Source organism: Streptomyces sp. BK340 (genome assembly GCF_007827595.1).
GTDB lineage: Bacteria > Actinomycetota > Actinomycetes > Streptomycetales > Streptomycetaceae > Streptomyces.
On the sequence record NZ_VISR01000002.1, the window covers coordinates 109488 to 164075 of the forward strand.

Sequence of the window (54588 nt, forward strand, 5' to 3'; positions counted from 1 at the left end):
CGCGAAGCCCATGTTGTCGGCGACCGTCATGTGCGGGTAGAGCGCGTAGTTCTGGAACACCATGGCGATGTCCCGGTCCTTGGGCGGCAGGTGTGTGACGTCGCGGTCACCGATGCGGATGGCGCCGCCGTTGACGTCCTCCAGGCCCGCGAGCATCCGCAGGGAGGTGGACTTTCCACAACCGGACGGGCCGACCAGGACGAGGAACTCGCCGTCCTCGATCGCGATCTCGAGCTGGTCGACGGCGGGCTTCGTGGAACCCGGGTAGATCCGGGTCGCCTTGTCGAACGTGACAGTGGCCATGGTGAATGGGCCCCCTTCTACCGGCAGGAACGTGCCGGACGATCCGTTGTAGGAAGGTGGTTGGTGTAGTCCACGCGAGTGAACTGGCTCAGGACGGTACCTGGCGTTCACTCGGTCTGTCAGTACCCGGACCGCTGTGAACTTCGCGGTAATTTTCGAGAGGGGGTCAGAGCACCGCACTTTTGGCCTTGCTTATGGCTTCCAGCCAGTACAGCCGCATACCCTCATCGCGCAGATTCACGGCCGCCCCGAACGTCCGCTCCAACCGCTCCGCCTGCTCCTCGGTCGGATAGAAGCGGAAGCGGTAGACGCGGTGGTGCGTGTCAGGCTCCTTGGCGTGGGCCTTCAGCGGGGTCGTCGTACGCGTGTGGTGCTTCCGGCGGTCGCCGATGCCGAGGACCTCGCGCTTGACGCGCTGGGCCTCCGACTCCTCCATGAATCCCCCCGACGGTCCGATCTTCGGAACAGCACGTCAGATCGATCAACGAACGGGTGCGCGGATGGTTACGCACGGTTTTGAGGCCGAACGGAGTGCGGAACTTCGTGGCTTGGGGAAAGGGGCTCTGTGTACAGTGGAGCCGCCTTCGCGTACGGCGTTGTAGGGCGCGATGCCTCCTTAGCTCAGTCCGGCCCAGAGCGGTTGTCTTGTAAACAACAGGTCGTCGGTTCGAATCCGACAGGGGGCTCCACACACAGAGGCCACCCGCGCCCAGCGCGGGTGGCCTCTGTCGTTTGTGCAGGTCAGGCCGTGTGGAGCAGGGTTCGCAGGGCTTTTCGCAGCTCTGCTTCCGGGTCGGGGGCGGCGCCGGTCGCCCGCCAGGCCACGAATCCGTCCGGGCGGACCAGGACAGCGCCGTCGGCGCTGGTGCCGTGGGCCTGGGCCCAGTCGGTGCCCTCGGTGTCGTACGTCAGGTCCGCGTCGGCGCCGGGGCCGATCCGGTACGCGTCCAGCCGTACTCCGTCCGTGTCGGCGATCCGGCGGGCCGCCGCGTGCCAGCCCGCGTCGTCCGGGGCGTCGGTGAGCAGGACCAGGGAGCGTTCGTAGAGGTCGAGGGTGGACAGGCGGGTGCCGGCGCGGCGCAGCCAGAGGTGGGGGGCGCGGGTGCCGGGCCGGCCGGTCAGGTCCAGGTCGTCGGCCACGACCGGCTGCTCGGGGTCGGTGCCGAGGACGGCGCCGTGCGGGTAGTGGTAGCCGAGGACGACGTTGAGGATGCCGCCGCGCTTGCCGGCGCCGACGCCGGGGGCGGGGGCGAAGCCGGGGTGGCTGTGCTCGACCGAGCGGGCGGAGGCGCGGGCGCTGGTGGCGAGGGCGACCGGGCGGCGCTCGGCGTCGTAGGAGTCGAGCAGGCCGGGGCCGGCCCAGCCGGCCAGGACGGCGGCCAGTTTCCACGCCAGGTTGTGGGCGTCCTGGATGCCGGTGTTGGAGCCGAAGGCGCCGGTCGGGGACATCTCGTGGGCGGAGTCGCCGACGAGGAAGACGCGGCCGGTGGAGTACTGGTCGGCAACCCGTTCGGCGGCACGCCAGGACGCCTTTCCGGTGATTTCCACGTCGAGGCCGGGCACGCCCACCGCCTTGCGGATGTGGCGCCGCAGGCGTTCCTCGGTGAACTCCTCCAGCGTTTCGCCGTACTCGGGGTGCCAGGGTGCGTGGAAGACCCAGTGTTCCTTGTTGTCGACGGGCAGGAGGGCGCCGTCGGCGTCCGGGTCGGTGAGGTAGCAGCAGATGAAGCGGCGGTCGCCGACCACCTCGGCCAGGTCCGCGGAGCGGAAGGTGACGCTGACGTTCGCGAAGAGGTCGCCGGGGCCCGTCTGGCCGACGCCCAGCGCGGTGCGGACCGGGCTGCGCGGGCCGTCGGCGGCGATCAGGTAGTCGGCGTGGACGGTGCAGCGCTCGTCGCCGGCGCGGTCGTGGATGACCGCCGTCACCCCGTAGGCGTCCTGCTCGAAGGACTCCATCTGGTGGTGGTAGCGCAGGTCGCCGCCGAGTTCCCGGGCGTTGTCGAGCAGGACCGGTTCGAGGTCGTTCTGGCTGCACAGGCACCAGCCGGTGGGGCTGAACCTCGCGAGTCCGCCGCCCGGGTCGATGTGCTTGAACAGCCATTCGCCCGCGTCCCCGGCGAGGGTCGGCGTCTGCAGGATGCCGTGGTTGTCGGCGAGGAGTGAGGCCGCCGTCCTGATGTCCGGTTCGATGCCGGCCACCCGGAACAGTTCCATCGTCCGCACGTTGTTGCCGCGTCCGCGCGGGTGGACCGAGGTCCCCGAGTGCCGTTCGACGAGCATGTGCCGCACACCGAGACGGCCCAGGAACACGGACATGGACAGGCCCACCAGAGAGCCGCCCACGATGAGGACGGGAACCCGGTGGTCGGCTTTTTGATGCATCGGTGCCTCCAGAGGCAGGAGTGCGCGTGTGGGCGCCTGTGAGTTCTCATGCCCGGTGGCACCCGCTCCGCGTGCCCAATCACCCACGTGGTTCATACGAGTCGCGGGGTGGTGGGGACCGGCACAGGATCAAGGAACGCTGCCGTCGCGTCACTCGCGGCCGGCGACGCCTCTGCCCCGCGAAGGAGATGTGTGCAGGATGACCACGACGTCTGAACGTCTTTCAGAAAAGCTGACACGCGAGGTCTCGAAGCGTGTGTCCCAGTCCGTGTTCGACGGCTCCCGGCTCCGGGTCGTCCTCCTGGTCGACGTCTACGACGGCGCACAGCAGCAGTTCCTCGAGGCGTACGAGAAGCTGTGCAAGCAGGTTGCATCGGTGCCCGGCCATGTCAGCGACCAACTCTGCCAGTCCATCGAGAATCCCTCCCAATGGCTCATCACAAGTGAGTGGGAGAGTGCCCCGCCGTTCCTCACCTGGGTGAACAGCGAGGAGCACGTGCGGATGGTGCAGCCGCTGCACAGCTGCGTCCGGGACACCCGGTCGCTGCGCTTCCACATCGTGCGGGAGACCAGCGGCGCCGCGCAGACGCAGTCGGCGGAGCGCCGGCTGCAGGCTCACCCGCGCATCGGCGACGGTGTGATCCGGCACGCGCTGACCTTCACGGTCAAGCCGGGCAGCGAGAAGAAGGTCGCGAAGATCCTCGCCGACTACGCCTCGCCCGAGGCCCGGGTGGACGACACGACCCGGCTGTGCCGGACCTCGCTGTTCATGCACGGCAATCGGGTGGTGCGGGCCATCGAGGTGCGCGGCGACCTGCTCGCGGCGCTCCGGCACGTGGCCGTGCAGCCTGAGGTGCGGGCCGTCGAGGAGGCGATCAACCCGTACCTGGAGCAGGACCGGGACCTCGACGACCAGGAATCGGCCCGGATGTTCTTCACCCGGGCGGCGTTGCCGGCCGTGCACCACGTGGGCACGGAGGACCAGTCGGAGGGCAGGCGGCAGGCCCTGTGCTACCCGGCCCGGTCCGGTCACGGGATGCGGCTGGCCGAGCTGATCGCGCAGGCCGACTCCGCGGCCACGGAGGACGCGGCGAGTCCCGTGCTGCGCAGCACGGTCTTCCAGCGGGACGACGTGGTCGTGCGCCTGGTCGACATGCGCGGCGACCAGGAGGCCGAGGTGCTGCCGCGAGAGCCCCGGATGGCCGCCGAGGTGCGGGAGCTGCTCGCCGCCGAGGTCGCCCGTATGGACCTGATCACCGATCGCCGCTCGCCGGGCGCCTGATCCGGCGGCCGGGTCTTCCCCGACCGCCGAGCGCCGACGCTACGACACATCCAACGGAGGCAACGTTGTCCGTCAAACCCCGTCCGAAAATCGTGGACCTCAGTGAGGTCGAGCCCAACGTCCGGCGAGGTGGCGACCTGCGCGCCATGCTCACCCCGGCCACGGTCGGCTCCACCAGCGGCTTCATGGGCGTGGCCATCGTGCAGCCCGGTGACCGCATCGGGGAGCACTACCACCCGTACTCCGAGGAGTTCGTCTACGTCGTCTGCGGGCAGCTGGAGGTGGACCTGGACGGTGAGCCGCACGCGCTGCGGCCCGAGCAGGGCCTGATGATCCCGGCCCACATGAAGCACCGGTTCCGCAACGTCGGCAAGGTGGAGGCGCGGATCGTCTTCCACCTCGGTCCGCTGGCGCCCAGGCCTCAGCTGGGCCATGTCGACACCGAGGAGACGGAGGTCATCGGGGCCGCCGCGGTGATCACCGAGGCAGGTGCCGCGCACGCGGCCGACCGGGGCCGGGTTCGGTCATGACCCGGCGCGTGGCGGTCACTGGCATAGGCATCGTTGCTCCGGGCGGCATCGGCGTACCGGCATTCTGGGATCTGCTTGCCGACGGCCGGACCGCGACGCGGGGCATAACCTTCTTCGACCCTTCGGGACTCAGGTCGCAGATCGCGGCGGAGTGCGACTTCGACCCGGCGGCGCACGGCCTGGACGCGGACCAGGCCGCCCGGGCGGACCGGTACATCCAGTTCGCCCTGGTCGCCGGGGAGGAGGCGGTCCGGGACTCGGGTCTCGACCTGGCCCGGGTGGATCCCTGGCGGGTCGGGGTCTCGGTGGGCACCGCGGTCGGCGGCACCACCCGCCTGGAGCACGACTACGTCCTGGTCAGCCACCGCGGGCAGCGCTGGGACGTCGACGACCGCGAGGCGGAGCCGCATCTGCACCGGGCGTTCTCGCCCAGCACGGTGGCCTCCGCGGTGGCGGAACGTTTCGGCGCCCAGGGCCCGGTGCAGACCGTCTCCACCGGCTGCACCTCGGGACTGGACGCGGTCGGGTACGCCTTCCACACCGTCGAGGAGGGCCGGGCCGACATCTGCATAGCGGGCGCGTCGGACTCGCCGATCTCCCCGATCACCATGGCGTGCTTCGACGCGATCAAGGCCACGTCCCCGAACAACGACGATCCGGCACACGCCTCCCGGCCCTTCGACAACAACCGTGACGGGTTCGTCATGGGCGAGGGCGGTGCGGTGCTCGTCCTGGAGGAGCTGGAACACGCGCGGGCCCGTGGCGCGCACGTGTACTGCGAACTGAGCGGCTACGCCACCTTCGGCAACGCCTACCACATGACCGGACTGACCAGCGAGGGCCTGGAGATGGCCCGGGCGATCGACACCGCGCTCGACCACGCCCGGCTCGACCCCACGGCGATCGACTACGTCAACGCGCACGGCTCCGGCACCCGGCAGAACGACCGCCATGAGACGGCGGCCGTGAAGCGGGCGCTCGGCCACCACGCCTACGACACCCCCATGAGCTCCATCAAGTCGATGGTGGGGCACTCCCTCGGGGCGATCGGGGCGATCGAGGTGGTCGCGTGCGTGCTGGCCCTGGCCAAGCAGGTCGTACCCCCTACCGCGAACTACGAGACCCCCGACCCCGAGTGCGACCTGGACTACGTCCCGCGTGTCGCCCGCGAACGGAAGCTGACCAGCGTCCTGTCCGTGGGCAGCGGGTTCGGAGGTTTCCAGTCCGCGGTGGTCCTGACCCGGACGAGGGACCGGACTAGGGAGAGGACAAGATGAGCGAACCGCATGACCGGCGCGCGGCCGTCACCGGCATCGGGGTGGTCGCGCCCAACGGCACCAGCACCGACACCTTCTGGAAGGCCACCCAGGGAGGTCTCAGCGCCCTCGACCGCATCACCCGCGAGGGCTGTGAGCACCTTCCGCTGAAGGTGGCCGGCGAGGTCCGCGCCTTCGATCCGGCAGTGACGATCGAGGAGCGGTTCCTCGTCCAGACCGACCGGTTCACGCACTTCGCCATGGCCGCGGCCGACTTCGCACTGGAAGACGCCCGGCTCGGGCAGGCCGACACCTCCGGGGAGCCCTACTCCATCGGTGTGGTCACCGCTGCCGGGTCCGGCGGCGGTGAGTTCGGCCAGCGCGAGCTGCAGCAGCTGTGGGGCAAGGGCAGCCGGTTCGTCGGCCCGTACCAGTCCATCGCCTGGTTCTACGCCGCGAGCACGGGACAGATCTCCATCCGCCGGGGGTTCAAGGGCCCCTGCTCGGTCGTCGCCTCCGACGAGGCCGGCGGTCTGGACGCCCTCGCGCACGCGGCGCGGGCGGTGCGGCGCGGCACCGACGTGATCGTGGCCGGCTCCACCGAGGCGCCGCTGGCGCCGTACTCGATGGTCTGCCAGCTCGGTTACGAGGAGCTGAGCCGTGAGGAGGACCCGACCCGCGCCTACCGCCCGTTCACGGACGCCGCCTGCGGCTTCGTGCCGGCGGAGGGCGGCGCCATGCTCGTGGTCGAGGCGGAGCGGTCCGCCCGCGAGCGCGGCGCGGACATCCGGGCCTTCGTCGCCGGGCATGCGGCCACCTTCACCGGTGCCTCCCGCTGGGCCGACTCCCGGGACGGCCTGGCCCATGCCGTCCGGCAGGCCCTGGACGAGGCCGGCTGCGCGCCCGAGGAGGTCGACGTCGTCTTCGCCGACGCCCTCGGGGTGCCGGAGGCGGACCGGGCCGAGGCGCTCGCGCTCGCCGACGCCCTCGGCGCGCACGGCACCCGGGTGCCGGTCACGGCGCCGAAGACCGGCATCGGCCGGGGTTACTGCGCGGCGCCCGTGCTGGACGCCGCGGCTGCCGTGCTCGCGATGGAGCACGGGCTGATCCCGCCGACGCCGAACGTCTTCGACGTCTGCCACGACCTCGACCTCGTGACCGGCCGTGCCCGCGTCGCCGAGCTGCGTACGGCGCTGGTGCTCAGCCGGGGACTGATGGGGTCGAACTCGGCGCTCGTGCTCCGGCACGGCGCCGTGAACGCCTAGCAGTACAGGAGGAATCGCATGACCGCACAGATCACCGTGGAAGAACTGTCCGCGCTGATGAAGAAGGCCGCCGGAGTCACCGTGGCCCCGGACATGCTGCTGGAGCGCGGCGAGTCCGGGTTCGACGCCCTCGGCGTCGACTCGCTCGGCCTGCTCGGCATCGTCGGCGAGCTGGAGAACACGCACGGCACCCCGATGCCGCCCGACGCGGAGCGCTGCAAGACGCCCCGGCAGTTCCTCGACCTCGTCAACAGCACTCTGATGGCAGGAGCCTGACATGGCAGGACACACGCAGAACGAGATCACCATCGCCGCGCCGCTGGACCTGGTCTGGGACATGACCAACGACCTGGAGCGCTGGCCCCAGCTGTTCAGCGAGTACGCGTCCGTCGACGTCCTCTCCCGCGAGGGGAAGAAGACGACGTTCCGGCTGACCATGCACCCGGACGACAACGGCGTCGTCTGGAGCTGGGTCTCCGAGCGCGAGCCCGACCGCGACACCCTCACCGTGAAGGCCCGCCGCGTCGAGACCGGCCCGTTCGCCCACATGGACATCCACTGGCGGTACGAGGAGGTCCCGGCCGGTACCCGGATGGTCTGGACGCAGGACTTCGCGATGAAGCCCGACGCCCCGGTCGACGACGAGTGGATGACCGACAACATCAACCGGAACTCCAAGGTCCAGATGGCCCTCATCCGGGACAAGATCGAGAAGGCCGCCGTCGGACACCGTCCCGCACCGGCCCTGGCCGACTGAACCGGAAGGAGGAAAAGGCCCCATGCACCAGGCCCTGATCGTCGCCCGGATGGCCCCGGGCTCCGCACCCGGCATCGCCAAGGTGTTCGAGGAGTCCGACCGCGGAGAGCTGCCCCACCTCGTCGGTGTGGTCCGGCGCAGCCTCTTCCAGTTCGGCGATGTGTACATGCACCTCATCGAGTCCGAGCGCGAGCCGGGACCGGCCATCGCCAAGGTGACGAACCACCCCGAGTTCCGTGACGTCAGCGATCGCCTGCAGGCGTACGTCAGCGCGTACGACCCGGAGACCTGGAGGTCCCCCAAGGACGCGATGGCACACCGCTTCTACGTCTGGGAGCGCGACTGAGCCGTACGGTCCGTCCGGACGGCCACCGGCCGCCGGGCCCGCAGCGTCGCGGGCCCGGCGGCCGGTGCTCTGTGTCCTGCGTGTGCTCCGTGTCCCGGGTCCGGGTGTCCCGTCACCCGGGCACGTGGCAGTCGAACGCGTGCAGATACGGGTTGACCGGCCGGATGTCCTCCACCTCGAGGCCCGCCGAGGTCAGCCTGCTCACCATGGAGTCGGTGGTGTGCTTGGCCCCGCCGACGTTGAGGAGCAGCAGCAGGTCCATGCCGGTGCTGAAGCGCATCGAGGGGGTGTCGTCCACCAGGTTCTCGATGACGACGACCCGGGTGCCGGGGCCGCCCGCCTCGACGACGTTGCGCAGCGTCCGGGCCGTGCTCTCGTCGTCCCACTCCAGGATGTTCTTGATGATGTAGACGTCGGCCTGGACCGGGATCGCCTCCCGGACGTCGCCGGGCACGATCCGCGCGCGGTGGGCGAGATCGCCGCCCTCGCGCAGCCGCGGCAGGGCGTTCTCCACCACCCGGGGCAGGTCGAGCAGACTGCCGCGCATCTCCGGGTACTTGTCCAGCAGACACGCCACCACGTGCCCCTGGCCGCCGCCGATGTCCGCGACGGACCTGCTGCCCGACAGGTCGAGCAGGGCCGCCACCTCCCGCGCCGACTGCTCGCTGGAGCGGGTCATCGCGCGGTTGAAGACGTCCGCGGACTCGGGGGCGTCCTCGTTGAGGTAGGTGAAGAACTCCTTGCCGTAGAGGTCCTCCACGACGTTCGTGCCGGTGCGTACGGCCTCGTCCAGCTTGGGCCAGGCGTCCCAGGTCCAGGGCTCGGTGCACCACAGGGCGATGGCGCGCAGGCTGTTCGGGTCGTCCTCGCGCAGCAGCCGGGACGTCTCGGTGTGCGTGAACGTGCCGTCCGGCTGCTCGGCGAAGACGCCGTAGCAGGACAGGGCGCGCAGCAGCCGGCGCAGCGGCTTCGGTTCGGTCTTCACCGCGGCCGCGAGGTCCTCGACGGCCATCGGCGCGTTGTCGAGGGCGTCGGCGACGCCCAGCCGGGCCGCTGCCCGGACGGCGGCGGCACAGGCCGCGCCGAACACGAGTTCGCGCAGCCGCATGGGTGGCGGTGGGGCTGTTTCAGCGGACGTCATGTGCCGCCCTCTCTTTTCGGTGTTCGTCGGTCCAGCGGGTGCGGTGCGGGTGCGGTGCGGGTGCGGTGCGGGTGCGGTCAGCACAGGCCCGCGGGCCTCGAGGCCCGGCAGGCGTTGTGCTGGAAGGTGTTGCCCTTGCCGGTGTCGGTGTTGACGAGGTCCGCCGGGGAGTTGTTCGCGAGCATGTTGTCGCTGACCCGGTTCTTGTCGCCGGTGACGCCCACGAAGCTCTTGAACAGCACGATGCCGCCCGACAGCGGGGACTTGCCCGAGTGGTCGGTGACCAGGTTCCCGGTGACCGAGACCTGCTCGGTGCCGGTCAGGACGATGCCGGAGCCCTGGAGGGCGGGCAGCCGCTCGGTCTTGGGGCAGGACTTGTTGTTCCTGACGACGCGGTTGGCGGTCACTTCCAGGGCGCCGGCCTTGGGCTTGTTCTCGTCGCCGACGACGAACACCCCGGCGCAGTTGCCGGTGACGTGGTTCTCCGCGACGGTGAGGTTGCGCAGCCTGCGCACGGTGACGCCAATCCGGTTGTTCTCGAGGCGGTTGCGCGCGACCAGCGTCTGCCCGGCGTCGTAGGCGCCCGCCTCCTCCGTGACGGTGTTGGCGAGGAACAGGCCCGCGTCGCCGTTGTCGTGGGCGTAGTTGAACAGGAGCTGCCCGTGCACGGACCGCTCCTGGGCGATGCCCCACACGCCGTTCTTGTAGGCGTGCACCCGGCGGACGGTCATGGTGTCCGTCGCCATGCCGAACACACCGGTCCGGCTGAAGCCGGTCACGGCCAGGTCCTCGACGGTGACGCCCTTGACGTTCGTGGACTTGGTGCCCACCACGCAGATGCCGTAGGCGCCCGCGGTGCAGCTGTTGACGGCCTTCTTCGAGGCCTTCCCGTCGACGGGCCTGATCACCGTTCCCGGGCCCACACCCCGCAGGGTCAGCCCGGGCGTCTTGATCTTGACACTCTCGTGGTAGGTGCCGCCGAGCACGAGCACGGTGTCTCCGGCCCCCGCGGCGTCCACCGCCTTCTGGATGGACTCGCCCGGGTGGACCAGCAGGGTTTTGTGGGCGGCCGAGGCGGGGGCCGTACCCAGTCCCGCGCCGACGAGGGCCGCGGTGCAGGCGAGATATGCGATGTGACATCTCTTCATATCGCGTACAGTATGACCGTTTAATCCCATAAAGGCCGGATGGGCCATCCGGCGGCGTGTCAGCCGCCGCGCAGCTCCCGCCCGATCTCCAGCTGCACGCCCTCCAGCGGCCTGCCGGCCTCTGTCTCCCAGAGACGGTTCTGCAGCACCCGCCCCAGCGACCACGCCCGGGCCCGCTCCCGGTCCAGGCCCAGCACGTCCGTCAGCGCGTCGAAACGCCAGCGGGTCCCGGCGGGGTCGTACCGGTTGCAGATCGCGGGCAGCAGGTCGAAGCCGGGGTCCCCGGCCAGCGGCTTCGGGTCGATGGCCAGCCACGGTGCCCGGCCGGCGGCCAGTACGTTCTCGTAGTGCAGGTCCCAGTGCAGCAGCCGGTCGCCGGGCTCGGCGACCACCTCGCGCACCGCGGCCGCGCAGTCCGCGACCAGACGGCGGTCCGCCGGGTCCGGAACCCGGCCGAGCGCCCGGGGCACCCGGTCCAGCATCGCCCGCGCGACATCGCCCAGACGGCGTAGTCCCGCGGGGGCCGGCACGGACGTCAGCCGGGCCAGCAGCCCGGCGATGACCAGGACCGCCTCGCGCGCGTCCGGCACAGCGGTCAGCATGCGGCTCTCGTCCAGCCGCTCCAGCAGCAGCGTGCCGGTCGGCTCGTCGTGCTCCAGCAGCCGTACGGCCCCGTCCCCGCCCCACGTCCGCAGGGCCACCGGCTCGCCCGCGCTCTCCTCGTCGGGCAGCTGCAGCTTGAGCGCCGCCCCGCTGCCGTCGGCCCGGACGACCGGCAGGACCAGCGCGGCCACCCCGTTCATCGCGGGTCCGTCGACCCGCAGCTCCCAGCGTCCGAGGAATTCCCCGGCCCGCCGCGGCAGGTCCGCGACGAACGCGCGCCCCGCCTCCCCGTTGAATTTCTCCTGAGAAGCGGCCAGCTCGCCGGGCACCTCGATCACCTTGCCGACCATACTGACGTCTGTGAAACGGGTCACCCGATGTCGGCGTGGGCTCCGGGCGGCCGCGGCCTGCATCCGCCGCGCCCCGGGGCCGGTGGCCTATGTCCGCAGTGCCCCGGGCACCTACGTCTGGCTGCTGATCCTGTTCGTCACCACCGTCGCCCTGCACCACATGTCGCCGGAGTTCGAGGAGGACTTCCTGCGGCAGCGGTCGACCAACATCCACGAGCTGTCGCGGAACCCGGTACGGGTGCTGATCACCAGCGCGATGTGGATCGACAGCGGGCACTGGCTGCCGTACGCGGTCCTGTACACCGTCTTCCACGCCCAGGCCGAACGCTGGCTCGGCACCCTGCGCTGGCTCGCGGTGTGCGTGGCCGCCCACATGTTCGCCACGCTGATCAGCGAGCTGGCCCTGCTGAAGGCGATCCACGACGGCATGGCCCCGCACTCCGCGGTCAACACCCTGGACATCGGCGTGAGTTACGCCCTGGCGGGCGTGGTGGCGGTGCTCACCTACCGGATCGCGGCGCCCTGGCGGTACCTGTACCTGGCGGTCGTGCTCGCGGTCTACACGGTCCCCCTCGCCACCAGCCGCACCTTCACCGACTTCGGGCACTTCCTGTCCGTGCTGATCGGTCTCGCGTGCTATCCGCTGGTCAGAGGCCGCGGCAGAGCATGGAACCCGAAGGAGACCCTGGCCCAGGCCCGCGCCGCGCTGCGGAGCGTCACCACGGGTTGACGGTTGCGGCCGCCCTCACCCCGTCGCCGCGGACGCCGGGTTGCCCTGGTGGGTGAAGGCGGCCCAGTGGTGCAGACGGTGCAGGTCGGGGCGGGTGGCCTCGCGGCGGAGGAGGCCGTCGAGGGTCTGCGGGACCCTGCGGTGCGGGTTGAGCATCCACAGCTGGGCGGCGCGCAGCGCGTCGGGCGGGGCCAGTCCACCGGCGGTGAGGTGGTGGTGGAAGACGGCCATCATCACGGCGGTGGCACTGTCCCGCACGGCCCAGCGGGACCCCACGACGTCGGCGGCGCCGCCCGTGACCAGCGCGGTGGCGAGGGTCAGCGCCTCGTCGTGGTGACGCGTGCTCAGGTCGGTCTCACAGGCGCTGAGCACGACCAGCGGACCCGCGGTGTCCGGCCGGCGGCCGTACGCGCCGTCGAGGATGCCGGCCACGGTGAGCCGGCCGGCGTCCTCGCCCGCACCGGGCGGACCGGCCAGCCACAGCGCGGAGTCGGTGGGGCGCGGCGCGGCGACGGCATGGCAGGACAGATGGACCACGGACGCCGGTGCCGCGCCGCCGGGCAGCACGGCGAGCAGCTCCTCCGGCGTGCCCGCCGCGTCCGGCGGCTCGTCCGTGGTGACGAACTCGCCGTAGCGGAGCGCGTCCGGGTAGCAGCCGGCCCGCAGCGCGGCCGTCTCCACCTCGGCCCACGGCAGGGTCAGCTCCGGGTCGGCGACGAGTACCTGCCGGCCGGCGCCGGGAGGCATGCGGCGGCGGGCGGCCGAGGCGAGGAAATGGGTGCCGGACGGGGCGTAGCTGAGCACGGCCTCCTGGCAGGCGTACCGGTGACCGTGCTCGCCCAGGCCACGGATGCGTGCGGCGTGCCACGGCACGACACCGAGCGGGCCGCAGGGCACCAGCACGATCCGCGGCAGCCGGGCGTACGGCCCCAGGGCCGCCGACAGCGGGCGTACGGCCGCGAGCACCGGGCCCATCGCCGCCTTCCAGGCCCAGTCGCACAGGTCGCCCAGCGCCGCCTGCCAATGCCCGTCCCAGGCGGCCTGCCACGAGGCGTGCAGGTCCGGGTCGGCCAGCGCCCGGGAGCGTTCCGCCGCGGCGTCGAGGTAGCGCTCCAGCGGCGGGCTGCCCGGAGCCTTCATCTGCGGCAGAGGAAGGATGAAGGGAGCGGCGCCCGGGCGCAGGATCAGCGCGTGGCCGAGCCAAGGGCCGTTGGACAGGGGCGCACCGGGCACCAGGTAGACCAGCGCGTCCGTGCCCGTGGCGGCGAGACCGTCCGTCAACTGGGCCACGTCCGCCGCGCCCACCAGCTGCCGGGTGCCCGACCCCTCCCCGGCACCGGGGTGGACGCCCAGCACGGACAGTGCCCTGCGCCGCAGCGCGCCCGGGATCGGCGGGCCGTCGGCCGACGAGGGCGGTGCGTCACTGGTCCGGGACCGCAGCGGGTCCGTGGGGACCTGGGCGCGCCACTGCCGGGCCAGTGCGGACTGGCCGGCGTCGTCGAGCAGCTCGGGGATGCTCCGGGCGGCGGTGGCGGCCTGCAGCACCAGGGCGCGCCCCATCTCCAGATCGGTCACCGCGTCGGCCGCCCGGCCCAGACGGAAGTCGACGAAGGCCAGCCGCCGTGTCAGCAGGGCCCCGTTGAGGGCCGCCGACAGGCCGTGGTCGGCGCCGAGTTGGAGCAGGACGTCGGCGGCCAGTTCGGCCAGTGCCTCACGGGTGATCCGTACGGACGCCAGCAGGTCGTCGGGGGCGTGCGCGCCGGGCCGGGCGGAGCGCATGACGTGGGCCTCGGCCAGGATCTTCAGGATGTCCACGCGCCGGTGTGCGCCACGCCCTTCGGCGAGCAGTGCGCGGACGCGGGTCAGCTCGGTGATGGCCTCGTCCAGAACCGCCGGGTCCTGCTCGCCGCGCACGACGGCGAGCTGCAGCCGCAGACCGAGTTGGGCACGCAGGTCGTACTCCTGCCCGTGATAGGACACGGGTTCGCCGAGCCGCCGGCGGATCTCGGCGACGTCGCGCTCCAGCGCCGCTCGCTCGTCGACGGGGTCGGCGGCCCCGGCCCCTCCGGGCGTTTCGCGCCCGGTGTCCGACTCTGCCTCGGCGCGCAGTTCGCCGAGCCGCTCCAACCGCTTCGCCACCTGGTCGCGCCACTCGCTGTCCACCGGCAGGGCGGCGTGCCTGCCGCGCAGCTCCTCGCTCAGGCGTGCCAGCGCCTCGTGGTCTCCGGTGCGCTCCGCGCGCCGCAGCTCGCTGTCGGCGAGGGAGAGCGTGAAGTCGAGGGCCAACGGTGCGTCGGGCGGCAGTGAGCCCTCGCCTTCCAGGGTGGCGCCCAGCCCGCGCATGGCGGCCAGGGAGACGTCGGAGTCGTGGAAGATGCCGCCGCTGGAGGCGGCGGACTCCACGACCTCGGCCAGCTCCACCCGCAGGGCCGTGGCCCACCACGAGTCCGCGGGGCTCGCGTCGAGCGCCTCCTTGAGCAGGGTGGCGGCGTCCTCCAGGTAGCCGGGATCGCCGGTTCGCTGGGCCAGGAACCGGTCGTGGGCGGCCGCGGAGCGCCGCTCGCGAATGCCGAGGTGGGAGACGAAGTCCTGCATATGGCTGTCGAGATAGTCGAAGAAGCCGGGCTCCACGGGGAAGCTGATCGGCCACTCGTCGAGGCGGCCGCCGCTGCCGTCGTCCGGTTCCGGCTCGGGCCGCTCCACCGTGCCGAAGTCGACCGAACCGGGCTCCCGGGTCTCCACTGTGACGAGCAGGTAGCCGTGGAGTCTGGCGACCCGGGCCCGCTCCGGTGCGTCCGGGGGCAACGCGCGCAGTGCCTGCAACACCAGGTCCGCGGCGCGGCGGATGCCGTCCGTGCCGGCTGCCCTGCCGACGCCGGCCTGGCGCAGCAGAGCCGCGGCTTCCGGGTCCACCAGGTCCGAGCCCCCGCCCGGACCGCCGCGTCCGGAGTTCAGTTCGGCGTTGAGCCAGACCAGCACGCGGGTGAACCGCGGCGTGCTGCGTGAGCCGGCCAGGGCGGCCAGGCCGCGGACGGCGGCGAGCAGCGCGTCCTCGGGGACGATGGCCTCATCGGCGCTCTGGGCGCCGTCGGGTGTGGCTGCCGCTTCGGTGGGTGCCACTGCCGTCTCCGTCGCTGCCGTCTCCGCCGTCGTGCCGGGGGAAGCCCAGCCAGGGGTGAGTATCAGCTCGAGGTCCCGCTTGACGCTCGCGGTCCGCTTCTGGAGCGCCGGGTCGAGCGGGGCCGCGGCGATGCGGCCGACCACCTCCAGGGCTTCCGTGATGTCCCGGCGCAACGACTCGGTCAGCACGCGGTCGTCGGCGGCGGAGAGCAACGCTTCCTGAAGGGCGGTGCGGGTGCCGTCGGGGCGGGGCAGCATCCAGGGCACGAGCAGGAAGACCAGCATCATGCGGGCCTGCACCACGAGCAGGCTCTCCGGCGGTCCCACTTTGCGGTCCACCCACCGCAGGCGCTGTAACGCCGCCGTCCGCTCGCTGGAACCGGACGACGCGCTTTCGTTCCTGCTCAGGCAACGCGCGCCGAGCACGAGGCAAAGGTGGATGGTGACGACAGGGAGGAATTCCTCCTCGTTCCGCCCGGCCAGCCCGGCCTCCGCGGCGATCAGCCGCTCGCCCACCGGCCTCAACGTCTCGGCGGGCGGCCAGTGCTCCGCGAGGTCCAGCAGCCGTCGGGCCTCCCGGACGGCGTCCTCCGCCTCCTTCCGCAGTTCCGCCAACCCGGCGCCGTCGTCGTCCTGTCGAACCTCGCTGCCCATCGGCTCCCCCACCGTGCGCGTGCCTCGCCCCGTAGGACCCACTTCCACTCAGTCTCCAGGAACGGTTGACGTCCGCACATGAGCAGCACGGCAAGCAGGGCTCCCGACTGCCCTCTACGGCAGGGCGGTCAGTGGAAGCGGGGCCTTGGAAAAGCACGGAATCCGAAGGAGACACCGGCTGCTCCGTGGGTTAACGTCCGCGCATGAGCAGCACGGCAAGCGGTGTCGTCAACGGCGGCATCTCCTTCTGGTACGCGGACGACGGTCTCCCCGCGGTGCGGGAGCCGTTGTCCGGGGACGCGTCGGCGGACGTCGTCATCGTCGGCGGCGGCTACACGGGGCTGTGGACCGCGTACTACCTCAAGAAGGCCGCCCCCTTCCTCCGGATCACCGTCCTGGAGCAGAAGTTCTGCGGCTACGGCGCCTCCGGCCGCAACGGCGGCTGGCTGTACAACGGCGTCGCGGGCCGCGACCGGTACGCGAAGCTGCACGGCCACGAGGCCGCCGTACGGCTGCAGAAGGCGATGAACGACACCGTGGCCGAGGTCGTCGCGGTCGCCGAGGCCGAGGGCATCGACGCCGACGTGCACCGCGGCGGGGTGCTCGAAGTGGCGACGACGCCCGCCCAGCTGGCGCGGCTGAAGGCGTTCCACGAGCACGAGCTGTCGTACGGCGAGAAGGACCGCGAGCTGTACGGTGCCCGGCAGACCGCCGAGCGGATCAGGGTGGCCGGCGCGGTCGGCTCGACCTGGACCCCGCACGGCGCCCGGCTGCACCCCGTGAAGCTGGTGAAGGGCCTCGCGGCGGCCGTGGAGGCGCTCGGCGTCACCATCCACGAGTCGACCCCGGTCACCGAGATCCGCCCCAAGCACGCCGTGACCCCCTACGGCACGCTCCGCGCCCCCTACATCCTGCGCTGCACGGAGGGCTTCACCGCCTCCCTGAAGGGCCAGCGGCGCACCTGGCTGCCGATGAACTCCTCGATGATCGCCACCAAGCCGCTCACCGACGAGCAGTGGGCGGCCGTCGGCTGGGACGGCCGGGAGACGCTGGGCGACATGGCGCACGCCTACATGTACGCGCAGCGCACGGCCGACGGGCGGATCGCGCTCGGCGGGCGCGGGGTGCCGTACCGCTTCGGCTCGCGCACCGACAACGACGGCCGCACGCAGCCGGAGACGATCGAGGCTCTCCAGGAGATCCTGACCCGCTTCTTCCCCGCCCTCGCGGGTGTGCGCGTCGCGTACGCGTGGTCCGGTGTCCTCGGTGTCCCGCGCGACTGGTGCGCCACGGTCACCCTCGACCGGGCCACCGGCCTCGGCTGGGCGGGCGGTTACGTCGGCTCGGGCGTCGCCACCACCAACCTCGCCGCCCGCACCCTGCGCGACCTCGTCCAGCAGGACTCCGGCCAGGCCGGCCGCACCGAGCTGACCGACCTGCCCTGGGTGAACCACAAGGTCCGCAAGTGGGAGCCGGAACCCTTCCGCTGGCTCGGCGTCCAGGGCATGTACGCCACCTACCGCGCGGCCGACCGGCGTGAACTCCTCCACCCGGGCACGGAGTCCTCCCGCCTGGCGCAGATCGCGGACCGGGTGGCGGGGCGCCACTGAGGCATCACGGGTCCCCGGGCCACGGGCGCAAGCCGGGAGGCCCGGCGGTTCGGGCCGCCGGCTCCGCCCCCCCGTCCCCCGGTCCGTGCGCCGTGGCCGGGGGCCCTGGCCGTGCCCGTCAGGCCCGCGACCAGGCCGGCGAGGAGCATGATGCCGGCGGCCCACCGGATGGCGACCGTGTAGCCGTGCACCACGCCCTCCGGGACCGCGGTGGGTCTGTCGGCTTGTCCCTCATGGCTCCAGCACCACCTTTCCGATCGTGCCGCGGTTCTCCAGCGCCCGGTGTGCCGCGGCCGCCTCGGAGAGTGGGAAACGGGTGACGGCCGGGCGCAGGCGGCCCTGGCCGGCCTCGGTGAGGGCGCGCAGTTCGAGGGCGCGCAGACCGCCGGCCTTCCGCAGCATCGCCGGGCCGAGGACCGACTCGGAGAGTCCGTCGACGAAGTGGCCCCGGGCTTCCTCCCCGATGCCCTCCGCCGACCAGCCGAAGACGAGATGCCGGCCGCCGGGCCCGAGCAGCGCGACGGCCTCCCGGGCGGCGGCACCGCCGACGCCGTCGTAGACGATCGTGGCGGGCCCCCCTTTGTGCGCGGCGTGCCCCTTCGGCTCGCTCGCGGGCCCTGCGAGATGGGCACGGACCTTGGCCGGCCAGGCGGTGTCGTTGTAGTCGACGGCGAGATCGGCGCCGTCGGCCCGCACGCGGGCGGTCTTCTCCGGCCCGCCCGCGAGGCCGATCACCGTCGCTCCGGCGTTCTTGGCGTACTGCACGAGCAGGGTGCCGATGCCGCCGGCGGCCGCCGGTACGACGACCACGTCGTCCGGACCCGGCTCGGCGAACTGCGTGATCCCCAGCGCCGTACGCCCCGTACCGATCATGGCGACGGCCTCGGCGAAGCCGAGTCCTTCCGGGATCTCGTGCAGGCGTTCGGCGGCGGTGACGGCGAGTTCGGCGTACCCCCCGGGCGCGAAGCCCAGGTGGGCGACCACCCGCCGGCCGAGCCACGCCTCCTCCACGCCGTCGCCGAGGGCGTCCACGACCCCCGCGACCTCGCGGCCGGGGACGGTCGGCAGTACGGGCGGTTCGGGCAGCGGCCCCTGCCGGCCCTCGCGCAGGGCCGTGTCGAGGAGGTGCACCCCGGCCGCCGACACGGCGATCCGCACCTCGCCGGGCCCCGGCACCGGGTCCGCGGCCTCCTCGTAGGTCAGGTTCTCGGCCGGTCCGAAGGTGTACAGGCGCACGGCGTGCATGGGACCCCCCAGTGATCGTGTCTCCGTCTCCGGGAGCCACTCTTCGACCTCAAGCATGCTTGAGGTCAAGGGCGGTCCGGCCGAGGATCAGCGACACCGCGGTGACCGCGCTGTTGAAGGACACCTCCGACAGCACACCCGGTGCCGCCACCTGGTCGCCGGCCAGGTAGATACCGTCGCCGCGGTCCACCGCGGGGCGGTCCCGCCAGCTGGTTCCCGGCAGGTCCACGGCCCCCGTACGGCCCTCCGCCACGGACTCCCGGCGCCAGGTGACCCGCTCCCGCCATCCCTCGAAGGCCAGGTCGAGCAGCTCCTCGGCCCGGGCGAGACCGTCGCCGCGCGCCTCGCCCGGGCCGATCGGGATCTGCCCCTGGAGCAGCTGTTCGCCGGCCGGGGCCAGGGTCCGGTCCTGCGCGGTGAACCGCTCGACCCAGCCGGGCGCGTCCAGGTCGGAGACGGCGAAGGCGTCCCCGCGCCGGGTGCGCAGGGCGAGGTCGAGCAGGACGGTACGGCCGCCGGGCCAGGTCAGCGAGTCGTCGCCGAGCAGCCGCCGGGCGGCGGGCAGGGAGGTGGCGACGACCACGGGGGTGTCGGTCGGCAGGGTGTCGACGCGGGACAGCGTCTCGATCCGCACACCGAGATTCCAGGCCCGCGCGGCCATCCGGTCGATGACGCTCGCCCAGCCGCCGCGTGGATAGTGCGCCTCCGGTGGCAGCTTGGTGGCCCGGCGCAGCCGTTCCTGCACGAAGGCGGCGGACAGGGAGCCCGGGTCGTGGTGGAAGAGGGCGACGGCGGAGTAGTTCGCCGCGGCCCGGGCGCCCTCCTCGCCGGCGACGCCGGTCGCCCAGCTGAGGAAGCCGGTGTCGACGGGGGCCTGGCGGATGCCGGGGCGCAGCAGTTTGAGCAGGGCGAAGGGCGGGGTGCGGCGCAGGACGCCGTGGTGACGCAGCCGCAGCCGGGCCGCCTCCAGGGGCGGGAGCGGGGCGAGCGGCCCGATCAGGTCCCGCTGCTTGAGCCAGGTCCAGTGCGGGCCGCCGCTGTAGAGGGCGTGCGGGCCCTCGTTCGTCCGGTACGGCGCCTCGGCGGTGCGGGCCCGGCCGCCCAGGGTGTGGTGGGCCTCGTACACGGTGACCTTGGCGCCTGCCTCGGCGGCCGTGATGGCGGCGGTGAGCCCGGCGAAGCCGCCGCCGACGACGGTGATGCGATGCATGGGGTGTGCTCTCCCTCGGGTCGGTACACCTTCCGTGCATACGACCGAACAGGACCCCGAAATGTGACATCGGCCCGGCGCGGATCCGGTTTCCGCAGCTCAGGCGGATTGTCAGAGGAGGGGTGCAGCATGGGGCCATGGCGAGGAGAGCGACGGGCACGGGCAAGGCGGGGATCAAGGGCGCACGGCGGCCGGAGCTGCGGCTGCCGCCCCTGGAGCCCTGGACGGACGGGGAGTTGGCGCCGGACGGCGACTACGACGGGCTGGAGTTCCGGGAGGCGGACCTGGCCGGGCAGGACGGCGCGGGCGCCCGCTTCCTGGACTGCGCGCTGACGGGCTGCGCGGTGGACGAGACGGCACTGGGCCGGGCCCGTTTCCTGGACTCGGTCCTCACCGGCCTGCGGGGGGTCGGCACCCAGCTCGCCGAGTCCACGCTCCGCGACGTCGAGCTGATCGACCCCCGCCTCGGCGGCACCCAGCTCCACGGCGCCGTCCTGGAGCGGGTCGTGATCCGCGGCGGCAAGATCGACTATCTGAACCTGCGCGAGGCCCGCCTCAAGGACGTGGTCTTCGACTCCTGCGTCCTGGTCGAGCCGGACTTCGCGGGCGCCCGTCTGGAGCGGGTCGAGTTCCTCGACTGCGCCCTGAAGGAGGCCGACTTCAGCGGTGCGACCCTGACGGACGTGGACCTGCGCGGGGCCGCCCCGCTGGAGGTCGTCCGGGGCCTGGACCGGCTGTCGGGGGCGGTGATCAGCACCGGGCAGCTGCTCGACCTGGCGCCGGTGCTGGCACACGAACTGGGGATCAGGGTGGAGTAGAACAGCCCGTCCGGCGCCTGAGCGGCGCGCGGCGTCACGGCACTCGAGGAAAGCGGGCCTGCAGCGTCCACACGGCCGGGTTCTCCGCCAGGTCCTCGTGCAGGTCGGTCAGGTCGGCGATCAGGTCGTGCAGGAAGTCCCGGGCCTCGCGGCGGAGTTCGGTGTGGGAGAAGGTGAGCGGGGGCTCCTCGGCCGGCATCCAGTCGGCCTCGACGTCCACCCAGCCGAAGCGGCGCTCGAACAGCATGCGGTCGCTGGACTCGGTGAAGTCCAGCTCCGCGTGCTGCGGCCGGGCGGCGCGGGAGCCCATGGGGTCCCGGTCCAGCTGCTCCGCGATGTCGCACAGCGCCCACGCGAAGTCCAGCACCGGCACCCATCCCCAGGCTGTGGACAGCTCCCGGTCCGACTTGGTGTCCGCGAGATAGACGTCCCCGCAGAACAGGTCGTGCCGCAGCGCATGGACGTCCGCGCGGCGGTAGTCGGTCTGCGGCGGGTCCGGGAAGCGGTTGGAGAGGGCGTAGCCGATGTCGAGCACGGAAGAGATGGTGTCACGCCCACCGCCCGCCCCCGCTGCCGCGTGCCCGCCCGCCTAAGATCGATGACATGTCCAGATCCGCACGCCTTGTCCCGGCGGTCGCCACCCTGCTCGCTCTCGCCCTCACCGGCACCGCGTGCGACGGCGGGGTCCACGGCACCCCAGGGGGCTCCGGCGTGCGCGATCCGTACTTCCCGAAGGCGGGCAACGGCGGCTACGACGTCACCCACTACGCCCTCACCCTCGACTACACCCCCGACACCCGCCACCTCACCGGCAAGGCGGTCATCACCGCCCGCGCCACGAAGGACCTGTCCGCCTTCGACCTCGACCTCGCCGGACTGGACGTCGACTCGGTCACCGTCGAGGGCAGGAGCGCCCGCTGGAACCGCGCCGGCCAGGAGCTGACCGTCCGGCCCCACGACGACCTCGACCAGGGCGAGACGTTCAGCGTCACCGTCCGCTACGCGGGCAGACCGAAGACCCTCACCGACCCCGACGGCTCCGAGGAGGGCTGGCTGCGCACCGCCGACGGCGCGCTCGCCCTCGGCGAGCCCGTCGGCGCCATGGCCTGGTTCCCCGGCAACAACCACCCCTCGGACAAGGCGACGTACGACATCACCGTCACCGTCCCGAAGGGCCTCCAGGCCGTCTCCAACGGAGAGCTGACCGGCCGGCGGACCAAGGGCGGCCGGACCACCTACGCCTGGCACTGCGCCCAGCCCATGGCCAGCTATCTCGCCACGGTCGCCATCGGGCACTACGACATCACCCGCACCACGGGCCCGCACGGTCTGCCCGTGCTCACCGCGGTCGACCCCACCCAGGCCGAGGACAGCGCGAAGGTGCTCGCGAAGATCCCCGAGATCATCGACTGGGAGGAGACCAACTTCGGGCCGTACCCGTTCTCCTCAACCGGCGCGATCGTCGACCGCCCCGGCGACGCCGGCTACGCCCTGGAGACCCAGACCCGGCCCGTCCTCCCCGCCGACCAGCTCGACACCAGCACGCTCGTGCACGAACTCGCCCACCAGTGGTACGGCGACTCGGTCACGCCGAAGAGCTGGCGGGACATGTGGCTCAACGAGGGCTTCGCGACATACGCGGAGTGGCTGTACAAGGAGGATTTCGGCGGCAAGAGCGCCCAGCAGACCTTCACCGACCTGTACAAGGGCGACCACGAGGAGATCTGGGCCTTCCCGCCGGCCAGACCCTCCAGCGCCGCGCACATCTCCGACAGCCCGGTCTACCAGCGCGGCGCGATGGTCCTGCAGAAGATCCGCCAGAAGGTCGGCGACGACACCTTCTACGACATCATCCAGGGCTGGGCCGCCGCCCACCGCTACGGCACCGCCGACACGGCCGACTTCACCGCGTACGTGGAGAAGAAGGCCCCGGGCAAGGACTTCCGCGAGATCTGGAAGGACTGGCTGTACGGCGACGGCAAGCCGGACCACCCGTGACGGGCGGCCCGGCCGGAGTACCACCGTGCGCGTGCGGCTACTTGACGTTGACCGCCTTCCAGGCAGCCGCCACCGCGTTGTACTCCGCGCTGCCCGAGCCGTACAGGGCCGCCGCGGCCTGCAGGGTGCCGGTGCGGGCGCCCGCGTAGTTGGTCGTCGACGTGAAGTACGTGGTCAGGGCCTTGTACCAGATCTGGTCGGCCTTGGCCCGGCCGATGCCGGTGACCGTGGAACCGTCGTAGGTCGGGGAGTTGTAGGAGACCCCGTTGATCGTCTTCGCGCCGCTGCCCTCGCTCAGCAGGTAGAAGAAGTGGTTGGCGACGCCCGACGAGTAGTGCACGTCGAGGCGGCCCACCGTCTTCGACCAGTAGTCGGCGGAGCCGCCGTCCTTGCTGGGCTTGTCCATGTAGCGCAGCGGGGTGCCGTCGCCGTTGATGTCGATCTTCTCGCCGATGAGGTAGTCACCGGGGTCGGAGGAGTTGTTCGCGAAGAACTCCACCGAGGTGCCGAAGATGTCCGAGGTGGCCTCGTTCAGACCGCCGGACTCACGGCTGTAGTTGAGCTTCGCCGTGGCCGCGGTCAGGCCGTGGCTCATCTCGTGGCCGGCCACGTCGAGCGAGGTGAGCGGGTCGGCGTTGCCCGCGCCGTCGCCGTACGTCATGCAGAAGCAGCTGTCGTCCCAGAAGGCGTTGACGTAGGCGTTGCCGTAGTGGACACGGGAGTAGGCGGCCTTGCCGTCGCCCGCGATGCCGTTGCGGTTGAACGCGGACTTGTAGAAGTCCCAGGTGACGGCGGCGCCGTAGGCGGCGTCGACGGCGGCGGTCTGGCGGTTGGTCACACTGCCGTCGCCCCAGACGTCGTCGGCGTCGTGGAAGAGGGCACCGGTGCCGGACGTGCCGCCGTTCAGGTCGTACGTCTTGTGGCCGCCACGGCCGCCGTCGATCAGGTCGTAGCCGCCGGAGCCGGAGGCCGTGGTGCCGATCGTGACCGTGCCGCTGTACCGGCTGGTGCCCGTGCCGGTGTCGATGCCCTCGTAGGAGTAGAGCTTCTTGCCGCTCTGCGCGTCGGTGATGACGTGCAGCTCGCTCGGGGTGCCGTCGTGCTGGAGGCCCTTGACGACGGACTCGTAGGCGAGGACCGGCTTGGCGCCGGCGGCCCAGACGACCTTGCGGGAGGTCGAGGCGGCGGCCTTGGCGGTGCCGGCGGCCTTGAGGGCGGTCTTCCTCGCGTCAGCGGGGGAGACGGCCGCGGTGGTGGTCGGCACGGATATCCGGGCCTTGACCGCCTTGCTGACGCCCTTGAACGAACCGTTCTTCGCCACGTGGGTGACCAGGTCGCCGCCGAGGACGGGGAGCCCGGCGTACGTCCGCTCGTAACGGGTGTGGACGGTACCATCCGCGTCCTTCACCACGTCCCGGACGACCAGCTTCTCCTTGGCGCCGAGGCCGAGTTCGCGGGCCGCCGCACCGGCGTGGTGCTGGGCCGACTCGATGGCGGCGGCCCGGGCCGTGACGCCGAGCGGGAGGGCGGTGGCACCGGGGGTGTGCGTGGGGGCGGCGGTGGCGGCGCCGTTCTGCAGGGCGAGGACGACCATCGCGGCCGAGCCGACCAGGGCTGCGGCGCGCACGGCGGTCTTGCGGGAGGTGCGGGGAGCGTGGGGCTGCTGTCTCACTCGATCTCCTTCAGGCGCTGGTCTCCGTGGGGTTGGAGACGCAGGCAGGACACAGGGGATGCACAGAGTTGCGGCGGCGGGGAGAGAGTGACACCGAGAACGGCTTGTTTGACAGAGTGCCGACAAGATTTTACGTGTTCGTATCCGAAAGCCGTGCCTCGGAATCCGCTATCCGAACGCACCGCACGCGGCCAACTACCCTTTGATCAAGCGGACTTGACCCGCCGAGTGTCACGCCCCGCCCGTTCGGCCTTCCCACTCGTCCAGCAGTCGCGCGAGGTCCGGCGGCCACACCGGCTCCGCCTCCTCGGCCAGCTCCTGCCGGCTCCACCAGCGCCAGTCGAGGATGCCGTCGGCTGCGTGGGCTGCGGCGAGGCCGGGTCCGGCCGGTTCGCGGCGGGGGCCGTGGGTGACGTAGATGTGCTCGTGCTGGCGGACGGCGATCCCCACGCGGGTGAAGTCGTGCTCCCAGGTGCACAGGAGAGGGCCGGGCTTCAGGTCGGTCCAGCCGGTCTCCTCGGCCAGCTCCCGCAGGGCGCCCTCGGCCGGGCCCTCGCCCGGCTCCAGGCCGCCGCCGGGCAGGGCCCAGTGGACGCCGGTCTCGACGTTGTCGTAACGGAAGAGGAGCACCGCCCCCTCGGGGTCCACGACGGCGACGCGGGCCGCCCGCCGGGGTGTCCGCAGGACCTTGCGCAGCACGGCGCAGGGGCGGCCGTGGGCGCGGTCGGGGCGGTGGTCGACGACCTCGTAGCCGAGGGCGGTCCAGAAGGCCAGCCCCTTGGGGTTGTCGTCCAGGACGGCGAGCCGGACGGCCCGGCGCCCGGCGGTGCGGAAACGCTCCTCGACCAGCGTGGCGACCTGTCGGCCGTACCCCTTGCCCTGCTCGGCCGCGTCCACCATCAGCAGCCCGATCCACGGGTCCGGGTCGGCCGGGTCGGGGTGCCGCGCGAGCGTGATCACGATCCCGACCACCCGGCCCCGGCTGCGGGCGAGCAGCACCTCGGCGTCCGGATGCGCCAACTCGTCGGCCAGCGCGGCCGCCACCTGCTCGGGCCGTACGTCGTCAGGGTCGGGGAAGTCACCGCTGAGCGCGTGGAACTCGCGGTTGGAGGCGTACAGGGCCGTGAGCTCGGTGAGCAGCTCGGCGGGGAGGGAGCCGTCGGTCGTCGAGAGCTGTTCGAGGAGCATGACGGGACCCTATCCACCGACCGGCTCTCTTTCCGGGGTCACCGGGCTACTGGATAGATTTCCGCCGAAGCCACACCATGTCCGGGGAGACGGAAGACGATGACGACCCAGCCACCGCCGTACGGCAACCAGCCCCCCTACGGCGGGCAGCCGCCGTCACCGCTCCCGCCGGCCACCGCCCAGCCGGGCTTCGGCCCCCCGCCGCCCCAGTACGCCTACCCCCCGACGCCCCCACCGCAGGCCGGCGGGCCGGAGTTCATGGCGGTCGACCGCCACAACTCGATCGTGGTCGACACCCAGGGGGTGGCCTTCGAGGACCACGGGATGTCCGTCGAGTTCCCCTGGCAGGACATCCGCAGCGTCCACTACAAGGCGAATCCGTCCGGCAAGGCCCTGATGGTGGCGGTGGTCCTCCCCGACGGCCGGTTCTACGAGTGCGTCGTCGAGGCGAAGCCGAGGGCGCGGCTGGGCGAGTGGTTCGCCCAGCTGTCCGCCGTGCTCGGGTATTACCGGCCGGCGAGCCGGTAGGGCTGCTGCAGGGCCCCGAATACCGGGACCCCCGGCCGAAGCCGGGGGTCCTCGCGCGGCGCGGTGTCCGTCAGACGTTCACGCCGAAGTCCTGGGCGATGCCCACCAGGCCCGAGGCGTAGCCCTGGCCCACCGCGCGGAACTTCCACTCCGCGCCGTTGCGGTACAGCTCGCCGAAGACCATGGCCGTCTCGGTGGCGGCGTCCTCGGAGAGGTCGTAGCGGGCGATCTCGGCGCCGCCGGCCTGGTTGACGATGCGGATGTAGGCGTTGCGGACCTGGCCGAAGTTCTGGCCGCGGTTCTCGGCGTCGTAGATGGAGACCGGGAAGACGATCTTGTCGATGTCGGCCGGGAGGGCCGCGAGGTTGACGTTGATCGCCTCGTCGTCGCCCGCGCCCTCGCCGGTGCGGTTGTCGCCCGTGTGGACGATGGAGTTGTCCGGGGTCTGCTTGTTGTTGAAGAACACGAAGTGGGCGTCGGAGTAGACCTTGCCCTGCGTGTTCACCGCGATGGCGGAGGCGTCGAGGTCGAAGTCCGTGCCGGTGGTGGTGCGGACGTCCCAGCCGAGGCCCACGGTGACGGCGGTCAGGCCCGGAGCCTCCTTGGTGAGCGAGACGTTGCCACCCTTGGACAGGCTTACAGCCATGATTGGGAGTCCCTTCCCTTTTAGGTTTCTGTGCCGACGAAGCTACCGTCACCGGGGAGAACGTCGAGGGGGGTCCCGATGGTTCCGGATCCCTTTACCATTTTTACCCGCGACGAAAACCGGATGACGCGAGGCGGGCTGGAACGGGAACATGGGATGCATGTCCGGGCCTTACTTCATCCGTGGCTCGGTCTCGCTTCCCGAGGCCGAGCTGACGTGGCGTTTCTCCAGATCCTCCGGGCCCGGCGGGCAGCATGTGAACACCAGCGACTCGCAGGTGGAGCTGCGCTTCGACCTCGCGGGCACCGAGGCGCTCCCCGAGGTGTGGAAGGAGCGGGCGCTGCAGCGGCTGGCCGGGCGGCTGGTCGACGGGGTCGTGGTCGTACGGTCCTCCGAGCACCGCTCCCAGTGGCGCAACCGCGAGACCGCCGCCGTGCGCCTGGCCGCCCTCCTCGCCGAGGCGACGGCCCCACCGCCCAAGCCGCGCCGGCCGACCCGGATCCCGCGTGGGATCAACGAGCGGCGGCTGCGGGAGAAGAAGCAGCGCTCGGACACCAAGCGGGGCAGGTCCGGCCGCGACTGGTCGTAGCCCCTCCGGATTCCCCCGGGGATATCCCCCTTCCGGACGAGCAGTCATCCGGGCCTATTGATACGGGTGTTCACGACACGGCCACGGAATTCCACGGCGCCCGATTACCCCAACTGCCGGTAACGGCCCTGGAAATACAGCAGTGGTCCGCCCTCGGTGCTCGGTACCCGGGCGGTCAGCACCCGGCCGATCACGAGGGTGTGGTCCCCGGCCGTCACCCGCTGCTCGGTGCGGCACTCCAGGGTGGCCAGCGCGCCGCCCACCAGCGGGGCGCCGGAGGTCTCCCCGCGGACGTGGGGGAGGTCCTCGAAGAGCAGACGGTCGCTGATCCGGCCCTTCATGGCGAAGCGGCCGGCGACGTGGCGCTGGCTCTCGGCGAGGACCGAGACCGCCCACAGCGGCTGCTCGTCGAGCAGGTCGTCCATGCGGGCGCCCGTGCGCAGGCTGACCAGCACCAGCGGCGGGTCCAGCGAGACGGACATGAAGGCCGTGGCGGTCATGCCGACGTCCTCGCCGCCCGGCGCGGTCGGGTCGTCCGGGTCCAGCGGCGGCTCCTGCGCGGTCACCAGGACCACGCCCGCGGCCAGCCGGGACATCGCGGCCCGGAACTCGTCGTTGCTCACCCCCTCAGCATGCCCGGACGGGGGTGCGACGGTGGGTGAGGGAGTGTTCAGCACGCCGCAGACGCTAATCTCCGTTCCGGGCACGCCGCATCGGGCCCTGGACCGAACCGGGTCCTAGGACCCGGGGACGATGAGCGGCCGGCGATGTGTGCATGATGTGAACGCACTCGCAAAGCCCGCGTTCAGTAATCGCACAGGGAAAACGCAGAAACTCCACCCAATTGTTCATGTTCTTCTGTGACTTGAGTCACAAGGGGCGGGAATTGTTGACCCTGTGTACCGAGTGGGCAGCGCGCTGTGATTCAGTGGCGGGAAGCTAGGAGCACGACAAGAACCACCGGGGTAAGGAAGCGCCGAAGACAACCCTTGATTCGCTGCGAGGTCTCGGGGGGAGGGCGAGCATGGAGACCGAGTCGGAGCCGTATGTCCGTCTTGCGTCCCTGCGACAGCTGCACCAGGTCATGGCCGACATGAACACGGCACGCAGCCTGGCGGACACACTGCAGACCGTCGCCGACGGCGCGGTGAACGCCCTCGGGTACGAGATGGCGTGCGTCAACCTCGTGCGCCAGGACGGTGACCTCGTCGTCGCCGCCTTCTCCGGCAACCCCGCCGCCGAGGCCCTGATCACCGGCCGGGTCGGCTCCCGCGACTCCTGGCTGCGCCGGCTGAACATGGGCGAGCAGTGGGGCGACCTGATCTTCATACCGCACACCGAGGGCTGGGTGCTGGACGACGACGACGTCCCGCAGTGGTACACCGACGGGCCCGCGCCCCGCTTCGAGGACGAGTGGCACCCCTCCGACCGGCTCTTCGCACCGATGTACACGCCCGGCGCGCCGGGCGGCTCCTCCGGTGAGCTGCTGGGCGTCATATCCGTCGACCGGCCGCGCAACGGCCGTCACCCCGGCGCCTGGGGCCGCGAGGCTCTCCAGATGTACGCCTTCCAGGCCGCCATCGCGATCAGCAACGCGCGTCTACGTGCCAATATGCAGCGCGCCCTGGTCCGCCTCGAGCGGGAGCAGCAGGCGCTGCGAGCCAGCGAGGAGAGCTTCAGGCAGGCCTTCGAGTACGCCCCCTCCGGCATGGCGATCGCCGAGATGGGCGGCGACCAGCACGGCCGGATCCTGCGCACCAACGACGCCCTGTGCCGCCTGCTGGGCCGCCCCGCCTCCGCGATGCGCCGCTACTCCTTCTCCGACCTCGTCCACCCCGAGGACATCGGGACCCTGCTCAGGACCTCCGCCGAGGGCGGCCGCGCGGAACTGCGCCTCGGCCGCCGCGACGGCTCGTACGTATGGGTGTCGCTGCGCAACTCGGTCGTCGCGGACGCCGCCGACGGCCCCCGCTTCCTGCTCACCCACGTCGAGGACATCGAGGAGCGCAAGCGCCGCGAGCTGCAGCTCGCCCACCGCGCCTCCCACGACTCCCTCACCGGCCTGCCGAACTCCGCCGAGCTGCGCTCCCGGCTGTCGGCACGCCTGTGTCAGCGCCCGGCCCACGCCGGCGCCCTGGAGTCCCTCGACGCGGCCTACGGCCACCCCGCCTTCGACACCCCCGTCGGCCACGGCTTCGACTTCGTGCCGGGCGCGGAGTCGTACGACGGCTTCGACCACCACGTCCACACCATCGCCCCCGAGGACGGCCGCGACGACGGCACCAAGGGCCTCGCGGTCCTCTTCTGCGACCTGGACGGCTTCAAGTCGATCAACGACCGCTTCGGGCACAACGCGGGCGACGCGGTCCTGATCGAGGTCGCCCGCAGGCTCTCCCGAGGCGTCCGCGACGGCGACACCGTGGCACGCCTCGGCGGCGACGAGTTCGTGATCCTCGCCGACGGCCTCGGCAAGGCCGACGCCCAGGACCTCGCCGTACGCCTGCGAAACGAGATCATCCAGCCCATCCGCGCCGAGGGACGAGCCGTCCGGGTGGGCGCCAGTTTCGGCATCGGATGGGCACACTGCGGCATGACTGCGGACGAAGTGTTGAAGTCAGCCGACGAGCGGATGTACGTAGAGAAACGATCTCGTCCCAAACAGCACCGACGCGCCGGATGATCCGCAGGTCAGTGAGTTGATGCGGTCCGAGTCACCCGTTTGGGCCAGCCAGAGCGGGTAGGCTCGCCATTCCAGACCTGTACCGCATCCACCCGCACCTGCTGAGGAGACCAAGGGATGACGCCCGGCGAAAACGGCCCGAGCACGCCCGAGGACGACGACCCGTTCGGCTATCTGTACGCCGACGGCCAGGCCAGAGGAGCCCAGCCGCCGTCCGGCGGGTACGGCTACCCGAACTCGGTCAGCAGAGTGCGTTCGGTCGGCGAGCGCACGTACGGCGGACAGCAGCCGCAGCCCGGTGTCCCGCAGCAGCAGGGCACCTACGGCCAGCCGAACGCCCACTACCAGGCCCCGGAGACGCTCCCCGGCGGTGCCCCGACGAGCCGCATGTCCGCGCCGGCCCCGGCCCGCAGCGGCCCGAACACCAAGGGCCTGCTGATCGGCGCGATCGCGGTGGTCGCCGCGGTCGTCATCGGCATCAGCATCGCGATGCTCAACGACAACTCGGACGACAACAAGTCCAGCAGCCAGGTGGGCACCGCCCCGACCCAGTCCCAGACCGGCAAGCCGAGCCCGTCGAGCAGCAACACGGCGGCCCCGGGCGAGCTGCCCAAGTCGGACGCGAACGCCCTCCAGCTGGCCGGCGGGGCGACCAAACTGTCGGACGTCAAGGGCGCGCAGGCGGCGGGCGGCACCTATGTGGGAGGGCTGAACACGGTCGGGTCCTCGGCGACCTGGACGTTCAACAACATCCCCGAGCAGGGCACCTACACGATCTTCGCGCGGTTCAGCAACGCCGGTGAGGATCAGAAGATGACCCTCACCGTCAACGGCAAGCCCTTCGGCAACAAGCTCAACCTGGGTAACTTCACCCACAAGTCCGACCCGGCGGAGGCCTGGACGGAGACCTACGCCTGGCCGACGCTGAACAAGGGCCCGAACACCATCTCGATCTCCTGCCAGCCCGGCGACACGTGCGATGTGCTGCTGGACCAGGTCTGGCTGAAGAAGGGCCAGGTCAAGCGGGACAGCTAGGCCGCGCTGACCTCGCAGGTCACCGCCACCCGCCCCCGCAGCTCCTCGTACGCCGCCCGGTCGAACTCGCCCGCCGCAGGCGCCCGTACGGTTGCCGCCGACAGTGCGACCGCGCGGGCCAGCCGCTCCGGCCAGGGGAGCCGTTCCACGAGTCCCGACAGCAGGCCCGCGACCGCCGAGTCGCCCGCGCCGGTCGGGTTGCCGTGGATGTGGGCCGGAGGCGCGGCGCGCCAGCGGCCCTCGGGGGTTGCCGCGAGCAGGCCTTCCGGGCCGAGGGAGGCGACCACCGCGTGGGCGCCGCGGCGGCGGGCGTCCTGGGTGGCGCGCAACGGCTCGTGGGAGCCGGTGAGTTCGGCGAGTTCCTCGGTGTTGGGCTTGATGATGTCCGGGCGGGCCGCGACCCCACGGCGCAGGGGCTCGCCGCTGGTGTCCAGGAGCACGGGGACGCCGGCCGCACGGGCGGCGCGGACCAGGCCCGCGTACGCGCCCACCGGTACCCCCGGCGGCAGGCTGCCGGAGAGGGCCACCGCGGAGGCGGGGGCCAGCAACTCCTCGTAGCGGTCCAGGAAGACGCCCCACTCGGTGGGGGATATCTGCGGGCCCGGCTCGTTCAACTGGGTCGTGTCGCCGGACAGTTCGTCGACCACGGCGATCGTGCGGCGGGTCGCCCCGGCGACTCGGACGAAGGCGTCCGTCACGCCGGCCGTGGCCGCCAGGTGATCGCGCAGCACCTGGCCGGTGGCGCCGCCCGCGAAGCCGGTGGCCGTCACCTCGTGTCCGAGGGCCGCCAGCACCCGCGCCACGTTCACGCCCTTGCCGCCCGGCCGTTCGATGACGTCCGAGACGCGGTGCGAGGTGTGCGGCCGCAGGGACCGTACGCGATAGGTGATGTCGAGAGCGGTGTTCAGTGTGACCGTGAGGATCACCCGGGCCGACCTCCCTCGAAGTCCTGTGCCATCGGTTCCGGGGACCTGATCATGCCAAACAGACGGCGGCCGGCCCAGTGCGAGGATCGGCCGCCGTCCGGCGAAGAGAGGGACGGATCAGGGCAGTTGGGGCGTCACCACCCATTCACCCCTGCGCATCACGCCCTTCAGGTCGAAGTTCGCGTCCAGCAGTACCAGGTCGGCGTCCTTGCCGGGCTCCAGGGAGCCGATGCGCTCGGAGAGGCCCAGGAGACGGGCCGGGTTGGCCGAAAGCGCGGCGACCGCGTCCTCGACCGGCAGCTTGTCGACCGTCACCGCCCGCTTGAACGCGCGGTCCAGGGTGAGCGTGGAGCCCGCGATCGAGCCGCCCTCCACCAGACGGGCCACCCCCTCGCTGACCTCGACCTCCAGCGGGCCGAGCATGTAGCGGCCGTCGCCGATGCCGGCAGCGTCCATCGCGTCGGTGATGAACGCGACCCGGGAGGCGCCGGCGTGATGGAACGCCAGCTCCAGCGCGGCGGGGTGGAGATGGGTGCCGTCGTTGATCAGCTCGACCGTCACCCGCTCGTCCTCCAGCAGGGCGGCGATCGGGCCGGGGGAGCGGTGGCCGAGTGTCGGCATGGCGTTGAAGAGGTGGGTGGCGACCGTGGCGCCCGCGTCGATGGCCTCGACCGTCTGCTCGTAGGTCGCGTCCGTGTGCCCGATCGCCGCGATCACGCCGTGCTCGGCGAGCAGCCGCACGGAGTCGATGCCGCCCGGCAGCTCGGTGGCGAGGGTGACCATCTTCGCCTTGCCGCGCCCCGCGTCGATCAGCTTGCGCACCTCGGCCGGGTCCGGGGCGCGCAGCAGCTCCTCGGAGTGCGCGCCCTTGCGGCACGGTGAGATGAACGGGCCCTCGAAGTGGATGCCCGCGATGTCTCCCTGCTCGGCCAGCTCGCTCAGCAGCCCCGCCTGCTGCACCAGCAGATCCATCTCGTCGGTGACGGTGGAGGCGACCAGGGTGGTGGTGCCGTGCAGGCGGTGCGTGCGGATGGCTCTGAGCACGTCGTCCACCGTGCCGGAGAAGGAGGCTCCGCCGCCGCCGTGGTTGTGGATGTCGACGAAGCCGGGGACCACCCAGTGGCCGGTTACGTCGATCACCTGAGCGTTCACCGGGGCCGTACCGGTGATGTGCCGGCCATCGACTGCCACCTGCCCGTTCTCCACAGTTCCGGTGGGGAGGACCACCTTCGCGCCGGTGAGCACCTGCGGGCCGGTGGGGGCTGATCGCGCAGTTCCCCGCGCCCCTGGGTCGGCTGCCATCAGGGGGTTACCTCCGTAGGGTCGGTGTGATTGAGGAGATCCCGGGCGAGGAGTCCCGCGCCCAGGCAGCCGGCCGTGTCGCCGAGGGCGGCGGGGACGATGGACGGGAGTTTCTGGAAGGTGACCCGCCGGCGGACGGCGTCCCGCAGCGGCTGGAACAACACTTCCCCCGCCTCGGCCAGGCCGCCACCGATGATCAGCGTGCGCGGGTCCAGCAGGGTGAGTGCGGTGACCAGCCCGTCGGCCAGCGCGTCCACCGCCTCCTGCCAGACCCGGACGGCGTTCGGGTCGCCGGACGCGACGGCCTTCGCGCAGTCGGCCGCGTCCGCTTCCGGGTCCCCGCAGGCCGCCGCCCACGCCTCGCTGACGGCGGACGCGGAGGCGTACCGCTCCAGGCAGCCGTGCTGCCCGCAGGGGCACGGGGTTCCGCCGGGCCGTACGACGACATGGCCGATCTCGCCGGCGAAGCCGTGCGCGCCCGCCTCCACCCGCCCGTCGACGCCGATGGCGCCGGCGATGCCGGTGCCCAGCGGCACGAACAGGAAGCGGTCGGCGCCCTTGCCCGCGCCGATCCGGCCCTCGGCGAGCCCGCCGGTGCGCACGTCGTGGCCGAGGGCCACGGGCACGCCGAGCCGGTCGGCGAGAAGGGCGCGCAGGGGCACGTCCCGCCAGCCGAGGTTGGCCGCGTAGACGGCGATGCCGTGCTCCTCGTCGACGATGCCGGGTACCGCGAGGCCGGCCGCGGCGGCCGGTTCGCCGTAGTGCTCCGCGCCGTACGCGCGCAGCTCCGCGGCGAAGCCGAGGATGGTCTCGACCACCGCGTCGGGCCCGCGCTCGCGGCCGGTCGCGCGGCGGGCGCGATGCAGCAGCACGGGGGGTCTGGGGGGTGTCCCCCCGGAAAGCGCCGTGTCGGCTCCGACGAGGGCCGCCTTCATCCCGGTACCGCCCACGTCCAGGGCGATGACATGTCTCACGGGGAACAGTGTGGCCCGCGGACCCGCAAGAGGTCTAGTCCACTCGCGTGGTGTAGACCTTATGTGTCCACATATTGAACGGTCAGACAGCAGGGTTGGGGCTTTGAGGGTGCGTCGGCGTACGGCAGGAACGATCGCGGTGGTGTCCGCACTGGGCATGACGGCGGTCCTCGGCGGCTGCGGGAGTACGGGCTCCTCCGACGTGACCCTCAGACTCGTCGCGGCCGACTACGGCAACTCCGCGGCGAACAGCTCGAAGAAGTACTGGGACAAGCTGGCCGAGGCGTACGAGTCCCAGCACTCCGGAGTGAAGGTCGAGGTCAGCGTCTACTCCTGGAACGACGTCGACCGCAAGGTCAAGGAGATGGTCGACGCCGGGGACGCGCCCGACATCGCCCAGATCGGCGCCTACGCCGACTACGCGGCCGCGGGCAAGCTCTACCAGGCCTCCGACCTGCTCTCCATCCGCACCCAGGCCGACTTCCTCTCCCCGCTCTCCGACGCGGGCGAGTGGAAGCACGTGCAGTACGGCATCCCGTTCGCCGCCTCCACCCGGGTGCTCTTCTACAACAAGACCCTCTTCGCCGAGGCCGGCATCACCCCGCCCACCACCTGGAGCGAGCTGGCCGCCGACGCGAAGGCGCTCAAGGACAAGGGGGTGAAGTACCCCTACGCGCTCCCGCTCGGTTCCGAGGAGGCGCAGGCCGAGACCATGCAGTGGCTGCTCAGCGGCGGTGCCGGCTACACCGACGACGTCGGCACCTACACCATCGACTCGGCGCAGAACGTCGAGACGTTCACCTGGCTCAGGGACGACCTGGTCGGCAAGGGCCTGACCGGTCCGGTCGCCCCCGGCAAGCTCAACCGCGCGGACGCCTTCGCCGCCTTCGCCGACGGCCAGGTCGGCATGCTCAACGGGCATCCCACGCTGATCCAGCAGGCCGCCAAGAAGGGTGTGCGCTTCGGCACGGTCCCGATGCCGGGCCGCACCGGCAAGGCCAAGGCCGCGATGGGTGTCACCGACTGGATGATGGGCTTCAAGCAGCACGGGCACGCCGAGCAGATAGGCGACTTCCTCGACTTCGTCTACGAGCAGAAGAACGTCCTCGCCTTCTCCCGCGAGTACGGACTCCTCCCGGTCACGGGCTCCGCGTCCAACACCATGACCGAGTCGGACTCCGCCCCCGACAAGGACCTGCACCCCTTCCTCGACCAGCTCCCGATCTCCGAGCTGTACCCCGTCGGCAAGACCTCCTGGGCGACGGTCAGCGCGTCCGTGAAGAAGGAGATCGGCCAGGCGGTCACCCCCGGCGGCAGCCCCTCCGGCGTCCTGACCCGCCTCCAGGCGACGGCGACCGAGGCGGACAGCAGCGACGCGAGCTGACCCGGCTGTCACCGCCCGGCGTTACGGTGACCCTCATGGAACTGGGCACCCGCGAAAAGGCGGTCCTCGCGCTGGAGCGCCGGACCTTCCCCGGCCCCGGCGCGAAGGAACGGGCCATCCGCGAGGAACTGGGCCTTTCCCCGGTCCGCTACTACCAGCTCCTCAACGCCCTGCTGGACGACGAGCGGGCCCTGGCCCTGGACCCGGTGACGGTGAACCGCCTGCGCCGGGTCCGGGAGGCACGCCGCTCGGAGCGCTGAGCCCCCGGGCCCCGGCGCCGACCCACCCCAGTCGGCCAGGGCGCCTTCTCAGCCGACCGAGTCGGGTGGACGGGTGGGAAACGGGGTCCAGGGGCGGAGCCCCAGGAGTGACCACGGCCCGCCCTGGATACTGTCGCCGTATGGACCTTCTGCCGACCCCGGCGACCAAGGCCGGCCGGGATGGACTGCAGGCGCTGCTCGCGAAGCCCCGCTCAGCAGTGATCGGACTCGACTTCGACGGCACGCTCTCCCCGATCGTCGAAGACCCCGAGCAGGCCCGAGCCCACCCCGACGCCGTCCCCGCACTGGCAACCCTCGCCCCCAAGGTCGCCTCGGTCGCCGTGATCACTGGCAGACCCGCCGAGGTGGCGGTCCGGCACGGCGGCTTCGCGGGCACCTCCGGCCTGGAGCACCTCGTCGTCCTCGGCCACTACGGCGCCGAACGCTGGGACGCCGCGACGAACACGGTCACCGCGCCCCCGCCCCACCCCGGCGTGGCCGCGGTCCGCGCCGAGCTGCCGGGCCTCCTGGACCGCGTCGGCACCGGCCACGGCACCTGGATCGAGGAGAAGGGGCGCGCCGTCGCCGTCCACACCCGCCGCGCCGACGACCCGCAGGCCGCGTTCGAGGCCCTGCGCGCCCCCCTCGCCGACCTCGCCACCCGGCACGGCCTGATCGTCGAGCCCGGCCGGCTGGTCCTCGAACTCCGCCCGCCCGGCATGGACAAGGGCGTCGCCCTCCTCGACCACGTCCGCGCCACCGGCGCCGGGTCCGTCCTCTACGCCGGCGACGACCTCGGCGACCTCCCCGCCTACGCGGCCGTCGACAAGCTCCGCTCCGACGGCGTCCCCGGCCTCCTGGTCTGCAGCGGCAGCACCGAGGTCACCGAACTGGCCGAACGGGCGGACGTGGTGGTGGACGGCCCGGAGGGAGTCGTGGCCCTCCTGCGAGCCCTGGCAGCACGCATGCCCTGACCCGCTACCGCTCCAGTCCACCCAGCTGATCCAGGAACCACTGGGCGGGCGGCAGTGCCGTGGCGGCCACGGCGAGCCTCTTCGAGCGTTCCGCCCGCTCACCCGCCGGCAGGCTCAGTGCCTCGTGCAAGGCGTTCGCCGTGCCCCCGATGTCGTACGGGTTCACCACGATCGCGTCCTCGCCCAGCTCCTCGTACGCCCCCGCCTCCCGCGACAGCACCAGCGCGCACCCCTCGTCGGAGACCACCGGCACCTCCTTGGCGACCAGGTTCATGCCGTCCCGGATCGGGTTCACCAGCGCCACGTCCGCGAGCCGGTACGCGGCCAGGGAGCGGGCGAAGTCGTCCTTGACGTGCAGTACGACCGGCGTCCAGCCCTCGGTCCCGTACACGGAGTTGATCGTCTCCGCGACCCGCTGCACCTCGGCCGTGTACTCCCGGTAGACGGCGAGGTCCTGCCGGGACGGGTAGGCGAAGGCGAGGTGGACCACCCGTTCGCGCCACTCGGGGTGGTCCTCCAGGAGCTGCCGGTACGCCAGCAGGCCGCGCACGATGTTCTTGGACAGCTCGGTGCGGTCCACCCGGACGATCGTCCGGCGCCCCTCGCCGATCTCCTCCCGCAGCGCGGCCATCCGCTCGTCCACGTCCGTCCGGTGCGCCCGCTCGCGCAGGAAGTCCGCGTCCGCGCCGAGCCCGTGCACACCGATCCGGGTCCCGGACGGGATGCCGGGGCCCAGCACCGCGTGACAGCAGTCGGTGAACGCGTCCGCCCACCGCCGGGTCAGGAACGCGGCCCGGTCCGCGCCCAGGATGCCGGTCAGCAGCTCGGCCGCGATGTCGTCGGGCAGCAGACGGAAGTAGTCCGGCGGGGCCCACGGGGTGTGCGAGAAGTGGCCGATGCGCAGGTCGGGGCGGAGCCGGCGGAGCATCCGGGGGGCGAGGGCCAGGTGGTAGTCCTGGATGAGCACCGCGGCGCCGTCCGCCGCCTCCTCGGCCAGCGCCTCGGCGAAGGCGCGGTTGTACGCCTCGTACGACGCCCACTGCCGCCGGAACTCCGCGTCGAAGACCGGCTCCAGCGGGGTCTGGTACAGCATGTGGTGGACGAACCACAGCACCGAGTTGGCGATGCCGTTGTACGCGTCGGAGAACACGGTCGCGTCGATGTCGAGCATCCGCACCCGCTGCCCGCCGGTCTCCTCGGCCGGCAGCAGCCCGCCGCCCGCGCGCCGAACCGCCTCGCGGTCGCCGTCGCCCAGCGCGGCGCACACCCATACCGCGTCGGTGTCCGGCCCGATGGCCGACAGACCCGAGACCAGCCCGCCGCCGCCCCGTTTGGCACGCAGCGAGCCGTTCTCGAGGACCTCGTACGAAACCGGGCCGCGATTGGACGCGACCAGCACCTCAGCACCGTGGGTGGAAGCCATACGCCTCAACCTAGCCCGGCCCGGAAACGCTCAAACGTACGGTCTGCCCCGGAAGGGGGCTGTATACAGCCGTTCTCGTGCGCGCTTCACGCCACCCGGCGCGCCGCGTACTCCGCGATCTCCGCCATCGGCGGCCGCTCCTCGGTGTCCACCGAGTAGGTGCGTGGCTCGAACCCGTCCTCGCCCCGCTCGAACTGGGTGAGGGACGGCCGCACGAGGTGTCCGCGGGCGAGCCTGAGCTGTGCCGTGCGGTAGATCGCCGCGGCCATCCGGCCCAGCGCCTGACCGTCCTGGTGGCGGTGCTTGCGCACGCCGACGTCGACCTGGGCGAGGGCGTCCAGGCCGACCAGGTGCAGGGCGTCGACCAGCATGCCCAGCTCGACGCCGTAGCCGACGGGGAAGGGGAGCTGTTCGAGCAGCGAGCGGCGGGCCGCGTACTCGCCGCCGAGCGGCTGCACGAAACCGGCCAGCTGCGGCCAGTGCATGTTCAGCAGCGGACGGGCCATGAGTTCGGTGACCCGGCCGCCCTGTCCGGTCGCGCCGCCGAGCGGGCGGTCGTACATCGCCTTGACCAGGTCGACGCCCGGTTCGGTGAGCAGCGGGCCGACGATGCCGGAGACGAAGTCGGAGGAGAACTCCTTCAGGTCGGCGTCGACGAAGCAGATGACGTCCCCGCCGGTCACCAGCAGCGAGCGCCACAGCACCTCGCCCTTGCCGGGGACGGCCGGGATGCGCGGGAGGATCTCGTCGCGGTGGACGACGCGGGCGCCCGCCGAGGCGGCCACCTCGGAGGTGCGGTCGGTGGACCCGGAGTCGACGACGACGATCTCGTCGACGAGCGGGACCTGCTGCATGAGGTCGTGACGGATGATCGCGACGATGTCGCCGACCGTCTTCTCCTCGTTCAGGGCGGGCAGGACGACGGAGACGGACTGACCGGTGCGCTGCTTGGCGGCGAGTATCCGGTGGAGCGGACGATCGGTCACGGACCAGGAGCGGGTGGCCAGCCAGCGCTCGACTTCTTCCAGCACGGTCTGCGGCTCCTCACTGTCGTGATCACATGGTGTGACCGTGTGATCCATCTCGCGGTTCGGACGACTATCTCAACTGTCCTGGCCTTCGGTTACAGTCTTGAACAACGCCGGTGACCATCGCATGTCAGGGTCAACGAGCGTTGACAACCACATACAGCTCATCCAGAGGGGCAGAGGGAAACGGCCCGATGAAGCCCCGGCAACCCTCCAGTCGGTTCTCGTTCTCCAGCGAGGCTCCCGGCTAGGGAAGGTGCCAAATCCGTCTCACGGCGAGATGCGTCGTGAGGAAGATGAGGAGAAAGGGCCTCGCCTCCATGGCTGTGCAGACAGTTGCAAGCACCAGCAATCCCACCGTAGACCTCGGCCCCGCCACGGCCCTGAGCTGTCGCGAGTGCGGCCACCGGGTGCCCCTCGGGCCGGTGTTCGCCTGCGAGGAGTGCTTCGGTCCGCTGGAGATCGCCTACGACTTCGCCGCCTACGACACCGAAGAGCTGCGCAAGCGTATCGAGTCCGGCCCCGCGAACATCTGGCGTTACGCGCCGCTGCTGCCCGTCCCCGCCGACGTGGCCGACAAGCCCAACATCAACCCGGGCTGGACCAAGCTCGTCAAGGCCGACAACCTGGCCCGCGAGCTGGGCGTCACCGGCGGGCTGTACGTGAAGGACGACTCCGGCAACCCGACGCACTCCTTCAAGGACCGGGTCGTGGCCCAGGCCCTGGAGGCCGCGCGCGCCTTCGGCTTCACCACGCTCTCCTGCTCCTCGACCGGCAACCTCGCCGGCGCCGTCGGCGCCGCCGCCGCCCGCGCCGGCTTCCGCTCCTGCGTGTTCATCCCGCACGACCTGGAGCAGGGCAAGGTCGTCATGGCCGCGGTCTACGGCGGCGAGCTGGTCGGCATCGAGGGCAACTACGACGACGTGAACCGGTTCTGCTCCGAGCTGATCGGTGACCCGGCCGGCGAGGGCTGGGGCTTCGTCAACGTCAACCTGCGGCCGTACTACGCGGAGGGCTCGAAGACTCTGGCGTACGAGATCTGCGAGCAGCTCGGCTGGCGGCTCCCGGACCAGATCGTGGTCCCGATCGCCTCCGGCTCCCAGCTCACGAAGATCGACAAGGGTCTGCAGGAGCTGATCAAGCTCGGGCTCGTCGAGGACCGGCCGTACAAGATCTTCGGTGCGCAGGCCGAGGGCTGCTCGCCGGTGTCCACCGCCTTCAAGGCCGGTCACGACGTGGTCCGCCCGCAGAAGCCGAACACCATCGCCAAGTCGCTGGCGATCGGCAACCCGGCCGACGGCCCGTACGTCCTGGACATCGCCCGCCGTACCGGTGGCGCGGTGGAGGACGTGACGGACGAGCAGGTCGTGGACGCGATCAAGCTGCTGGCCCGGACCGAGGGCATCTTCGCGGAGACCGCCGGCGGTGTGACGGTCGGCGTGACGAAGAAGCTGATCGAGGACGGTGTGCTGGACCCGTCCCTGACGACGGTGGTCCTCAACACCGGTGACGGCCTCAAGACGCTGGACGCGGTGGCGGGCACGGGGCTCACCGCGACGATCCGTCCCACCCTCGAGTCGTTCCGCGACGCGGGGCTCGTCTAGGGACCTCGTCCTACCCCGTCCTTTCGTTTCGCCTGACCGGAGGTTTCATCGTGAGCGTCACCGTCCGCATCCCCACCATCCTGCGCACCTACACGGGCGGCCGGGCCGAGGTCGCCGCCGAGGGCGGGACCCTCGCCGAGGTGATCCAGGACCTGGAGAAGAACCACACGGGCATCGCGGCCCGGGTTCTCGACGACCAGGGCAAGCTGCGCCGCTTCGTCAACGTGTACGTCAACGACGACGACGTCCGCTTCGAGCAGGGGCTGGAGACGGCGACCCCGGACGGTGCCGGTGTCTCCATCATTCCCGCCGTCGCCGGCGGCTGATCAAAAGTGGACTATTACCTTCGGTAACCGTGGTTACTGAATGTTCATCGAATGGCCTCCTCCGTGAGAGAAGCGGAGGGGGCCATTCTGTGTGATTGAGCGCGGTAAGGTTGGGGAACGCGTGCCGGATCTGCGGGTCACGAGCCCCGGAATCATGCCTTACGCCCGGTGAGAAGCAGCCAAAGTGCACGCGGAGTATGCGCCTTTTGCGCCTTTTATGGAGCCCGACTTGCCCTGAATTCGGGCGAATTCTCGGCAGATTCCGGATCGTGCTCGTCCAGAATTCTCGTCCGATTGACCTGTTGCAGAGGGCAGTTGGACAGATACATTCAGCCGCGGTCGACGCGTTCCGGCGCACGCCCCCGACCAATGGGGGGTGAGGTCTGACCCGGGTCCGCGAAGTGTGGATCTGTGCAAGGGCCAGTAATAGGGGAGTTAGGCATGGCTCAGGGCACCGTCAAGTGGTTCAACGCGGAGAAGGGGTACGGCTTCATCGCGGTCGACGGTGGTGCGGATGTTTTCGTCCACTACAGCGCGATCCAGATGGACGGTTACCGCACCCTGGAAGAGGGGCAGCGGGTCGACTTCGAGATCTCGCAGGGTCAGAAGGGCCCGCAGGCGGACATGGTCCGGCTGGCGACCAGCTGAGGCACGCGTCGACTGACAGCGACGTTCTTCTGTTCATCTTCGAAGGGTCCGTACCTCCTGGGGTACGGACCCTTCGTCGTGCCCGGTGTCCCTGTTCGCGCGCGGCTGAGCGCCCCCTCCGGCATGCCCGAGGCGCTTGCACTCGGGGGGGTCGAGTGCTAATCATTGCGTTAGCACTCTGAAGGTGAGAGTGACAAAGAAGGACCGGGTCGGTGAGGCCCGCAGGCCAGGTGGGGCAAGGAACCACAGGTCGGCGAGCCGTCCGTCGCGGGCGCGGGCGCGGTCCGAAGGAATCACCCCCAGTCCTGGAGGGACCACTTCACATGGCCAAGATCATCGCGTTCGACGAGGAGGCGCGGCGCGGCCTCGAGCGCGGCATGAACCAGCTCGCGGACGCCGTGAAGGTGACGCTCGGCCCCAAGGGCCGCAACGTCGTCCTCGAGAAGAAGTGGGGTGCCCCCACGATCACCAACGATGGTGTCTCCATCGCCAAGGAGATCGAGCTCGAGGACCCGTACGAGAAGATCGGCGCCGAGCTGGTCAAGGAAGTCGCCAAGAAGACGGACGACGTCGCCGGTGACGGTACGACCACCGCGACCGTGCTCGCCCAGGCCCTGGTCAAGGAAGGCCTGCGCAACGTCGCCGCCGGCGCCAACCCGATGGCTCTGAAGCGCGGTATCGAGAAGGCCGTCGAGGCCGTCTCCGCCGCCCTGCTGGAGCAGGCGAAGGACGTCGAGACCAAGGAGCAGATCGCCTCCACCGCGTCCATCTCCGCCGCCGACACCCAGATCGGCGAGCTGATCGCCGAGGCCATGGACAAGGTCGGCAAGGAAGGCGTCATCACCGTCGAGGAGAGCAACACCTTCGGTCTGGAGCTTGAGCTCACCGAGGGCATGCGCTTCGACAAGGGCTACATCTCCGCCTACTTCGCGACCGACATGGAGCGCATGGAGGCGTCGCTCGAGGACCCGTACATCCTCATCGCGAACTCCAAGATCGGCTCCGTCAAGGACCTGCTCCCGCTCCTCGAGAAGGTCATGCAGTCGGGCAAGCCGCTGCTGATCATCGCCGAGGACGTCGAGGGCGAGGCCCTGTCGACCCTGGTCGTCAACAAGATCCGTGGCACCTTCAAGTCCGTCGCCGTCAAGGCCCCGGGCTTCGGTGACCGCCGCAAGGCCATGCTCGGCGACATCGCCATCCTCACGGGCGGCGAGGTCATCTCCGAGGAGGTCGGCCTCAAGCTGGAGAACGCGACCCTGGACCTCCTGGGCCGCGCCCGCAAGGTCGTCATCACCAAGGACGAGACCACTATCGTCGACGGTGCCGGCTCCTCGGAGCAGGTCGGCGGCCGGGTCAACCAGATCCGTGCCGAGATCGAGAACAGCGACTCGGACTACGACCGCGAGAAGCTGCAGGAGCGCCTGGCGAAGCTCGCCGGCGGTGTCGCGGTCATCAAGGCCGGTGCCGCCACCGAGGTGGAGCTCAAGGAGCGCAAGCACCGCATCGAGGACGCCGTCCGCAACGCGAAGGCCGCGGTCGAGGAGGGCATCGTCGCCGGTGGTGGCGTGGCCCTGCTGCAGACCTCCGGTGTCTTCGAGAAGCTGGAGCTCGAGGGCGACGAGGCCACCGGTGCCGCCGCTGTGAAGCTGGCCCTGGAGGCCCCGCTGAAGCAGATCGCCGTCAACGCCGGCCTCGAGGGCGGTGTCGTGGTGGAGAAGGTGCGCAACCTGACCCCGGGCCACGGCCTGAACGCCGCGACCGGCGAGTACGTCGACCTGGTCGCCGAGGGCATCATCGACCCGGCGAAGGTGACCCGCTCTGCCCTGCAGAACGCCGCCTCCATCGCCGCGCTGTTCCTCACCACCGAGGCCGTCATCGCCGACAAGCCGGAGAAGGCCGCCGCGGCCGCTCCGGGCGGCATGCCGGGCGGTGACATGGACTTCTGATCGACCTGACGGTTGATCGCCTGTCCTTCGGACCGAGGGCGGTGCTTCCAGCTTCTGGCTGGGGGTGCCGCCCTCGGGCGTGTCGGGTACAGCCCGGTGTCAGGTGCTCCGGCCGACCTTCAGTACATGAACGGTGATGGTGTCTCCATCCGGCCGGTAGAGAATCCGCCAGGTGTCGACATGCAGCCGGTAGTAGCCGGAGGCGCCCGAGGCGTGAGCCGCTTCCGGACGAGGATCGTCGGCCAGTGCGCGTACGGCGGCAGCAGCTGCCTTGGCGCCCACGGGATCGATGGCGCGCAGCCGCCGGAATTCGTTCATGGCGTGGTGTTCCCACACCACCGCCTAGCTCACGAAGCGGCCCCTGTCCGGTCTTCCTCTTCAAGCTGGGCCATGAATTCGTCGTGCGGCATCGAGGGCCCAGAGGGAGCGACCTCACGGGCGTGCGCTTCGGCGATGTCCGCCTCGTCGCGGAGGCGCTGAAGCTCTTCCAGTTCGCTTATGGGGATGAGCGCGGCCGCGGGTTTGCCGTATTCCGTGATCAGGATGTGCTCCTGACCGTGCCGTACCCGGCCCACGAGCTGACCGAGTTGGTTGCGGGCTTCCACGAGCGGATACGTCTCCATGGAAAAACTGTACACACCTGCGACTGTGTGCGGTGCGCTCATACGGGTGTCCCTTCGCGTCGTCGTACGGACATCGCAGCCCGGATCTCACCCACGCGGGCGTGGACTGCGGGGGCGGGCAGGGGCGTACGAGGGTGCGCGGGAGCGCGTTCGCCTCGGCAGCCGCCGCACACACCCCCCGGCAGTGCTTCCGGACGCCCCGGTACTCCGCACTCCGTGCACTCCAGGACCCGGCGGGGTGGGCGTGGGGAGGGTGGTTCCGGCGGGAGTTTGTCGGTCAACCGGCGGCGGAGCAGGGCCGCCGGGCTGTGAACGGGTGTCGGTAGCCCTGCGGTCAGCGCGGCCAAGAGCATCTCCTCGGTGGCCCCGCGCGCGAACCACTCCTCCACCAGCGGGGCGAGCGCCGTGCAGTCGGCGGCGGAGAGGGACAGGACCGGGGCCGTACGGCCCAGGGCGGCGAGGAGGATGTGGGCGCGGGAGCGGGTGGGGCGGGCGCGTTCGTCCGGTGGCTGCTCCGGTTCGGGTACGTCGCCGCGTGTGAACGCCGCCCACCAGCCGTCGTCGCGCGCGGTACGGGACCACCACGATCGGGTGATCCAGCGCGAGCCGGCGCCTTCCGTCTCCAGCCGCTCTCTTCCTCGCCGTAAGTGCCCTGCCGCCTGGAGCCGGTTGAGGGCGGTGCGGAGCGCGCACTGGCCGTACGGGAGCTGCTTGGCCAGTGTCTTCACGGAGATGTCGGCGCCTTCGGGGAGGCGGTCGACGTACGCGGCGATGGCGGCTTCGCGGGGCGATAAGCGCGCGAAGTCGTGTTTGGTGCGGGGGAGTTGGTCCGGCGCGGAGCGCTTGCCGTAACCCGGATTGGCCATCGGGTGCGGGGATGCGTGCGCGGGCAGGAGGGCAGCACTAAGCTTGGCGTCAGCCACGGGATCGCGTCCTTCGATCTCGTTGGTCAAGCCCCCGCAGGTGTTGGTAGCACCTGACGGGGGCTGTTCGTTATGCGGGACGTTAGAGGCTTGTGACTGTCCGTCGCAAGTCGGTCGCGCCAAGTCAACTCGCAGGGTGGGAGGGTGGGTTGAACCCACCTCCCATTCCATGCAAAGAGGGCTCGGAGCTCGGCGCTTGAGCCTCGGCTAGGCCCGCTTCAGGTCTTCGACGAACGCAGACCACGCCTCGGCCCGGAACGCGAGCTTCGGGCCCTGAGGGGCCTTGGAGTCGCGGATGGGGATGAGGGCGGGCAAGTCGTGGGTGACTTCCACGCAGTCACTACCGCCTTGGCTGTAGCTCGACCTGTGCCAGGTCGCCGTGCTCAGGTCAGGGATGTTCCTCATGCGTGTAATCCTGCGCCAACGCCTCGATCAGGGCCAGAGACTTCTCTCGCGAGAGTGCGGAGGCCACGAGGAGGTCGAACGTGAACCTCAGATGGGTGGCGGTGGCCGGGTCGTCCTCCAGTCGCCCGTTGCGCACCCCCTCGAAGAAGACCAGCGGAGGGGCGTCCTCGAACTCCATCAGCTTCAAGGCACCCTGCATCGCGGCATGGGCTCCCGCGCTGAACGGCAGCACCTGCACAATGACCCGGTTCCGGCGGGTCAGGCCTGCGATGTGGTGCAGGGCCTCCACCATCACCGTCCGGCCGCCGGTTTCCCGATGCAATGCCGCCTCGTCAAGAACAGTCCACAACAACGGCTTTGTTGGATGGTCAAGCAGGCGTGTCCGCGCCATCCGGCCTTCCGTCCACTCCTCGACGGTTTCCTCTGGTGTCGTCGGGTCGTACGCGCGGTTCACGGCTCGCGCGTACGCGGGAGTCTGGAGCAGTCCGGGGATCAGGAGTGGGGAGTACTGCCTGATCGCCGTGGCCTGCGCCTCGACCTCCGCCGCCTCCGCGAAGTGTTCCTCGTACTTCGACCGGGCCGCCGCCTTGCAGTTCCGCGCAAAGAAGCCTCCCATCTCCAGGACTTCGTCCAGCAGCTCCGCGTACTCCGGCTGCATCCGCCGAGTCCCCGCCTCCAGCTGCCCGATGAACGACCCGCTCACGAACAGCCTCTGGCCCAGCTGCTCCTGGCTCAGTCCCTTCCGCTCGCGCGCATGCCGTAACTCGGCGCCCAGCAAGGCGCGGGGCGACGACGACGGATCGAGGTCCTTCGGTCCTGCCATGGCAACTCCCGGGTCGTACAAGCAGGGTTGTTGGGACGCTGTATCTAGCCAGGCTAGAGCGCCGACGGCCACGCTGTGTAGTGAACGTGAACACTCAGCGTGGAGGAATTGGCGCAATGAACGTGAAGGAAATGACGGCGGACGGCCGGCCCGCCCGCTCCGCGGCGGAAGCCGTCGAGCGGCTGCGCTCGGCACTGCACGAGGCGGGGATCATCCTCCCCTCGCTGCGGATCGACCCGGTGACCGGCGCCCATGGGCACCCCTATGCCCTCGTCGACCTGGGCCGCTGCAACCTGGGTGTGGCCTCGCGGCTGGCGGCGGTGCTGCGGCGGCCGGGCGGGGATGCGTGACCGGGGAGATCGGGACGTACGCCGTCGACGTACGGAGCGGGCGGATCGGTGAGGTCATGGCGCGCGTGGGAGGTTATGTGCAGCTCAGGCCCGTGGGCGGCGGCCGGGAGTGGGACTGTCCGCCCGAGGAGCTGGGGGAGGCGGCGCCGGGTGAGGTGCTGCGCGCAAGGGTGCGGCGGCTGAACCGCGACGCCCGCTCGCGCGCGGCGGCCGAGCTGCCCTGAGGGCCGGCGGGCGTGGCCGGGATCACAAGGTGGCCGGCCCGGACCTGGAATGTATCGCACCGCATAGGTGGTTCCTTGAGGCAGTGCAACAATGCGTATGCACATACCAGCCGGTCAGACCGAGCAGCACTCGAGGAGCCCCCACGTGACCGACACGACGCCTCCCGCCTCCCGCGCGGCCCAGATCCTCTCCCGCCCGATCAGCCTCAACGGGCTCACGGTTCCCAACCGGATCGTGATGGCGCCGATGACCCGCATGTTCTCCCCGGGCGGCGTCCCCGGCGAGGACGTGCGGTCGTACTACTCGCGCCGTGCCGCCGCCGGTGTCGGTCTCATCGTCACCGAGGGGACGTACGTCGGGCACGAGTCGGCCGGGCAGAGCGACCGTGTGCCCCGGTTCCACGGCGAGGAGCAGCTGGCCGGCTGGGCGAAGGTCGCCGAGGACGTGCACGCGGCGGGCGGCACGATCGTGCCGCAGCTGTGGCACATCGGCATGGTCCGCAAGCAGGGTGAGCCGCCGGTCGCGGACGCTCCGGCGGTCGGCCCGTCCGGCCTGGTCACCGAGGGTGCCGAGCCCACCGGCAAGGCCATGACCCAGCAGGACCTGGACGACGTCGTCGCCGCGTTCGCGCGGGCCGCCGCCGACGCCGAGCGCATCGGCTTCGACGGCGTCGAGCTGCACGGCGCCCACGGCTACCTCCTCGACCAGTTCCTGTGGGCCGGCACCAACCGCCGCACCGACGCCTACGGCGGCGACGCGGTGGCCCGCACCAAGTTCTCGGCGGAGATCGTCGCGGCGGTCCGCGCGGCCGTCTCGCCCGAGTTCCCGATCATCTTCCGCTTCTCGCAGTGGAAGCAGCAGGACTACGCCGCCCGTCTCGCCGAGACCCCCGAGGAGCTGGAGGCGATCCTGACCCCGCTGGCCGCCGCCGGCGTCGACGTCTTCCACGCCTCCACCCGCCGCTACTGGCTGCCCGAGTTCGACGGCTCCGACCTGAACCTCGCGGGCTGGACGAAGAAGCTCACCGGCAAGCAGGTCATCAGCGTCGGCTCGGTCGGCCTCGACGGCGACTTCATCAACGCCTTCCAGGGCGAGGGCTCCCCGGTCAAGAGCATCGACAACCTGCTCGACCGCCTGGAGGCCGACGAGTTCGACATGGTCGCCGTCGGCCGCGCGCTGCTCCAGGACCCGGAGTGGGCGGCGAAGGTGCTCGCGGACCGCTTCGACGAGCTGAAGGCCTACGACGCGGCCGCGCTGCAGACCCTCAGCTGACCTTGGCCGAAGTGGCCCGGTTCGCCGGGCACTTGTGATCGTTCCCGTCCGTTCCCCTGATGACCAGTGAGGAGCGAGCATGACGACGAGCGAGTCCGGTGCCCGGGCGGCGGAGACCGCCGGACCTGTGGTGCGCACCGCCTCCGGCGCGGTGCGCGGACGCCACGAGGACGGTCTGGCGGTCTTCCGCGGCATCCCCTTCGCCGAACCCCCGGTCGGCGAGGCCAGGTTCCAGGCCCCGCGCCCGGCCCGGCCCTGGGACGGCACCCGGGAGGCGTACGCCTTCGGACCCCCGCCTCCGCAGGACCTGGGAGTCCAGGGGGCCGGGGTGACCGGCCCCACCGGTGACGACTGGCTGACCGTGAACGTGTGGACGCCCGGCCCGGACCCGTCCGCCGGCCGCCCGGTCATGGTGTGGATCTACGGCGGCTCGTACAAGTTGGGCCACGCAGGCCAGCCCGGCTACGACGCACAGCGCATCGCCCAAGACGGCGACGTCGTCGTGGTCACCTTCAACCACCGCGTGGGCATGGAGGGCTTCACCCTCCTGGAGGGCGCGCCGGCCAACCGGGGCCTGCTGGACCAGGTGGCGGCCCTGGAGTGGGTGCGGGAGAACATCGCGGCGTTCGGCGGCGACCCCGGCCAGGTCACGGTCTTCGGCGAGTCGGCCGGAGCGGGCTCGGTGGCCTCGCTGCTGGTGATGCCGAGGGCCCGGGGACTGTTCCGGCGGGCGGTGGCGCAGAGCCTGCCGGGCACGTTCTTCTCCGCGGAGCTGGCGCGTGACATCGCCGGGGCGCTGGCGGCGGAGGCGGGGCGGCAGCCGACGGCGGCGGATCTGGCCGCGGTGGACCCCCGTGAACTCGTCGGAGCCGGACAGGCGCTGAGCGCCAAGATGCTCCAGTACACGGACAGATGGGGCCAGGCGGCACCTACGGTCACGCCCTTCTCCCCGGTCGTCGACGGCGACATCCTGCCCACCGCCCCCTGGCAGGCTCTGGCGGCGGGCGCGGCACGGGACGTCGACCTCCTGGTGGGCCACAACCGGGACGAGTTCCGTCTGTTCCTGGCCATGGGCGGCATGCTCGGCAAGATCACGGAGGACCGGGCGACCGCGGCGCTGCGGATGTACGCCCCGGGCGGCGAGGCCGGCGAACAGGCCTACCGCTCGGCCTTCCCGGACGCCTCGCCGAGCGACCTGTTCGAACGGGTCCAGACGGACTGGCTGTTCGGGATGCCGAGCCTGCATCTCGCCCAGGCCCAGCTGGCGGGCGGCGGCAGGGCCCACGTCTACGAACTGACCTGGGCGGCGCCGGGCAGCGGCGGTGTCCTGGGTGCGTGCCACGCCCTGGACGTCGCCCTGCTCTTCGGTACGTACCGCGGCGTCCTGGGCGGTCTGCTCTTCGCCGGGGCGGACGTACCGGCCGAGGCGGAGGAGCTGTCCACCCGCTTCCGCCGCGCGTGGACGTCGTTCGCCCGCACCGGCGACCCGGGCTGGCCGGCGTACGACAGCGAGGCCCGCCGGGTGCAGGTCCTGGACGCCGAGCCGACGGTCGCGGCCTACCCGGAGGAGCGCAGCAGGCGCCTGTGGGAGGGCCACGAGTTCCTGCCCCTGCCGCTGCTCGGCTAGGCCCTGTCGTCAAATTCCCGTCTGCCCCACGACGCCTGGCACGCACTCTCGCCGCACCGGGCGAAAGCCCAAGTACGTCCAGTACGAGGACTTCCGCCCGGCACGCCGAGAGCACGCACCAGACGCCGCGAGGCCGCCCTTCGGGCGACGACGGGAATTTGACGACAGGACCTAGAGGTTGCCCAGGGGCTCGATGTCGACGTGCACCGGCGTCCCCCAGATCCGCAGCACCTCGTAGTCGGTGAACTCGTGCACGAGCCGGTACGCCATGGCGGGCCGGGATCCGCGTCGCTGGGCGGCCAGATACGCCTCGGCCTCGTGCCGGTCCCGCCGGGGCGTCCCGCACAGCTCCCACTCGCGCCCGTTCCAGGCCTCCGGCAGCCACCGCTGCTGGGGCTGGGGGCGGTCGGCCCGGACGCCGTAACGGGAGGGGGCGGTGGCGGCCGGTCCGGCCGGGCCGGGCCTGCCCTGGAACTCCGAGCGCCGGGCGGCCCGGCGCCGGGTCTCGCAGAGCAGGCACAGGTCGGGGGCGCTCTCGTCGACGGGGCCGTGCGGATGCTCGGGGCACCGGGTGGAGGGGGCACCGGCCGTGACGCTCTCGTCCAGCAGGTCGAGGGCCCGCCGTAGATCGGCCTTGACCTCGTACAACCGGGCGTCCGGGGTGTCGGCGGTGAGCGCCTCCCCGTGCTCCCCGAGCAGCCGCAGGGCCCGGCCGAGGGCGGTGAGCTGGGCGTGGTTCATGGTGTCGACGGTAACGCGGGACGGCTTGCGGTTGGTGGGTGGGCACCCGGCCTCCGGCCGGGTTTCGTGTTCCCACCCGCACCACCCGTGCGGGTTTCGTGGTCGGGTACGGGTGGCCCTTGCGGGGCGGATTCGCCGTCGGCGGGCGTGGGTGGTCTTTGTGTGCCAGGGGGATTCGTCTGTGGCGGCCTGTGGTGGGTGGGCGCTGCCGTGCCGGCCGGTCAGCCGCCGTTGTGGATGAGGCTTCCCTTGCCGCAGGCGGGGGCGGTGTCCGTCAGGGGCAGGGGCGAGACGGATTTGACCGCCGGGGTCACGACGAGGTCGCCGGCACACAGGGCGGTCGCGGTGGCGGTCCAGCGGTCGTCGGCGTGGGCCGGGGTGGCCAGAGCGGCGCCGCAGGCGGTCAGGGCGGCGGTGGCCAGAAGCTTCTTCATCATGCCCGGGGCAACGACCGGTGCCGACGGTGCGTCACGGCGAAGTGGCCCAGCGGGAGCCGCGGGGGAGGCCGAAGAAGTAGGTCGCCGCGAACCCCACCGCGTAACCGGTGAGGAGTCCGCCCCCGTAGACGGCGGCCGTCAGCCCCGGACCCCGGTTCCCCGCCAGCAGCGGGAACAGGGCCCAGCCCGACGGGCCGATGGCCGTCGCCCCCACTTTGTCCCCGAGCATCGCGAAGAACCCGATGAAGGCCCCGCCCGCCGCCCCGCCCGCGCACGCCGTCACGAACGGGCGGCCCAGCGGCAGGGACACCCCGTAGATCAGCGGCTCGCCCACACCCAGCAGTCCCGCCGGGAGCGCGGACCTGATCGTCGTACGCAGGGAGACGTCGTGGCGCAGTCGGACGTACACCGCCAGCGCCGCGCCCACCTGGCCCGCCCCCGCCATCGCCAGCAGCGGGAGCAGGACGGTGTAGCCCTGCTGCTCGATGAGGGTGGTGTGGATGGGGATCAGGGCCTGGTGCAGACCCAGCATGACGAGGGGGAGGAACAGGCCGCCGAGGACCAGTCCGGCCAGGGCCCCGGTCGTGGCCAGCAGCCAGTTCGCCGCCGTACCGATCGCCGAGGCGACCACGCCGGCCGCGTACATCAGGCCGTACAGCGTGACCAGGCCGGAGACGAGGACGGTCACGGTCGGGGTCAGCAGCACGTCCAGCGCACCCGGCACCCGGCCCCGGCACCACTTCTCCACCCGGGTCGCCAGCAGCGCCGCCGCGAGCGCGCCGAGCACCCCGCCCTGGCCGGGCGCCAGATGCACCCCGAACGCCGTCACCTTCGCCACGCCCGGGTAGACGACCACGGCGGCCACGGCACCGCCCAGCACCGGCGTGCCGCCGAACTCCTTCGCGGTGTTGTATCCGACGAACACGGCGATCAGCGCCATGAACGCGGAGGCGACGGCGGCCAGGGCGGGGGTCAGGCCGGGCAGCCATCCGGCGTTCACCAGCAGTCCGTTGACCCCGGCGAGGATGCCGCAGCCGATCAGGGCGGGGATGAGCGGCACGAAGACGGCGGCGATGCGGCGCAGAGCGGTCTTGAAGGGGGTGGCGTTGCGCTGCCGCAGCCGCTCCTTCAGCTGGTCGGCGGTACCGGCCGGTGGCTCACCGGCCGTGGGCCGCACGACCGCGGTGCCCTCGCCGGCCGGGGTCCGCACAGCCGCGGCACGTGGGGGCGCGGTGGCCACGGCCGTCGCGGTGACCTCGTCGACCTGGATCCGCACGGCCGCCGTGACCTCGACGACGATCCCCGGTCCCAGTACGACCTGCAGGGAGGAATTGCCGTCCGCGACGACCCCCAGCACTGCGGGCAGCCCCCGCAGTCCCTCCCCGTCGACCGCCGCCGGATCGGCGACGTCCAGCCGGAGCCGGGTCATGCAGTGGGCGACGGAGGTGACGTTGGCGGGGCCGCCGACCCGGGCGAGGACGGCGGCTGCGATGGAGGCGGGGTCGTTGCGCACGCCCCGAGCGTGCGGCTCAGGTGCCCCTGACCGCCAGCGCGGCACGCAGATGACCGCCGGACTCCTCCAGAAGGCGGGCGGCCGTCGGGCCGTCGACGCCGGCGAGGATGGTCAGGACGGCGTTCTTCACCTCGCCGCCCGACTCGCTGAGCGCCTTCTCGATCTCCTCCGCCGAGGCTCCCGTGGCCAGCGCGACGATACGGCGGGCACGGGCCCGGAGCTTGTCGTTGGAGGCGCGCACGTCGACCATCAGGTTCCCGTAGGTCTTGCCCAGGCGGATCATCGTGATCGTCGACAGCATGTTGAGCACCAGCTTCTGGGCCGTGCCCGCCTTCAGCCGCGTCGAGCCGGTGATCAGCTCTGGCCCGACGACGACCTCGATGCCGTGCTCGGCGGCGGCCGCGAGCGCACTGTGCTCGTTGCAGGCCAGCCCGACGGTCAGCGCGCCGAGCGCACGGGCGTGCTCGACGGCGCCGACGGCGTACGGGGTACGGCCGGAGGCCGAGATGCCGACGACGGCGTCGTCCGCACCGATCTTCAGCGCGTCCAGGTCCCTGCGGGCCAGCTCCTTGGAGTCCTCGGCGCCCTCGATCGAGGTGACCAGGGCCTCGGGGCCGCCCGCGATCAGACCGACGACCTGGGCGGGGTCGGTGTTGAAGGTGGGCGGGCACTCGGAGGCGTCCAGCACGCCGAGGCGTCCGGCGGTGCCCGCGCCCGCGTAGACCAGACGTCCGCCCCGGGCCATCCGGTCGGCCACGGCGTCGACGGCGGCGGCGATCTCCGGCAGCCGCGCACCGACGGCGTCGGGCACGCCGGTGTCCTCGCGGTTCATCAGGCGGGCGATGTCGAGGGTGGGCAGCCGGTCGATCTCGGCGAGTTCCGGCCGGAAGGCCTCGGTGGTGAGGGACTCCAGCTCGCTGCGCAGGTCTTGGGAGGTCATGGGGGGTGGCTCTCTCCGATTCGCGTGCTCTTCACTCACCTGGGATGGGTGCGGTGCCGGTGCGCCAGCGCCTCGTAGGACGCGGCCAGCGCGGGTGCCGCACTCTCGTACGTCCGCTGGGCCACCCCTATGAACAGGCAGTCCACCACCAGCAGTTGACTCGTCCGCGAGGACATCGCGGCCGGCCGCAGCTCGGTCTCCCGGGAGGTCGACGTGGTCAGGACGTGGTCGGCGTACTGGGTGACCGGCGAGTCCGGGCGGCCGGTGATGGCCACCGTCGTCGCCCCGTGCTCGAAGGCGACCCGGAGCGGTTCGATGACGTCCCCGGTCGACCCGGAGTGGGTGATCGCTATGGCCACATCACCAGAACGCAGCTGCACCGCGTTGGTCACGGCCAGATGCGGATCGCTGTGCGCGTGGGCTATGAGCCCGATCCGCAGCAGCTTCTGCGTGAGGTCCTGGGCGACCAGACCGGACGCGCCTATGCCGTACACATCGGTGCGGCCGGCGCCGGCGAGCGCGGTGACGGCCGCGCCCAGCTGGGCGGTGTCGAGTCCGGCGGCGGTGTCGGCGAGGGTCTGCTGCTCCTCGTAGGCGAGCTTGGCGACGACGTCGGCGATGGGGTCGTCCACCGCGATGTCCGTCGTGATCGCGGGCGCCCGGCCGGACTGCTGCTGCGCGGCCAGCCCGGCCAGGGCGAGGCGCAGATCGCGGTAACCGGGATAGCCGAGCAGCCGGGCGGTGCGCACGACCGTCGCCTCGCTGGTGCCGGTCAGTTCGGCCAGGCCGGTGACCGTGAGGGCCGCGCATCCCGCCGGGTCGCCCGCG

55 protein-coding genes, 1 tRNA gene and 1 riboswitch (2 of these 57 running past the window's edge) are annotated in these 54588 nt (G+C 71.5%); of the genes, 27 read left to right on the forward strand and 29 right to left on the reverse strand.

The features are described 5' to 3' along the window. Both FB157_RS03840 and FB157_RS03845 read right to left on the reverse strand, forming a co-directional pair. Window positions 1-303: the start of an ABC transporter ATP-binding protein gene (locus tag FB157_RS03840; protein WP_145875961.1), read on the reverse strand. 834 nt of this gene lie to the left of the window's left edge; 303 of the gene's 1137 nt are visible here — the first part of the coding sequence; its start codon is at window positions 301-303; its stop codon lies beyond the left edge, outside the window. Window positions 304-469: 166 nt separating this feature from the next. Further along, window positions 470-739 (reverse strand): helix-turn-helix domain-containing protein, encoded by a 270-nt coding sequence (locus FB157_RS03845; protein WP_261386152.1) that lies wholly within the window; start codon window positions 737-739, stop codon window positions 470-472. A gap of 174 nt (window positions 740-913) precedes the next feature. Here FB157_RS03845 and FB157_RS03850 point away from each other — a divergent pair. Further along, window positions 914-992 (forward strand) — tRNA-Thr (locus FB157_RS03850). 52 nt (window positions 993-1044) lie between these two features. Here FB157_RS03850 and FB157_RS03855 read toward each other — a convergent pair. Beyond that, complete coding sequence (locus tag FB157_RS03855; protein ID WP_145875963.1) at window positions 1045-2685, reverse strand: FAD-dependent monooxygenase; 1641 nt, start codon at window positions 2683-2685, stop codon at window positions 1045-1047. Window positions 2686-2884: 199 nt separating this feature from the next. Between FB157_RS03855 and FB157_RS03860 the strand changes: the two genes are divergently transcribed. The 7 genes from FB157_RS03860 to FB157_RS03890 all read left to right on the forward strand — a co-directional run bounded on the left by FB157_RS03860 (window position 2885) and on the right by FB157_RS03890 (window position 8121). Beyond that, window positions 2885-3967: a SchA/CurD-like domain-containing protein gene (locus FB157_RS03860; protein WP_145875964.1), complete on the forward strand. Its 1083-nt coding sequence runs from the start codon at window positions 2885-2887 to the stop codon at window positions 3965-3967. Window positions 3968-4059: 92 nt separating this feature from the next. Further along, window positions 4060-4497 (forward strand): cupin domain-containing protein, encoded by a 438-nt coding sequence (locus FB157_RS03865; protein ID WP_145876757.1) that lies wholly within the window; start codon window positions 4060-4062, stop codon window positions 4495-4497. Further along, entirely contained in the window at window positions 4494-5774 is a 1281-nt protein-coding gene (locus FB157_RS03870) for a beta-ketoacyl synthase (RefSeq protein WP_145875966.1), read from the forward strand. Before FB157_RS03865 ends, FB157_RS03870 begins: the two co-directional genes overlap by 4 nt. Next, window positions 5771-7018, forward strand: coding sequence for a ketosynthase chain-length factor (locus tag FB157_RS03875; RefSeq protein WP_145875967.1), 1248 nt, complete (start codon window positions 5771-5773; stop codon window positions 7016-7018). Before FB157_RS03870 ends, FB157_RS03875 begins: the two co-directional genes overlap by 4 nt. Window positions 7019-7036: 18 nt before the next feature. Continuing rightward, window positions 7037-7294, forward strand: a complete 258-nt coding sequence (locus tag FB157_RS03880) for an acyl carrier protein (protein WP_145875969.1) — start codon at window positions 7037-7039, stop codon at window positions 7292-7294. A 1-nt stretch (window position 7295) separates the two neighbouring features. Continuing rightward, window positions 7296-7775 carry an SRPBCC family protein gene (locus FB157_RS03885; protein WP_145875971.1) on the forward strand — a complete coding sequence of 160 codons (480 nt, stop codon included), beginning with the start codon at window positions 7296-7298 and terminating at the stop codon, window positions 7773-7775. A gap of 22 nt (window positions 7776-7797) precedes the next feature. Next, the gene (locus FB157_RS03890; RefSeq protein WP_145875972.1) at window positions 7798-8121 is read left to right on the forward strand and encodes a TcmI family type II polyketide cyclase; all 324 of its coding nucleotides are present in this window, start codon (window positions 7798-7800) and stop codon (window positions 8119-8121) included. Window positions 8122-8233: 112 nt separating this feature from the next. On the opposite strand, the gene FB157_RS03895 is transcribed toward FB157_RS03890, so the two are convergent. The 3 genes from FB157_RS03895 to FB157_RS03905 form a co-directional block, all read right to left on the reverse strand. Further along, window positions 8234-9262 (reverse strand): methyltransferase, encoded by a 1029-nt coding sequence (locus FB157_RS03895; protein WP_145875973.1) that lies wholly within the window; start codon window positions 9260-9262, stop codon window positions 8234-8236. A gap of 77 nt (window positions 9263-9339) precedes the next feature. Then, window positions 9340-10410: a nitrous oxide reductase family maturation protein NosD gene (locus tag FB157_RS03900; protein WP_145875975.1), complete on the reverse strand. Its 1071-nt coding sequence runs from the start codon at window positions 10408-10410 to the stop codon at window positions 9340-9342. Between the two features lie 59 nt (window positions 10411-10469). Continuing rightward, a complete protein-coding gene (locus FB157_RS03905) occupies window positions 10470-11363 on the reverse strand; it encodes an aminoglycoside phosphotransferase family protein (protein ID WP_186581333.1) in 894 nt (297 codons plus the stop codon). A gap of 61 nt (window positions 11364-11424) precedes the next feature. Here FB157_RS03905 and FB157_RS03910 point away from each other — a divergent pair, with 61 nt between their 5' ends. Then, complete coding sequence (locus FB157_RS03910) at window positions 11425-12093, forward strand: rhomboid-like protein (RefSeq protein WP_186581368.1); 669 nt, start codon at window positions 11425-11427, stop codon at window positions 12091-12093. 15 nt (window positions 12094-12108) lie between these two features. On the opposite strand, the gene FB157_RS03915 is transcribed toward FB157_RS03910, so the two are convergent. Continuing rightward, on the reverse strand, window positions 12109-15867 hold the full coding sequence (locus FB157_RS03915; protein WP_145875977.1) for a CHAT domain-containing protein: 3759 nt from the start codon (window positions 15865-15867) through the stop codon (window positions 12109-12111). A gap of 203 nt (window positions 15868-16070) precedes the next feature. Here FB157_RS03915 and FB157_RS03920 point away from each other — a divergent pair, with 203 nt between their 5' ends. Further along, window positions 16071-17477, forward strand: coding sequence for an FAD-binding oxidoreductase (locus FB157_RS03920; protein WP_145875979.1), 1407 nt, complete (start codon window positions 16071-16073; stop codon window positions 17475-17477). A gap of 231 nt (window positions 17478-17708) precedes the next feature. On the opposite strand, the gene FB157_RS03925 is transcribed toward FB157_RS03920, so the two are convergent. Further along, window positions 17709-18722, reverse strand: coding sequence for a zinc-binding dehydrogenase (locus FB157_RS03925; protein ID WP_145875981.1), 1014 nt, complete (start codon window positions 18720-18722; stop codon window positions 17709-17711). Window positions 18723-18771: 49 nt separating this feature from the next. Beyond that, window positions 18772-19932 carry an FAD-dependent oxidoreductase gene (locus tag FB157_RS03930; protein ID WP_145875983.1) on the reverse strand — a complete coding sequence of 387 codons (1161 nt, stop codon included), beginning with the start codon at window positions 19930-19932 and terminating at the stop codon, window positions 18772-18774. A 137-nt stretch (window positions 19933-20069) separates the two neighbouring features. On the opposite strand from FB157_RS03930, the gene FB157_RS03935 reads away from it, so the two are divergent. After that, window positions 20070-20750 (forward strand): pentapeptide repeat-containing protein, encoded by a 681-nt coding sequence (locus FB157_RS03935; RefSeq protein ID WP_145875984.1) that lies wholly within the window; start codon window positions 20070-20072, stop codon window positions 20748-20750. A 34-nt stretch (window positions 20751-20784) separates the two neighbouring features. Here the strand turns inward: FB157_RS03935 and FB157_RS03940 are convergent, their stop codons facing one another. Then, window positions 20785-21285, reverse strand: a complete 501-nt coding sequence (locus FB157_RS03940; RefSeq protein ID WP_145875986.1) for a hypothetical protein — start codon at window positions 21283-21285, stop codon at window positions 20785-20787. Window positions 21286-21353: 68 nt separating this feature from the next. Here FB157_RS03940 and FB157_RS03945 point away from each other — a divergent pair, with 68 nt between their 5' ends. Then, complete coding sequence (locus FB157_RS03945) at window positions 21354-22748, forward strand: M1 family metallopeptidase (protein ID WP_186581334.1); 1395 nt, start codon at window positions 21354-21356, stop codon at window positions 22746-22748. 37 nt (window positions 22749-22785) lie between these two features. Here FB157_RS03945 and FB157_RS03950 read toward each other — a convergent pair whose 3' ends face one another. After that, window positions 22786-24342: a M4 family metallopeptidase gene (locus FB157_RS03950; protein WP_145876764.1), complete on the reverse strand. Its 1557-nt coding sequence runs from the start codon at window positions 24340-24342 to the stop codon at window positions 22786-22788. Between the two features lie 309 nt (window positions 24343-24651). Beyond that, window positions 24652-25608 carry a bifunctional GNAT family N-acetyltransferase/NUDIX hydrolase gene (locus FB157_RS03955; protein WP_145875988.1) on the reverse strand — a complete coding sequence of 319 codons (957 nt, stop codon included), beginning with the start codon at window positions 25606-25608 and terminating at the stop codon, window positions 24652-24654. A 99-nt stretch (window positions 25609-25707) separates the two neighbouring features. On the opposite strand from FB157_RS03955, the gene FB157_RS03960 reads away from it, so the two are divergent. Continuing rightward, a complete protein-coding gene (locus FB157_RS03960) occupies window positions 25708-26136 on the forward strand; it encodes a hypothetical protein (protein WP_145875990.1) in 429 nt (142 codons plus the stop codon). A 70-nt stretch (window positions 26137-26206) separates the two neighbouring features. Here FB157_RS03960 and FB157_RS03965 read toward each other — a convergent pair whose 3' ends face one another. Beyond that, window positions 26207-26782, reverse strand: coding sequence for a TerD family protein (locus tag FB157_RS03965; RefSeq protein ID WP_020940795.1), 576 nt, complete (start codon window positions 26780-26782; stop codon window positions 26207-26209). A 151-nt stretch (window positions 26783-26933) separates the two neighbouring features. Between FB157_RS03965 and arfB the strand changes: the two genes are divergently transcribed. After that, on the forward strand, window positions 26934-27371 hold the full coding sequence (arfB, locus tag FB157_RS03970; RefSeq protein WP_145875992.1) for an alternative ribosome rescue aminoacyl-tRNA hydrolase ArfB: 438 nt from the start codon (window positions 26934-26936) through the stop codon (window positions 27369-27371). 104 nt (window positions 27372-27475) lie between these two features. Here arfB and FB157_RS03975 read toward each other — a convergent pair whose 3' ends face one another. Continuing rightward, window positions 27476-28048 carry a flavin reductase family protein gene (locus FB157_RS03975; protein WP_145875994.1) on the reverse strand — a complete coding sequence of 191 codons (573 nt, stop codon included), beginning with the start codon at window positions 28046-28048 and terminating at the stop codon, window positions 27476-27478. Window positions 28049-28395: 347 nt separating this feature from the next. Between FB157_RS03975 and cdgB the strand changes: the two genes are divergently transcribed. Continuing rightward, window positions 28396-30051: a diguanylate cyclase CdgB gene (cdgB, locus tag FB157_RS03980; protein WP_145875997.1), complete on the forward strand. Its 1656-nt coding sequence runs from the start codon at window positions 28396-28398 to the stop codon at window positions 30049-30051. 117 nt (window positions 30052-30168) lie between these two features. Beyond that, window positions 30169-31086, forward strand: a complete 918-nt coding sequence (locus tag FB157_RS03985) for a carbohydrate-binding protein (RefSeq protein ID WP_145875998.1) — start codon at window positions 30169-30171, stop codon at window positions 31084-31086. On the opposite strand, the gene FB157_RS03990 is transcribed toward FB157_RS03985, so the two are convergent. The 3 genes from FB157_RS03990 to FB157_RS04000 all read right to left on the reverse strand — a co-directional run bounded on the left by FB157_RS03990 (window position 31083) and on the right by FB157_RS04000 (window position 34288). Beyond that, window positions 31083-32012 (reverse strand): 1-phosphofructokinase family hexose kinase, encoded by a 930-nt coding sequence (locus FB157_RS03990; RefSeq protein WP_145876000.1) that lies wholly within the window; start codon window positions 32010-32012, stop codon window positions 31083-31085. The genes FB157_RS03985 and FB157_RS03990 overlap by 4 nt on opposite strands. A gap of 117 nt (window positions 32013-32129) precedes the next feature. Beyond that, complete coding sequence (gene nagA / locus FB157_RS03995) at window positions 32130-33314, reverse strand: N-acetylglucosamine-6-phosphate deacetylase (protein WP_186581335.1); 1185 nt, start codon at window positions 33312-33314, stop codon at window positions 32130-32132. Continuing rightward, the gene (locus tag FB157_RS04000; RefSeq protein ID WP_145876002.1) at window positions 33314-34288 is read right to left on the reverse strand and encodes an ROK family protein; all 975 of its coding nucleotides are present in this window, start codon (window positions 34286-34288) and stop codon (window positions 33314-33316) included. Before FB157_RS04000 ends, nagA begins: the two co-directional genes overlap by 1 nt. A 139-nt stretch (window positions 34289-34427) precedes the next feature. Here FB157_RS04000 and FB157_RS04005 point away from each other — a divergent pair, with 139 nt between their 5' ends. The 3 genes from FB157_RS04005 (at window position 34428) to otsB (ending at window position 36906) form a co-directional block, all read left to right on the forward strand. Next, on the forward strand, window positions 34428-35672 hold the full coding sequence (locus tag FB157_RS04005) for an extracellular solute-binding protein (RefSeq protein WP_145876005.1): 1245 nt from the start codon (window positions 34428-34430) through the stop codon (window positions 35670-35672). Between the two features lie 35 nt (window positions 35673-35707). After that, a complete protein-coding gene (locus tag FB157_RS04010) occupies window positions 35708-35932 on the forward strand; it encodes a DUF3263 domain-containing protein (RefSeq protein ID WP_145876006.1) in 225 nt (74 codons plus the stop codon). Between the two features lie 140 nt (window positions 35933-36072). Next, window positions 36073-36906, forward strand: a complete 834-nt coding sequence (otsB, locus tag FB157_RS04015; protein ID WP_145876008.1) for a trehalose-phosphatase — start codon at window positions 36073-36075, stop codon at window positions 36904-36906. Between the two features lie 4 nt (window positions 36907-36910). On the opposite strand, the gene FB157_RS04020 is transcribed toward otsB, so the two are convergent. Beyond that, the gene (locus FB157_RS04020) at window positions 36911-38329 is read right to left on the reverse strand and encodes a trehalose-6-phosphate synthase (RefSeq protein WP_145876009.1); all 1419 of its coding nucleotides are present in this window, start codon (window positions 38327-38329) and stop codon (window positions 36911-36913) included. An 86-nt stretch (window positions 38330-38415) separates the two neighbouring features. Beyond that, window positions 38416-39360, reverse strand: coding sequence for a glucosyl-3-phosphoglycerate synthase (locus tag FB157_RS04025; RefSeq protein WP_145876011.1), 945 nt, complete (start codon window positions 39358-39360; stop codon window positions 38416-38418). A 158-nt stretch (window positions 39361-39518) separates the two neighbouring features. After that, window positions 39519-39660, forward strand: a riboswitch (SAM riboswitch). 17 nt (window positions 39661-39677) lie between these two features. On the opposite strand from FB157_RS04025, the gene thrC reads away from it, so the two are divergent. From thrC to groL, 4 genes are all read left to right on the forward strand, one after another. Next, window positions 39678-40961, forward strand: a complete 1284-nt coding sequence (gene thrC, locus FB157_RS04030; RefSeq protein WP_186581337.1) for a threonine synthase — start codon at window positions 39678-39680, stop codon at window positions 40959-40961. A 50-nt stretch (window positions 40962-41011) separates the two neighbouring features. Beyond that, entirely contained in the window at window positions 41012-41287 is a 276-nt protein-coding gene (locus FB157_RS04035; RefSeq protein WP_145876013.1) for a MoaD/ThiS family protein, read from the forward strand. A 441-nt stretch (window positions 41288-41728) separates the two neighbouring features. After that, complete coding sequence (locus FB157_RS04040; protein WP_019057200.1) at window positions 41729-41935, forward strand: cold-shock protein; 207 nt, start codon at window positions 41729-41731, stop codon at window positions 41933-41935. Between the two features lie 323 nt (window positions 41936-42258). Further along, entirely contained in the window at window positions 42259-43881 is a 1623-nt protein-coding gene (gene groL / locus FB157_RS04045; protein WP_145876015.1) for a chaperonin GroEL, read from the forward strand. Between the two features lie 99 nt (window positions 43882-43980). On the opposite strand, the gene FB157_RS04050 is transcribed toward groL, so the two are convergent. The 5 genes from FB157_RS04050 to FB157_RS04070 form a co-directional block, all read right to left on the reverse strand. Continuing rightward, entirely contained in the window at window positions 43981-44220 is a 240-nt protein-coding gene (locus FB157_RS04050) for a type II toxin-antitoxin system RelE/ParE family toxin (RefSeq protein WP_315903805.1), read from the reverse strand. Between the two features lie 8 nt (window positions 44221-44228). Then, entirely contained in the window at window positions 44229-44504 is a 276-nt protein-coding gene (locus tag FB157_RS04055; protein WP_186581338.1) for a type II toxin-antitoxin system Phd/YefM family antitoxin, read from the reverse strand. Window positions 44505-44542: 38 nt separating this feature from the next. Further along, a complete protein-coding gene (locus FB157_RS04060; protein WP_145876771.1) occupies window positions 44543-45370 on the reverse strand; it encodes a hypothetical protein in 828 nt (275 codons plus the stop codon). Window positions 45371-45634: 264 nt separating this feature from the next. Beyond that, on the reverse strand, window positions 45635-45832 hold the full coding sequence (locus tag FB157_RS04065) for a DUF397 domain-containing protein (RefSeq protein ID WP_145876021.1): 198 nt from the start codon (window positions 45830-45832) through the stop codon (window positions 45635-45637). Beyond that, window positions 45816-46655, reverse strand: a complete 840-nt coding sequence (locus FB157_RS04070; RefSeq protein ID WP_145876023.1) for a helix-turn-helix transcriptional regulator — start codon at window positions 46653-46655, stop codon at window positions 45816-45818. The genes FB157_RS04065 and FB157_RS04070 overlap by 17 nt, the downstream gene beginning before the upstream one ends. Window positions 46656-46771: 116 nt before the next feature. Here FB157_RS04070 and FB157_RS04075 point away from each other — a divergent pair, with 116 nt between their 5' ends. The 4 genes from FB157_RS04075 to FB157_RS04090 all read left to right on the forward strand — a co-directional run bounded on the left by FB157_RS04075 (window position 46772) and on the right by FB157_RS04090 (window position 50129). Further along, the gene (locus FB157_RS04075) at window positions 46772-47005 is read left to right on the forward strand and encodes a hypothetical protein (RefSeq protein ID WP_145876025.1); all 234 of its coding nucleotides are present in this window, start codon (window positions 46772-46774) and stop codon (window positions 47003-47005) included. Continuing rightward, on the forward strand, window positions 47002-47229 hold the full coding sequence (locus tag FB157_RS04080) for a hypothetical protein (protein ID WP_145876027.1): 228 nt from the start codon (window positions 47002-47004) through the stop codon (window positions 47227-47229). The genes FB157_RS04075 and FB157_RS04080 overlap by 4 nt, the downstream gene beginning before the upstream one ends. A 145-nt stretch (window positions 47230-47374) precedes the next feature. After that, window positions 47375-48502: an NADH:flavin oxidoreductase gene (locus FB157_RS04085; RefSeq protein WP_145876029.1), complete on the forward strand. Its 1128-nt coding sequence runs from the start codon at window positions 47375-47377 to the stop codon at window positions 48500-48502. Window positions 48503-48581: 79 nt separating this feature from the next. Next, the gene (locus tag FB157_RS04090; RefSeq protein ID WP_145876030.1) at window positions 48582-50129 is read left to right on the forward strand and encodes a carboxylesterase/lipase family protein; all 1548 of its coding nucleotides are present in this window, start codon (window positions 48582-48584) and stop codon (window positions 50127-50129) included. A 171-nt stretch (window positions 50130-50300) separates the two neighbouring features. On the opposite strand, the gene FB157_RS04100 is transcribed toward FB157_RS04090, so the two are convergent. The 5 genes from FB157_RS04100 to FB157_RS04120 form a co-directional block, all read right to left on the reverse strand. Further along, the gene (locus FB157_RS04100; RefSeq protein WP_145876032.1) at window positions 50301-50870 is read right to left on the reverse strand and encodes a hypothetical protein; all 570 of its coding nucleotides are present in this window, start codon (window positions 50868-50870) and stop codon (window positions 50301-50303) included. Between the two features lie 221 nt (window positions 50871-51091). Further along, window positions 51092-51307 carry a hypothetical protein gene (locus FB157_RS04105; protein ID WP_145876034.1) on the reverse strand — a complete coding sequence of 72 codons (216 nt, stop codon included), beginning with the start codon at window positions 51305-51307 and terminating at the stop codon, window positions 51092-51094. A 31-nt stretch (window positions 51308-51338) separates the two neighbouring features. Further along, a complete protein-coding gene (locus FB157_RS04110) occupies window positions 51339-52820 on the reverse strand; it encodes a PTS transporter subunit EIIC (RefSeq protein WP_145876036.1) in 1482 nt (493 codons plus the stop codon). A 16-nt stretch (window positions 52821-52836) separates the two neighbouring features. Continuing rightward, window positions 52837-53760 (reverse strand): N-acetylmuramic acid 6-phosphate etherase, encoded by a 924-nt coding sequence (gene murQ, locus FB157_RS04115; protein ID WP_145876038.1) that lies wholly within the window; start codon window positions 53758-53760, stop codon window positions 52837-52839. Between the two features lie 35 nt (window positions 53761-53795). Continuing rightward, on the reverse strand, window positions 53796-54588 hold the 3' portion of the coding sequence (locus tag FB157_RS04120; protein WP_145876040.1) for a MurR/RpiR family transcriptional regulator. Its footprint extends 113 nt past the window's final position; only the last 793 of its 906 coding nucleotides appear in the window; its start codon lies off the right edge, out of view; the stop codon is at window positions 53796-53798.

Excerpts from the sequence above, each read along its gene's own strand:
- FB157_RS03845 (WP_261386152.1), bottom strand. The coding sequence starts at position 739 with ATGGAGGAGTCGGAGGCCCAGCGCGTCAAGCGCGAGGTCCTCGGCATC.
- FB157_RS03855 (WP_145875963.1), bottom strand. The coding sequence starts at position 2,685 with ATGCATCAAAAAGCCGACCACCGGGTTCCCGTCCTCATCGTGGGCGGC.
- FB157_RS03860 (WP_145875964.1), top strand. The coding sequence starts at position 2,885 with ATGACCACGACGTCTGAACGTCTTTCAGAAAAGCTGACACGCGAGGTC.
- FB157_RS03870 (WP_145875966.1), top strand. The coding sequence starts at position 4,494 with ATGACCCGGCGCGTGGCGGTCACTGGCATAGGCATCGTTGCTCCGGGC.
- FB157_RS03875 (WP_145875967.1), top strand. The coding sequence starts at position 5,771 with ATGAGCGAACCGCATGACCGGCGCGCGGCCGTCACCGGCATCGGGGTG.
- FB157_RS03880 (WP_145875969.1), top strand. The coding sequence starts at position 7,037 with ATGACCGCACAGATCACCGTGGAAGAACTGTCCGCGCTGATGAAGAAG.
- FB157_RS03885 (WP_145875971.1), top strand. The coding sequence starts at position 7,296 with ATGGCAGGACACACGCAGAACGAGATCACCATCGCCGCGCCGCTGGAC.
- FB157_RS03890 (WP_145875972.1), top strand. The coding sequence starts at position 7,798 with ATGCACCAGGCCCTGATCGTCGCCCGGATGGCCCCGGGCTCCGCACCC.
- FB157_RS03895 (WP_145875973.1), bottom strand. The coding sequence starts at position 9,262 with ATGACGTCCGCTGAAACAGCCCCACCGCCACCCATGCGGCTGCGCGAA.
- FB157_RS03900 (WP_145875975.1), bottom strand. The coding sequence starts at position 10,410 with ATGAAGAGATGTCACATCGCATATCTCGCCTGCACCGCGGCCCTCGTC.
- FB157_RS03905 (WP_186581333.1), bottom strand. The coding sequence starts at position 11,363 with ATGGTCGGCAAGGTGATCGAGGTGCCCGGCGAGCTGGCCGCTTCTCAG.
- FB157_RS03915 (WP_145875977.1), bottom strand. The coding sequence starts at position 15,867 with ATGGGCAGCGAGGTTCGACAGGACGACGACGGCGCCGGGTTGGCGGAA.
- FB157_RS03920 (WP_145875979.1), top strand. The coding sequence starts at position 16,071 with ATGAGCAGCACGGCAAGCGGTGTCGTCAACGGCGGCATCTCCTTCTGG.
- FB157_RS03925 (WP_145875981.1), bottom strand. The coding sequence starts at position 18,722 with ATGCACGCCGTGCGCCTGTACACCTTCGGACCGGCCGAGAACCTGACC.
- FB157_RS03930 (WP_145875983.1), bottom strand. The coding sequence starts at position 19,932 with ATGCATCGCATCACCGTCGTCGGCGGCGGCTTCGCCGGGCTCACCGCC.
- FB157_RS03935 (WP_145875984.1), top strand. The coding sequence starts at position 20,070 with ATGGCGAGGAGAGCGACGGGCACGGGCAAGGCGGGGATCAAGGGCGCA.
- FB157_RS03945 (WP_186581334.1), top strand. The coding sequence starts at position 21,354 with ATGTCCAGATCCGCACGCCTTGTCCCGGCGGTCGCCACCCTGCTCGCT.
- FB157_RS03950 (WP_145876764.1), bottom strand. The coding sequence starts at position 24,342 with ATGGTCGTCCTCGCCCTGCAGAACGGCGCCGCCACCGCCGCCCCCACG.
- FB157_RS03955 (WP_145875988.1), bottom strand. The coding sequence starts at position 25,608 with ATGCTCCTCGAACAGCTCTCGACGACCGACGGCTCCCTCCCCGCCGAG.
- FB157_RS03960 (WP_145875990.1), top strand. The coding sequence starts at position 25,708 with ATGACGACCCAGCCACCGCCGTACGGCAACCAGCCCCCCTACGGCGGG.
- FB157_RS03965 (WP_020940795.1), bottom strand. The coding sequence starts at position 26,782 with ATGGCTGTAAGCCTGTCCAAGGGTGGCAACGTCTCGCTCACCAAGGAG.
- arfB (WP_145875992.1), top strand. The coding sequence starts at position 26,934 with ATGGGATGCATGTCCGGGCCTTACTTCATCCGTGGCTCGGTCTCGCTT.
- cdgB (WP_145875997.1), top strand. The coding sequence starts at position 28,396 with ATGGAGACCGAGTCGGAGCCGTATGTCCGTCTTGCGTCCCTGCGACAG.
- FB157_RS03985 (WP_145875998.1), top strand. The coding sequence starts at position 30,169 with ATGACGCCCGGCGAAAACGGCCCGAGCACGCCCGAGGACGACGACCCG.
- nagA (WP_186581335.1), bottom strand. The coding sequence starts at position 33,314 with ATGGCAGCCGACCCAGGGGCGCGGGGAACTGCGCGATCAGCCCCCACC.
- FB157_RS04010 (WP_145876006.1), top strand. The coding sequence starts at position 35,708 with ATGGAACTGGGCACCCGCGAAAAGGCGGTCCTCGCGCTGGAGCGCCGG.
- otsB (WP_145876008.1), top strand. The coding sequence starts at position 36,073 with ATGGACCTTCTGCCGACCCCGGCGACCAAGGCCGGCCGGGATGGACTG.
- FB157_RS04020 (WP_145876009.1), bottom strand. The coding sequence starts at position 38,329 with ATGGCTTCCACCCACGGTGCTGAGGTGCTGGTCGCGTCCAATCGCGGC.
- thrC (WP_186581337.1), top strand. The coding sequence starts at position 39,678 with ATGGCTGTGCAGACAGTTGCAAGCACCAGCAATCCCACCGTAGACCTC.
- FB157_RS04040 (WP_019057200.1), top strand. The coding sequence starts at position 41,729 with ATGGCTCAGGGCACCGTCAAGTGGTTCAACGCGGAGAAGGGGTACGGC.
- groL (WP_145876015.1), top strand. The coding sequence starts at position 42,259 with ATGGCCAAGATCATCGCGTTCGACGAGGAGGCGCGGCGCGGCCTCGAG.
- FB157_RS04055 (WP_186581338.1), bottom strand. The coding sequence starts at position 44,504 with ATGGAGACGTATCCGCTCGTGGAAGCCCGCAACCAACTCGGTCAGCTC.
- FB157_RS04060 (WP_145876771.1), bottom strand. The coding sequence starts at position 45,370 with ATGGCCAATCCGGGTTACGGCAAGCGCTCCGCGCCGGACCAACTCCCC.
- FB157_RS04065 (WP_145876021.1), bottom strand. The coding sequence starts at position 45,832 with ATGAGGAACATCCCTGACCTGAGCACGGCGACCTGGCACAGGTCGAGC.
- FB157_RS04070 (WP_145876023.1), bottom strand. The coding sequence starts at position 46,655 with ATGGCAGGACCGAAGGACCTCGATCCGTCGTCGTCGCCCCGCGCCTTG.
- FB157_RS04075 (WP_145876025.1), top strand. The coding sequence starts at position 46,772 with ATGAACGTGAAGGAAATGACGGCGGACGGCCGGCCCGCCCGCTCCGCG.
- FB157_RS04090 (WP_145876030.1), top strand. The coding sequence starts at position 48,582 with ATGACGACGAGCGAGTCCGGTGCCCGGGCGGCGGAGACCGCCGGACCT.
- FB157_RS04100 (WP_145876032.1), bottom strand. The coding sequence starts at position 50,870 with ATGAACCACGCCCAGCTCACCGCCCTCGGCCGGGCCCTGCGGCTGCTC.
- FB157_RS04105 (WP_145876034.1), bottom strand. The coding sequence starts at position 51,307 with ATGATGAAGAAGCTTCTGGCCACCGCCGCCCTGACCGCCTGCGGCGCC.
- murQ (WP_145876038.1), bottom strand. The coding sequence starts at position 53,760 with ATGACCTCCCAAGACCTGCGCAGCGAGCTGGAGTCCCTCACCACCGAG.